The organism is Streptomyces sp. NPDC001868 (genome assembly GCF_040297125.1).
GTDB lineage: Bacteria > Actinomycetota > Actinomycetes > Streptomycetales > Streptomycetaceae > Streptomyces.
Genome location: NZ_JBEOYO010000012.1, coordinates 115,344 through 172,128, shown reverse-complemented (window position 1 = coordinate 172,128; position 56,785 = coordinate 115,344). Strand labels below are relative to the sequence as shown.

General features: G+C 70.1%; 50 protein-coding genes, 1 tRNA gene and 2 pseudogenes (2 of these 53 only partly in view). 27 read left to right on the top strand and 26 right to left on the bottom strand.

Features of this window, described 5'->3' with window-relative positions; genetic code table 11:
* The 3 genes from ABT147_RS17140 to ABT147_RS17130 form a co-directional block, all read left to right on the top strand.
* A protein-coding gene (locus ABT147_RS17140) for an outer membrane protein assembly factor BamB family protein (protein WP_351406649.1) crosses the window boundary here: on the top strand, positions 1–1,864 show its 3' portion. 128 nt of this gene lie to the left of the window's left edge; 1,864 of the gene's 1,992 nt are visible here — the last part of the coding sequence; the start codon falls outside the window, past its left edge; its stop codon occupies positions 1,862–1,864.
* Between the two features lie 283 nt (positions 1,865–2,147).
* Positions 2,148–2,843: a helix-turn-helix transcriptional regulator gene (locus tag ABT147_RS17135; RefSeq protein ID WP_351406647.1), complete on the top strand. Its 696-nt coding sequence runs from the start codon at positions 2,148–2,150 to the stop codon at positions 2,841–2,843.
* Positions 2,844–2,968: 125 nt separating this feature from the next.
* Positions 2,969–3,658, top strand: coding sequence for a hypothetical protein (locus ABT147_RS17130; RefSeq protein WP_351406644.1), 690 nt, complete (start codon positions 2,969–2,971; stop codon positions 3,656–3,658).
* A 4-nt stretch (positions 3,659–3,662) separates the two neighbouring features.
* Here ABT147_RS17130 and ABT147_RS17125 read toward each other — a convergent pair whose 3' ends face one another.
* Positions 3,663–3,860: a DUF397 domain-containing protein gene (locus ABT147_RS17125; protein ID WP_351406642.1), complete on the bottom strand. Its 198-nt coding sequence runs from the start codon at positions 3,858–3,860 to the stop codon at positions 3,663–3,665.
* A gap of 8 nt (positions 3,861–3,868) precedes the next feature.
* Positions 3,869–4,720 carry a helix-turn-helix domain-containing protein gene (locus ABT147_RS17120; RefSeq protein ID WP_351406640.1) on the bottom strand — a complete coding sequence of 284 codons (852 nt, stop codon included), beginning with the start codon at positions 4,718–4,720 and terminating at the stop codon, positions 3,869–3,871.
* Positions 4,721–4,950: 230 nt separating this feature from the next.
* On the opposite strand from ABT147_RS17120, the pseudogene ABT147_RS17115 reads away from it, so the two are divergent.
* Positions 4,951–5,360: pseudogene (locus tag ABT147_RS17115) on the top strand (ATP-binding protein).
* A gap of 32 nt (positions 5,361–5,392) precedes the next feature.
* The gene (locus ABT147_RS17110) at positions 5,393–6,265 is read left to right on the top strand and encodes an RpnC/YadD family protein (RefSeq protein WP_351406638.1); all 873 of its coding nucleotides are present in this window, start codon (positions 5,393–5,395) and stop codon (positions 6,263–6,265) included.
* Between the two features lie 39 nt (positions 6,266–6,304).
* Here the strand turns inward: ABT147_RS17110 and ABT147_RS17105 are convergent, their stop codons facing one another.
* The 3 genes from ABT147_RS17105 to ABT147_RS17095 form a co-directional block, all read right to left on the bottom strand.
* Positions 6,305–6,856, bottom strand: a complete 552-nt coding sequence (locus ABT147_RS17105) for an MOSC domain-containing protein (RefSeq protein WP_351406636.1) — start codon at positions 6,854–6,856, stop codon at positions 6,305–6,307.
* A 100-nt stretch (positions 6,857–6,956) separates the two neighbouring features.
* A complete protein-coding gene (locus ABT147_RS17100) occupies positions 6,957–7,292 on the bottom strand; it encodes a hypothetical protein (RefSeq protein ID WP_351406633.1) in 336 nt (111 codons plus the stop codon).
* 15 nt (positions 7,293–7,307) lie between these two features.
* Entirely contained in the window at positions 7,308–8,993 is a 1,686-nt protein-coding gene (locus ABT147_RS17095; RefSeq protein WP_351406631.1) for a sodium:solute symporter family protein, read from the bottom strand.
* Positions 8,994–9,200: 207 nt separating this feature from the next.
* Between ABT147_RS17095 and galT the strand changes: the two genes are divergently transcribed.
* The 7 genes and pseudogenes from galT to ABT147_RS17060 all read left to right on the top strand — a co-directional run.
* Entirely contained in the window at positions 9,201–10,262 is a 1,062-nt protein-coding gene (galT, locus tag ABT147_RS17090; RefSeq protein WP_351406629.1) for a galactose-1-phosphate uridylyltransferase, read from the top strand.
* The gene (galE, locus tag ABT147_RS17085) at positions 10,259–11,224 is read left to right on the top strand and encodes a UDP-glucose 4-epimerase GalE (protein WP_351406627.1); all 966 of its coding nucleotides are present in this window, start codon (positions 10,259–10,261) and stop codon (positions 11,222–11,224) included. Before galT ends, galE begins: the two co-directional genes overlap by 4 nt.
* Positions 11,225–11,338: 114 nt before the next feature.
* Positions 11,339–12,505, top strand: a complete 1,167-nt coding sequence (gene galK, locus ABT147_RS17080; protein ID WP_351406624.1) for a galactokinase — start codon at positions 11,339–11,341, stop codon at positions 12,503–12,505.
* A gap of 226 nt (positions 12,506–12,731) precedes the next feature.
* Positions 12,732–13,286, top strand: a complete 555-nt coding sequence (locus ABT147_RS17075; RefSeq protein ID WP_351406622.1) for a DUF2563 family protein — start codon at positions 12,732–12,734, stop codon at positions 13,284–13,286.
* Positions 13,286–13,879 carry a hypothetical protein gene (locus ABT147_RS17070; RefSeq protein ID WP_351406620.1) on the top strand — a complete coding sequence of 198 codons (594 nt, stop codon included), beginning with the start codon at positions 13,286–13,288 and terminating at the stop codon, positions 13,877–13,879. The genes ABT147_RS17075 and ABT147_RS17070 overlap by 1 nt, the downstream gene beginning before the upstream one ends.
* Positions 13,880–14,845: 966 nt before the next feature.
* Positions 14,846–16,219, top strand: a complete 1,374-nt coding sequence (mycP, locus tag ABT147_RS17065) for a type VII secretion-associated serine protease mycosin (RefSeq protein ID WP_351406618.1) — start codon at positions 14,846–14,848, stop codon at positions 16,217–16,219.
* A 35-nt stretch (positions 16,220–16,254) separates the two neighbouring features.
* Positions 16,255–16,530, top strand: a pseudogene (locus ABT147_RS17060) (transposase); the annotation flags it as partial.
* A 163-nt stretch (positions 16,531–16,693) separates the two neighbouring features.
* On the opposite strand, the gene ABT147_RS17055 reads toward ABT147_RS17060, so the two are convergent.
* The 6 genes from ABT147_RS17055 to ABT147_RS17030 form a co-directional block, all read right to left on the bottom strand.
* On the bottom strand, positions 16,694–17,356 hold the full coding sequence (locus ABT147_RS17055) for a hypothetical protein (RefSeq protein WP_351406615.1): 663 nt from the start codon (positions 17,354–17,356) through the stop codon (positions 16,694–16,696).
* A gap of 228 nt (positions 17,357–17,584) precedes the next feature.
* Entirely contained in the window at positions 17,585–17,854 is a 270-nt protein-coding gene (locus ABT147_RS17050; protein WP_351406613.1) for an ATP-binding protein, read from the bottom strand.
* Between the two features lie 175 nt (positions 17,855–18,029).
* Entirely contained in the window at positions 18,030–18,281 is a 252-nt protein-coding gene (locus tag ABT147_RS17045; RefSeq protein ID WP_351406610.1) for a hypothetical protein, read from the bottom strand.
* 76 nt (positions 18,282–18,357) lie between these two features.
* Complete coding sequence (locus ABT147_RS17040; RefSeq protein WP_351406609.1) at positions 18,358–19,038, bottom strand: hypothetical protein; 681 nt, start codon at positions 19,036–19,038, stop codon at positions 18,358–18,360.
* A gap of 29 nt (positions 19,039–19,067) precedes the next feature.
* A complete protein-coding gene (locus ABT147_RS17035) occupies positions 19,068–21,413 on the bottom strand; it encodes a hypothetical protein (protein WP_351406607.1) in 2,346 nt (781 codons plus the stop codon).
* A 20-nt stretch (positions 21,414–21,433) separates the two neighbouring features.
* Positions 21,434–21,868 carry a hypothetical protein gene (locus ABT147_RS17030; protein ID WP_351406605.1) on the bottom strand — a complete coding sequence of 145 codons (435 nt, stop codon included), beginning with the start codon at positions 21,866–21,868 and terminating at the stop codon, positions 21,434–21,436.
* 267 nt (positions 21,869–22,135) lie between these two features.
* Here ABT147_RS17030 and ABT147_RS17025 point away from each other — a divergent pair, with 267 nt between their 5' ends.
* On the top strand, positions 22,136–22,390 hold the full coding sequence (locus ABT147_RS17025) for a type II toxin-antitoxin system Phd/YefM family antitoxin (protein WP_351406602.1): 255 nt from the start codon (positions 22,136–22,138) through the stop codon (positions 22,388–22,390).
* Entirely contained in the window at positions 22,387–22,638 is a 252-nt protein-coding gene (locus ABT147_RS17020; protein ID WP_351406600.1) for a type II toxin-antitoxin system RelE family toxin, read from the top strand. The genes ABT147_RS17025 and ABT147_RS17020 overlap by 4 nt, the downstream gene beginning before the upstream one ends.
* 34 nt (positions 22,639–22,672) lie before the next feature.
* On the opposite strand, the gene ABT147_RS17015 is transcribed toward ABT147_RS17020, so the two are convergent.
* Positions 22,673–23,128 (bottom strand): GNAT family N-acetyltransferase, encoded by a 456-nt coding sequence (locus ABT147_RS17015; protein WP_351406748.1) that lies wholly within the window; start codon positions 23,126–23,128, stop codon positions 22,673–22,675.
* 249 nt (positions 23,129–23,377) lie between these two features.
* Between ABT147_RS17015 and ABT147_RS17010 the strand changes: the two genes are divergently transcribed.
* Entirely contained in the window at positions 23,378–24,166 is a 789-nt protein-coding gene (locus tag ABT147_RS17010; RefSeq protein ID WP_351406599.1) for a LuxR C-terminal-related transcriptional regulator, read from the top strand.
* 23 nt (positions 24,167–24,189) lie between these two features.
* On the opposite strand, the gene ABT147_RS17005 is transcribed toward ABT147_RS17010, so the two are convergent.
* Positions 24,190–24,687: a MarR family winged helix-turn-helix transcriptional regulator gene (locus ABT147_RS17005; protein ID WP_037705601.1), complete on the bottom strand. Its 498-nt coding sequence runs from the start codon at positions 24,685–24,687 to the stop codon at positions 24,190–24,192.
* A gap of 147 nt (positions 24,688–24,834) precedes the next feature.
* Here ABT147_RS17005 and ABT147_RS17000 point away from each other — a divergent pair, with 147 nt between their 5' ends.
* From ABT147_RS17000 to ABT147_RS16980, 5 genes are all read left to right on the top strand, one after another.
* The gene (locus ABT147_RS17000; RefSeq protein ID WP_351406596.1) at positions 24,835–25,653 is read left to right on the top strand and encodes a trans-aconitate 2-methyltransferase; all 819 of its coding nucleotides are present in this window, start codon (positions 24,835–24,837) and stop codon (positions 25,651–25,653) included.
* Positions 25,650–26,009 (top strand): VOC family protein, encoded by a 360-nt coding sequence (locus ABT147_RS16995; RefSeq protein WP_351406594.1) that lies wholly within the window; start codon positions 25,650–25,652, stop codon positions 26,007–26,009. Before ABT147_RS17000 ends, ABT147_RS16995 begins: the two co-directional genes overlap by 4 nt.
* Positions 26,010–26,140: 131 nt before the next feature.
* On the top strand, positions 26,141–27,520 hold the full coding sequence (locus ABT147_RS16990; protein WP_351406592.1) for an MFS transporter: 1,380 nt from the start codon (positions 26,141–26,143) through the stop codon (positions 27,518–27,520).
* Positions 27,521–27,737: 217 nt separating this feature from the next.
* On the top strand, positions 27,738–28,607 hold the full coding sequence (locus ABT147_RS16985; protein ID WP_351406589.1) for a PaaX family transcriptional regulator: 870 nt from the start codon (positions 27,738–27,740) through the stop codon (positions 28,605–28,607).
* Positions 28,608–29,030: 423 nt separating this feature from the next.
* Positions 29,031–31,109: a glycosyltransferase family 4 protein gene (locus ABT147_RS16980; RefSeq protein ID WP_351406587.1), complete on the top strand. Its 2,079-nt coding sequence runs from the start codon at positions 29,031–29,033 to the stop codon at positions 31,107–31,109.
* Positions 31,110–31,348: 239 nt separating this feature from the next.
* Here the strand turns inward: ABT147_RS16980 and ABT147_RS16975 are convergent, their stop codons facing one another.
* Positions 31,349–32,026 carry a TetR family transcriptional regulator gene (locus tag ABT147_RS16975; protein WP_351406585.1) on the bottom strand — a complete coding sequence of 226 codons (678 nt, stop codon included), beginning with the start codon at positions 32,024–32,026 and terminating at the stop codon, positions 31,349–31,351.
* Complete coding sequence (locus ABT147_RS16970) at positions 32,023–33,057, bottom strand: acyl-CoA desaturase (RefSeq protein WP_351406582.1); 1,035 nt, start codon at positions 33,055–33,057, stop codon at positions 32,023–32,025. The genes ABT147_RS16975 and ABT147_RS16970 overlap by 4 nt, the downstream gene beginning before the upstream one ends.
* Positions 33,058–33,428: 371 nt before the next feature.
* On the opposite strand from ABT147_RS16970, the gene ppc reads away from it, so the two are divergent.
* Complete coding sequence (gene ppc / locus ABT147_RS16965; protein WP_351406580.1) at positions 33,429–36,161, top strand: phosphoenolpyruvate carboxylase; 2,733 nt, start codon at positions 33,429–33,431, stop codon at positions 36,159–36,161.
* Positions 36,162–36,381: 220 nt separating this feature from the next.
* Here the strand turns inward: ppc and ABT147_RS16960 are convergent, their stop codons facing one another.
* The 6 genes from ABT147_RS16960 to ABT147_RS16935 form a co-directional block, all read right to left on the bottom strand.
* The gene (locus ABT147_RS16960) at positions 36,382–36,915 is read right to left on the bottom strand and encodes a hypothetical protein (RefSeq protein ID WP_351406578.1); all 534 of its coding nucleotides are present in this window, start codon (positions 36,913–36,915) and stop codon (positions 36,382–36,384) included.
* A 77-nt stretch (positions 36,916–36,992) separates the two neighbouring features.
* Positions 36,993–37,589: an aminoacyl-tRNA hydrolase gene (gene pth / locus ABT147_RS16955; protein WP_351406575.1), complete on the bottom strand. Its 597-nt coding sequence runs from the start codon at positions 37,587–37,589 to the stop codon at positions 36,993–36,995.
* 81 nt (positions 37,590–37,670) lie between these two features.
* Positions 37,671–38,261 carry a 50S ribosomal protein L25/general stress protein Ctc gene (locus tag ABT147_RS16950; RefSeq protein WP_351406573.1) on the bottom strand — a complete coding sequence of 197 codons (591 nt, stop codon included), beginning with the start codon at positions 38,259–38,261 and terminating at the stop codon, positions 37,671–37,673.
* Positions 38,262–38,500: 239 nt separating this feature from the next.
* Complete coding sequence (locus tag ABT147_RS16945) at positions 38,501–39,475, bottom strand: ribose-phosphate diphosphokinase (RefSeq protein ID WP_351406570.1); 975 nt, start codon at positions 39,473–39,475, stop codon at positions 38,501–38,503.
* A gap of 110 nt (positions 39,476–39,585) precedes the next feature.
* On the bottom strand, positions 39,586–41,034 hold the full coding sequence (glmU, locus tag ABT147_RS16940; protein WP_351406568.1) for a bifunctional UDP-N-acetylglucosamine diphosphorylase/glucosamine-1-phosphate N-acetyltransferase GlmU: 1,449 nt from the start codon (positions 41,032–41,034) through the stop codon (positions 39,586–39,588).
* Positions 41,035–41,158: 124 nt separating this feature from the next.
* Positions 41,159–41,230, bottom strand: a tRNA-Gln gene (locus ABT147_RS16935).
* 163 nt (positions 41,231–41,393) lie between these two features.
* On the opposite strand from ABT147_RS16935, the gene ABT147_RS16930 reads away from it, so the two are divergent.
* On the top strand, positions 41,394–42,731 hold the full coding sequence (locus ABT147_RS16930; protein WP_351406566.1) for a sensor histidine kinase: 1,338 nt from the start codon (positions 41,394–41,396) through the stop codon (positions 42,729–42,731).
* Positions 42,732–42,907: 176 nt separating this feature from the next.
* Here the strand turns inward: ABT147_RS16930 and ABT147_RS16925 are convergent, their stop codons facing one another.
* Both ABT147_RS16925 and ABT147_RS16920 read right to left on the bottom strand, forming a co-directional pair.
* A complete protein-coding gene (locus tag ABT147_RS16925; protein ID WP_351406563.1) occupies positions 42,908–43,402 on the bottom strand; it encodes an SUKH-3 domain-containing protein in 495 nt (164 codons plus the stop codon).
* 137 nt (positions 43,403–43,539) lie between these two features.
* Entirely contained in the window at positions 43,540–44,040 is a 501-nt protein-coding gene (locus ABT147_RS16920; protein WP_351406561.1) for a YwqJ-related putative deaminase, read from the bottom strand.
* A 324-nt stretch (positions 44,041–44,364) separates the two neighbouring features.
* Between ABT147_RS16920 and ABT147_RS16915 the strand changes: the two genes are divergently transcribed.
* The 3 genes from ABT147_RS16915 (at position 44,365) to ABT147_RS16905 (ending at position 49,538) form a co-directional block, all read left to right on the top strand.
* On the top strand, positions 44,365–45,393 hold the full coding sequence (locus tag ABT147_RS16915) for an SMI1/KNR4 family protein (RefSeq protein WP_351406559.1): 1,029 nt from the start codon (positions 44,365–44,367) through the stop codon (positions 45,391–45,393).
* A 7-nt stretch (positions 45,394–45,400) separates the two neighbouring features.
* Complete coding sequence (locus ABT147_RS16910) at positions 45,401–48,439, top strand: SUKH-4 family immunity protein (protein ID WP_351406556.1); 3,039 nt, start codon at positions 45,401–45,403, stop codon at positions 48,437–48,439.
* A 223-nt stretch (positions 48,440–48,662) separates the two neighbouring features.
* On the top strand, positions 48,663–49,538 hold the full coding sequence (locus ABT147_RS16905; RefSeq protein ID WP_351406554.1) for a cellulose-binding protein: 876 nt from the start codon (positions 48,663–48,665) through the stop codon (positions 49,536–49,538).
* A 269-nt stretch (positions 49,539–49,807) separates the two neighbouring features.
* On the opposite strand, the gene ABT147_RS16900 is transcribed toward ABT147_RS16905, so the two are convergent.
* The 3 genes from ABT147_RS16900 to ABT147_RS16890 form a co-directional block, all read right to left on the bottom strand.
* Entirely contained in the window at positions 49,808–51,397 is a 1,590-nt protein-coding gene (locus ABT147_RS16900; RefSeq protein WP_351406746.1) for a sodium/solute symporter, read from the bottom strand.
* A gap of 116 nt (positions 51,398–51,513) precedes the next feature.
* On the bottom strand, positions 51,514–52,005 hold the full coding sequence (locus ABT147_RS16895) for a DUF485 domain-containing protein (protein ID WP_351406551.1): 492 nt from the start codon (positions 52,003–52,005) through the stop codon (positions 51,514–51,516).
* Positions 52,006–52,194: 189 nt separating this feature from the next.
* Positions 52,195–53,703, bottom strand: coding sequence for an MFS transporter (locus tag ABT147_RS16890; RefSeq protein WP_351406743.1), 1,509 nt, complete (start codon positions 53,701–53,703; stop codon positions 52,195–52,197).
* A gap of 451 nt (positions 53,704–54,154) precedes the next feature.
* On the opposite strand from ABT147_RS16890, the gene ABT147_RS16885 reads away from it, so the two are divergent.
* Both ABT147_RS16885 and ABT147_RS16880 read left to right on the top strand, forming a co-directional pair.
* Positions 54,155–54,943, top strand: a complete 789-nt coding sequence (locus ABT147_RS16885; protein WP_351406549.1) for an ABC transporter ATP-binding protein — start codon at positions 54,155–54,157, stop codon at positions 54,941–54,943.
* Positions 54,940–56,785, top strand: partial view of an ABC transporter permease gene (locus ABT147_RS16880; RefSeq protein ID WP_351406547.1) — the 5' portion only. It continues 734 nt past the right edge of the window; 1,846 of the gene's 2,580 nt are visible here — the first part of the coding sequence; its start codon is at positions 54,940–54,942; its stop codon lies beyond the right edge, outside the window. Before ABT147_RS16885 ends, ABT147_RS16880 begins: the two co-directional genes overlap by 4 nt.

Here is a 56,785-nt window from a genome sequence, read left to right as displayed (position 1 = left end):
CGGCGCGCCCACACCCCCGCCGTCCGGCGGGTTCGGCGCCCCGACGCCCCCGCCGCAGGGCCCGCCCGCCCCGGGCCCGGGCTACGGCTACCCGCAGGCACCCCCGGCCCAGCAGACCCCGCCGCCGGCCCAGCCCCCGCAGGGCCCCCCGCCCGCGCAGGGCCCCGGCTACGGCTACCCGCAGCAGACGCCCCCGCCGCAGCCCGGCTACGGCTACCCGGGCCAGCCCGGTCAGCCGGGTCCGTACGGCCAGCCGCAGCCGGGCCCGTACGGTCAGCAGCCGCAGCCCGGCCCGTACGGGCAGCAGCCGTACGGCTACCAGCCGCAGACCATGCCGATGCAGCCGCAGGTCGGGCAGGTCCCGGCGGGCAAGAAGAAGCTGAACTCCACGGCGATCATCATCACGGCGGCGGTCGCGGCCATCGCGCTCATCGTCGGCGGCGGCGTCTATGTCGCCACCGCCGGCGGGGACGACGACAACGGCAAGAAGGACACCGCCAGTTCGGAGGGCACGACCGGCGGCAAGGACGACACCAAGGCGGACGACGACGGCTCGTCGTCGTCCGGCGGTTCGTCGTCCGGCGGTGTGGAGATCCCGACCCAGGCGCAGGAGAAGGCCCCCTCCAGCGCCAGTGCGAAGCTCCTCTTCCAGGTGCCCGCGCACGAGGTCAAGGAAAAGCTCCAGATCGACAGCGTCAAGGGCTCCTGGCTGACGAAGACCACGTACGCCAAGTCGGCCCTGAACAAGATCATCGGCTATGACCCGGACAGCGGGAAGTCGAAGTGGACGCTGGACCTGGCCGGTCAGACCTGCGCGGGCTCCCGTGAGATCACCACCGAGGGCATCGCCGTCGTGGTGACCGAGGCGGCCAAGCGCAAGAACAACGACGACCGCCAGCCCTGCACCGAGGTCACCGCGTTCAACGTCGAGACCGGCAAGCACGTGTGGACCAAGAACGCCGACCTCAGCGGCAGCAAGGTGCCGTTCGGCGAGGTCACCATCTCCGGTACGACGGTCGCCGCGGCCGGCGGCTACTCCGGCGGCGCCGCGTTCGACGTCAACTCCGGCAAGGTGCTGTGGTCGCCGAAGGCCGGCGAGTGCACGGACGAGGGCTACGCGGGCGGCGCCCAGCTGATCGCGGTCCGCAAGTGCGGCGACTACGGCAGCGAGACCTTCGAGATCCAGCTGCTCGACCCGAAGTCGGGCAGCGTCAAGTGGACGTACAAGGTGCCCTCCGGCATCCAGCGCGCCAAGATCATCTCCACCAACCCGGTGGTCTTCGGTGTGGTGACGGGCAGCGACGTCCCGCTGACCGGCACGACCGACATCTTCTCGCTCGACGACAGCGGCAAGCTGCGCGCCAAGATCTCCATCCCGGACGACAAGTACGACTACGAGTGCCCCGTCCGCGGGGTCTGGGCCTGCAAGGGCATCTACGTCGGCAACGACAAGGTGTACATGCCGACCAAGAACCACGACGGCACCGGCTCCTACAGCTCCACCAACGAGATCGTCTCCTTCTCGCTCGCCACCGGGAAGTCCACCGGCGACCGGGTCGACGCGGGCGACGACTACGAGCTGTTCCCGATCCGGATGGACGGGCCGAACATCATCGCCTTCAAGGACGGCCCGTACGACAAGGGCGCCCAGGTCGTCTCCATCGACGGCAAGACGCTGAAGCAGACCAAGCTCCTGGAGACCCCGTCCTCCGAGTCGGTGCTCCGCGCGATCAGCGCCATGACCCCGACGATGAGCGAGATGCTCTACACCGACGGACGCTGGTTCATCGGCTCGGAACTCGTCAGCAAGCCCTACTCGAAGGACGAGAAGGAGTACACGGCGCTCGGCTTCGGGGCGAAGTAACCCCACGCGCCCCCTCGGCCTCGATCCACGGCCCCGCCCCAGCTCAGGGGCGGGGCCGTGCACGTATCCCTCATCCCGCTCGAATCGGAGGGAATTTCGGTAATCCGGGGCACTTCTCTCCCATAGGGGGAGCGCAACGTCGAACAAGCGTGTAGCTTCCGGGGGCATGAAGAGCGGGCGTCGACGGGCGAGTCGGCGGGAAGTCGGGGGGCTTCTGTCCGCGAGGTCCGGTGGGCGGCCATAGTGGGCAACCATCTGGGGGACTGGGGGGTGGGGTGGCTCGATGGGAGTGCGGCTCATGGTGGTCGACGACCACCGACTGCTGGCCGAGGCGCTGGCCTCGGCGTTGAAGCTGCGGGGGCACCGGGTGCTCGCGGCGGCGGCGCCCGCCGCGGGCGCGGCGGAACTGGTGATCACAAGGGCACCCGAGGTGTGCCTGCTCGGCACGGCGACACCGGCCGAACCGGGGATCTTCGACCCGGTGGTCAGAATCAAGCGTGAACGCCCGCAGGTGGCGGTCCTGGTCCTCGGCCCGGTCCCCAACCCGCGCGGCATCGCGGCGGCCTTCGCCGCCGGCGCGTCCGGCTACGTCCGGCACGACGAACGCATCGAGGGCGTCGAACGCGCCATCATGAAGGCCCGCGCGGGCGAGGCGGCGGTGGCGCCCCAACTCCTGCAGAGCGCCTTCGCCGAACTCCTCAACCCCGCCGCCCAGCCGGACGACGAGGGCCAACGCCTTTTGCAGATGCTGACCCCGCGAGAGGTCGAGGTCCTCGTCCGCGTCGCCGACGGCGAGGACACCCGCCTGATCGCCGCGGGCATGGGCATCGCCCCGTCGACGGCCCGCACACACGTCCAGCGGGTGTTGATGAAGCTGGGAGTGGGTTCGAGGCTGGAGGCGGCGGCACTGGCGGCCCGCACGGGGTTGCTGGACCGGGCGGGGCCGGTGCCGCACGGTCTTCCGGGGGCGGAGACGTAGGGACCGGCCCGCATGACCGGCTCGCGGCTGCCCTGCGGTTGGCGGCCTGGTCCATCTGACTCAAGTCCACCTGACCGGTCGAGTGGGAGACTCGGCCGGGGTGCTACGACCAGGGAGATCGAACCATGGCAACAGATGCCCCCGACGCGGCAGTTCCGGCAGAGGAGGGAGGCGGGCAGCGAGCCCTCGACCTCCTGGACAAGGCCATCAACCTGCAGAGCCCCCTGGTGCGCAGGAACATCGCCCGGGCGCGCCGGCGGAACCCCGAGGCGACACCCGCACAGGTGATCCGCAGTCTGGAGCGGATGTACGTCGGCGCCTTGACCGGGACCGGTGCCGCAGTGGGAGGCACTGCGGCAGCGCCCGGCGTCGGCACGGGACTCGCCCTGGCGCTGACGGCAGGCGAGACTCTCTCGTCTCTTGAGCTGAGCGCCCTCTTCGCCCTTTCGATCGCCGAAGTGCACGGAGTCCCCATCGACGAGGTCGAGCGCCGCCGGACGATCGTGATGGGAATCCTGCTCGGCGGGGCCGGCTCCGAGACCATTGCCAAGGTCGCCGGGCGCACGGGGCAACACTGGGGGCGTCAGGTTGTCGCCAAGGTGCCTGTCGAGACGTTGCGTCAGATCAACAAGATCCTGGGGAAGAACTTCGTCACGAAGTACGGGACCAAGCAGGGCATCATCGTTCTCGGTCGAGTGGCACCGTTCGGTATCGGCGCCGTGATCGGTGGCGGCGCCAACGCCGCCCTCGCCGCCCTGGCGGTGAGGGCCGGTCGTCGCGCCTTTGGCCCGCCTCCGGCGTCATGGGACGGCTGACGCGTCATCTTGTCGTACGCCCCCCGGTCTTTATGTGGTGGAGGAGACCGGCGAGGGGGGTGGGGGTGGTGCGGAGGTGGGTGGCGGGGGTGTCGGATTCGCGGAGGCGTATGTCGTGGGGTGCTGCGGCGAGTTCGACGCACGCGTTGCCCTCGGCGCCACCGGAGAAAGTGGACTTCTGCCAGTTCGGGGCCTGAGCCATGAGGCGCCTCACAGTTCCTTCGACAAGCGGTGGATGAAGTCCCGGGACGCGGTGGGGGCCAGCGTCGCCTCCTCCACTTTACGGAAGAGCGTTCGAAGCGTTCTCAGTTGAGGCTCCGCATCGATGAACGCGGTGCCCGTGGCGGCTTCCCGGAGCCCGGTGTCGAGTCGGGGAACCGAACCTCCTATGTACATCATCGAGGCGCCGGCGCCGCCGAAACCGTCCTGGTCGATGGGGATGACCCGTACGGAGACATGCCCCTGGTCGGTCTGGTCGAGGATCTGCCGAAGCTGAGCGCGGGAGACGTGGCGATCGGCCACGCGGATCCGTAGGGCGAATTCGTGGACGATCGCCTCGTACGGGGTGGGGGTGTCCCCCTCGATGACGGCGCGTCGCCGCATGCGGTGTTCCACTCGGGGCGTCAGCTCGCTGTCGGGCAATTCCGGGCGCATGTACCCGAAGACTGCTCGGGCGTAGTCCGGCGTCTGGAAGAGGCCCGGCACGTAGGTGATGACGATCTCGCGCAGGAATGCCGCGTGGTGCTCCGCCTCGGCCAGGTCCAGGTTCACCGGGGGCAGTACTCCCCGGTACTCCTCCCACCAGCCCCGGGTGCGATCGGTCGCCATCGCCGCCAGGGCCTCGATCAACCCCTCGTCCGTACAGGTGTAGTGGGCGGCGAGGCGACGTACGCGAGCGGCGCTCACGCCCGCGACCCCGGACTCGATCTGGCTCATCTGGACCGAGTCGGCTCCTAGGAGAGCGGCGGCCTCCCGCGCCTTCATGCCCGTCGCCTCGCGCAGTCTGCGCAGCTCGGAGCCCAGCCGCACTCTGCGGGCCGTGAGATGCCTCTTCGGCGGCACCGGTGCCTCCTCGTCCCAACTGCCCTGTGCGCGTCGCTCTTTCGGGGGTCAGAATACGGCAGCCGGTTGCGGAATCCTAAAGTTAGGAAATGCCGTCAGTGACGCACCGAGCACGCTGCGGTATCACCGGGATCCCGGAAGCGCACCACTCCGTCCTGCCAGCGACGGCTGAGGCAATGCCACCGCCCGCCCCTTTCAACTCCCCGCCCCCACACCCCCGGAGCTGCCCCATGCCCCAAAGCACCCCCGAACCCTGGGAGTACGTCCTCCACATCCCCACGACCCCCGCGCCGTCACCGTCTCCCGCCGCACCCTCCGCCTGATCCTCACCATGCACGGCCTGACCACCCTCCTGGACCCGGCCGAACTCCTCGCCACGGAGCTGATCGCCAACGCCGTACTCCACACCAAGGGCCCCGCCGCCCTCCGCGTCCGCTGGTCGAACGGCACGCTCTGGATCGGCGCTTGGGACGCCGACCCCGAACCCCCGGAACCCCCATGCCACTTGGCGAAGCCCGACACGGAGACCGGCCGGGGCCTCGCCCTCGTCCGCGCCTGCACGGACGTGTGGGGCTGGCAGCCGTCCTCCCGGTTCGGGCACCGGGGCAAATACGTGTGGTGCGAACTGATGGCCGCCTAGCTCGTTGGTCACGCCGACAGAAAGGAGATCCGATGGTCAGCTCGCCACACGAGGCGCTGCATCAGATCTGCCAGAAGGACACCGAGGGGATGATCCGCAGCTTCCGGCGGCTGTTCCACGTGCCGTTCCCGGAGCCTCGCGGGATCTCGGTGGTCAACACCGACCTGACCGAGATCGCTCCGGTCGAGCGCCGCGTGGACAGTCTGGTGCGCGTGGACACCGACGAGGGTGACTTCCTGCTGGTCCTTGAATCCCAAGGGAGGAAGGACGAGCGGAAGCGGGGAAGTTGGCCGTACTACCTCTCGTACCTCTACGAGAAGTACCGCTGTGAGCCCGTCCTCATCGTCATGACCCAGAACCGCTCCACCGCGCGCTGGGCCGCCCAGCCCATCCGTTTCGGTCTGCCGGACTGGGCCTCGCTGGTCGTACGGCCGCTCGTCCTCGGGCCGGACAACGTACCGGTGATCGCGAACGAGGCCGAGGTGGCGCGGGATGTCACCCTCGCGGTGTTTTCGGCGATCACGCATGGTAAAGGCAGGGATGCCGCTGCGATACTGGAACCACTCGCAGCCGTTCTGAACACCGTGAACCCTGACACCGCGTCGGTGTTCGCGGAGCTGGTCGAATCGGGCTTGGTGGACGCCCAGGCGAAGAAGGTGTGGAGGGAGCTGATGATGCCGGTGAACTACTTCTTCAAGAACCCGGTCGCGGTGAAGCTGCGAGAGGAGGGGCGGGTGGAGGAGCGAATCGCGGGCATCCTGCGCACCCTCGACCGGCGCCACATCGACGTACCCGACCCCGTCCGGCAGCGGGTGCGCAACTGCACCGACCCCGACCTGCTGCAGATCTGGGTGGACCGTGCCTACGACGTCACCGACGCGGCCGACCTGTTCGACGAGGACTGACAGGTCGGCTTGCGTGGATCTGCGGCCACCGTAGGCGCGTCAGACCCGCTCGAGAGGGCGGTGCGGCCCGCTGGGAAGCTCCACTTTGATGCCGTCGCCCGGGCGGACCGTACCGCCCTCCCTCACGATGCTCATGATCCCGGCCTTGAGCACGAGGTTCCCGGTCTCGTCGCGGCCGACGACCCGCTTCAGCAGCCCGTCCTGGAAGTTGTCGATCTGCAGGCAGGGATTGCGCAGGCCGGTCACCTCCAGTACCGCGTCGTCCCCGATGCGCAGCAACGTGCCGACCGGCAGCCCGAGCAGATCGATGCCGCGGGTGGTGATGTTCTCGCCGAGGTCACCGGGCATCACCTTGAATCCCTCCGCACTGACCTCGGCGAAGAGCTCTTCATGCATCAGGTGGACCTGGCGCAGGTTCGGCTTGGTGGGATCCTGCGCGACCCGCGAGCGGTGCTTGACCGTCACCCCGGCGTGTACGTCACCCTCCACACCGAGCCCGGCGAGCAGCCTGACGCTGTCCCGGTTCGGCTTGGTGAACGAATACACGCCGTTGCTGCTGACCGCCGTGACCATCCCGACCGTCCCGCTCATTCTCGGATCCCCCTCCGTTGCGACGATGGTTCGGCCTCGACCCTAGCCTCGGGTCTGTGGTGCGCACGGGCCGGAGCGAACCCCGGCCCCACGTCCGGCGTTACTCGGCGTCCCCCTCCCCCTCCCCCAACCCCTCCCCACCCACCGCCGGAACCACCGGCCGCAGCCACAGCCACCCCAGGAAGAACACCCCCAGCCCCAGCATCCCCAACCCCGTCCACAGGTTGATGTTGATGCCCTCGGACTTGTCGATCTCCGCGTCGGACGCCGTGATCCCCGCCAGCGTGACGATGACGCCGTAGAGGACGAAGAGGCCGCCGATGATGCGGCGGATGTCGAAGAGCCGGGCGGCGGTCGCGGACCTGCCCTGGAGTTCGGTGACCTCGCGCTGGACGTCCCGCTCGGAGTACCCGGAAGAACCGGAGTGGTCGGACATCGTGCTCCTCGGTTTCTAGAACGAGAACGAGAACGGGATGTAGCAAGCCGCCGCCAGGACGATCGCGCTCCAGCCGAGCAGCGCCGGCCGCCGGTACCACGCGTCGTCGCCCTCCCCGGGCGGCTCCTCCATGCCGGGGGAGCGGGTGCCGTAGACCAGGCCCTGGAGGTCCTCGTCCGGCTTCGGCGCGGTGAAGAGGGAGACCGCGACCATGACCACGCCGCCCGCCACGAACCCCGCGATCGCCGAGACGAAGTTGGCGCCCTGGTCGGAGGGGATGCCGATGACGTCCTGCTTGTAGAGGACGAAGTAGTTGACCATCGCGGCCGTGGTGCCGGCCAGCAGGCCCCAGAAGCCGGACTTCATCGACGCGCGCCGCCAGAACATGCCGACGATGAAGACGACGAACATCGGCACGTTGAAGAAGGAGAACAGCGTCTGGAGGTAGCTCATGATGTTGGAGAAGGAGGAGGCGAGGAAGGCGGTCCCGATGGACGCCAGGACGCCGATCGCCGTGATCAGACGGCCGAAGCGCACGTAGTACGCGTCCTCCTCGTGCCGCTTGACGTACTTCGCCCAGATGTCGGTCGTGAACACCGTGTTGAAGGACGAGACGTTCGCCGCCATGCCCGCCATGAAGGCCGCCAGCAGACCCGTGACGGCGATCCCCAGGACGCCGTTCGGGAGCAGGTCCTCCATCAGGTACGGGATCGCGTCGTTGTACTGGAGGTCCGACTCCGGCGTACCGATCTCCGGCACCAGGACGGCCGCCACCAGGCCCGGGATCATCACCAGGAAGACGATGAAGATCTTCGGGAAGGCGGCGATCAGCGGGGTGCGCTGGGCCGCCGACAGGTTCTTCGCGCTCAGCGCACGCTGCACCTCCGCGAAGTTCGTCGTCCAGTAGCCGAAGGACAACACGAAGCCCAGTCCGAGGACGATCGTCAGCCAGTTCGCGCCCAGCGGGTTGTCGTTGCCGATACCGGTGCCGCCCCAGGCCGTCACGAAGTCCGGCCCCCGGCTCGCCGTCAGGGAGTCGGAGAGGCCGTCCCAGCCGCCCACCTTCTTCAGCCCCAGCACGGTGATCGGGATGAGCGCCGCCAGGATCACGAAGAACTGGAGCACCTCGTTGTAGATCGCCGAGGAGAGGCCGCCGAGGGTGATGTACGCCAGGACGAAGACGCCCGCGACGACGATCGACACCCACTGCGGCCAGCCGAGGAGCGCCTCGACCACGATGGCGAGGGCGTAGAGGTTCACCCCGGCGATGAGGATCGCGGCGCAGGCGAACAGGATCGCGCTGAGCAGATGCGCGCCCCGGTCGAAGCGCAGCAGCAGGAACTCGGGCACGGAGCGGACCTTGCTGCCGTAGTAGAACGGCATCATCACCAGGCCGAGGAAGACCATGGCCGGGATGGCGCCGATCCAGTACCAGTGGGTGGTGTAGACGCCGTACTGCGCGCTGTTCGCGGCCATCCCGAGGATCTCGGTGGCGCCCAGGTTGGCCGCGATGAACGCGAGGCCCGTCACCCAGGCCGGCAGCGACCGCCCGGAGAGGAAGAAGTCCAGGCTGGTCCTCACCGACCGCCGGGCGGCGAAGCCGATGCCGAGGACGACGACGAAGTAGATGGCGAGGATCGTGTAGTCGAGCCAGTCGACGGGGAGCCGTAGCTCGGCGGCGAGATGGGCGAGATTCTCCATGCGCGGCTCACTTCGGTTGGCATCCTGCAGTTGGCATCTGGTGATCTTTGTTTGTTTGTGATGGTGACTGGCGTGGGAGCTTGTGCTTTGATGTGTTCGGTTCTGTTGGGTGAACCGATGGACTGATCGACTGATCGACTGATGGATTGATCGACTGATGATCAATGGACTACTGGCGTGATTGCGGTATCGGATGGGGAGTCCGGCGTGAAGAAGACCTCGACCCGGCTGGCCGACGGTCGTGAGCTGATCTACTACGACCTGCGCGACGACACCGTGCGCGACGCGGTGGACAAGCGGCCCCTGGAGCGCACCGTCACCACTTCGGAGGTACGCCGGGACCCGCTGCTCGGTGACTCGGTCGCGATCGCCTCGCATCGGCAGGGCCGCACCTACCACCCCCCGGCGAACGAATGTCCGCTCTGCCCCTCCGAGGGCGACCGGCTCAGCGAGATCCCGGACTCCTCGTACGACGCCGTGGTCTTCGAGAACCGCTTCCCCTCCCTCGCCGGCGACTCCGGCCGCTGCGAGGTCGTCTGCTTCACCTCGGACCACAACGCGGCCTTCGCCGACCTGACCGAGGAGCAGGCCCGTCTCGTCCTGGACGCCTGGACCGACCGCACGGCGGAGCTGTCGCATCTCCCCTCCGTCGAGCAGGTCTTCTGCTTCGAGAACCGCGGCGCCGAGATCGGTGTGACCCTGGGCCACCCGCACGGGCAGATCTACGCGTATCCCTTCACCACACCCCGCACCGCGCTGATGCTGCGCTCCCTCGCGGCCCACAAGGACGCCACCGGCGGCGGGAACCTCTTCGACGCCGTCCTGGAGCGGGAGCTCGCCGACGAGCGGGTGGTGCTCCAGACCGAGCACTGGGTCGCCTTCGTGCCGTACGCGGCGCACTGGCCGTACGAGGTCCATCTGTACCCGAGGCGCCGGGTGCCCGACCTGCTCGCCCTCGACGAGGACGCTCGCTCAGAATTCCCCAAGGTTTATCTGGAACTCTTGAGGCGCTTCGACCGGATCTTCGGCGAGGGTGAGCCTCCGACGCCGTACATCGCCGCCTGGCACCAGGCGCCGTTCGGCACACTGGAGGAGTTCGAGGGTGTCCAGCGCGAGGACTTCGCGCTCCACCTTGAGCTCTTCACCATCCGCCGCACCTCCGGCAAGCTGAAGTTTCTCGCGGGTTCCGAATCCGGCATGAACGTGTTCATCAACGACGTGCCGCCGGAGCGCGCGGCCGAGCGACTGCGAGAGGTAGCGAGTTCATGAGCGGTAAGTACCTGGTCACCGGTGGCGCGGGCTATGTCGGCAGCGTGGTCGCCCAGCATCTGCTGGAGGCGGGCCACGAGGTCGTCGTGCTCGACAACCTCTCGACCGGCTTCCGCGAGGGCGTGCCCGCCGGCGCGTCCTTCATCGAGGGCGACATCCGCGACGCCGCCAAGTGGCTGGACGACTCCTTCGACGCCGTACTCCACTTCGCCGCGTTCTCGCAGGTCGGCGAGTCCGTCGTGAAGCCCGAGAAGTACTGGGACAACAACGTCGGCGGCACCATGGCGCTCCTCGCCGCGATGCGCGAGGCGGGCGTCCGCAAGCTGGTCTTCTCCTCCACGGCCGCCACGTACGGCGAGCCGGAGACGACCCCGATCGTCGAGTCCGCCCCGACGAAGCCGACCAACCCCTACGGCGCCTCCAAGCTCGCCGTCGACCACATGATCACCGGTGAGGCCGCCGCCCACGGCCTGGGCGCCGTCTCGCTGCGCTACTTCAACGTGGCCGGCGCGTACGGCACCTGCGGTGAGCGCCACGACCCCGAGTCGCACCTCATCCCGCTGGTCCTCCAGGTCGCGCAGGGCGGCCGGGACGCGATCTCCGTCTTCGGCGACGACTACCCGACGCCCGACGGCACCTGCATCCGGGACTACATCCACGTCGCCGACCTCGCCGACGCCCACCTGCTGGCGCTCGACGCGGCGGTCGCGGGCGAGCACCTGATCTGCAACCTGGGCAACGGCAACGGCTTCTCGGTGCGCGAGGTCATCGAGACCGTCCGCCGGGTCACCGGCCACCCGATCCCCGAGGTCGTCGCCCCGCGCCGCGCCGGCGACCCGGCCACCCTGGTCGCCTCCGCCGCCACGGCCCGCGAACGCCTCGGCTGGAACCCGTCCCGCGCGGACCTCGCGGAGATCGTCGCGGACGCGTGGGAGTTCGCGCAGGCGCGCGCTCAGCAGTAGGGGCGCGGGCGCAGGAGTGGGGTGCGGCCGCTCGGGTTCACGCCCGTCGGCGCCCAAGTAGTGTGCTGGCTCAGCCAGTTCGTCAGGTAAGTACGGAAAGGTCAGGGTCAGGGGATGAGCGAGGCCGTAGAGGTCACTGTCGCCGAGCGGTTCGAGGAGCTGTACGGGGCGGAGCCGGAGGGGGTGTGGGCCGCGCCGGGCCGGGTGAACCTCATCGGCGAGCACACCGACTACAACGACGGCTTCGTCATGCCCTTCGCCCTCCCGCACACCACGGTCGCGGCGGTGTCCCGGCGCACGGACGGCCGGCTGCGCCTGCACTCCGACGACGTCGAGGGCGGCGTGGTCGAGCTGTCCCTCGACGGGCTGACCCCGGAGGCCGACCGCGCCTGGACGGCGTACCCGTCGGGCGTCGTCTGGGCCCTGCGCGAGGCCGGCCACACGGCGGTGACCGGCGCGGACATCCACCTCACGTCGACGGTACCGACGGGCGCGGGCCTGTCCTCCTCGGCGGCCCTCGAAGTGGTCGTGGCCCTGGCCCTCAACGACCTCTTCTCCCTCGGCCTCAAGGGCTGGCAGCTGGCCCGCCTGTGCCAGCGCGCGGAGAACGTCTACGTCGGCGCCCCGACCGGGATCATGGACCAGACGGCCTCCGCGTGCTGCGAGGCCGGCCACGCCCTGTTCCTCGACACCCGGGACCTCTCCCAGCGGCAGATCCCCTTCGACCTGGCCGCCGAGGGCATGCGGCTCCTCGTCGTCGACACCCAGGTCAAGCACTCCCACAGCGAGGGCGAGTACGGCAAGCGCCGCGCCGGCTGCGAGAAGGGCGCGGCCCTGCTCGGCGTGGACGCGCTGCGGGACATCGCGTACGACGAACTGGACGCGGCCCTCGACCGCCTCGGCGACGAGGAGGAGGTCCGCCGCCTGGTCCGCCACATCGTGACCGAGAACCACCGGGTGGAACGGGTGGTCTCCCTCCTGGAATCCGGCGAGACCCGCGCGATCGGCCCCGTCCTCGTCGAGGGCCACGCCTCCCTGCGCGACGACTTCCGCATCTCCTGCCCCGAACTGGACCTCGTCGTCGACACCGCCCTCACCGCCGGCGCCCTCGGCGCCCGCATGACCGGCGGCGGCTTCGGCGGCTCCGCGATCGTCCTCATCGACGCCACCGACACGGACACGATCACCAAGGCCATCCAGGAAGCCTTCGCGGCGGCCGGCTTCACGGCGCCCCGGGTCTTCGCGGCGGTGCCTTCGGCGGGGGCGCGGCGGGTTTCGTGACCTGAGGGTCATGACGTGAGGGTCATGACTTGAGGTGTGAGGTGGGGCGGGGCCGGAGGGCGGTCCCGCCCCACAACCATGAACACCGTCAACACCACCAACTCCCCACACTCCGGCGCCACATCTGAGTAAGAGCGCTCATGTGTTCACGGGACTCGCCCACGACACTGTCACAGCAGGTAGTTAGAGTTGTCGGTGAGGTAGCGGCTATACGGGGAGGGCAACGATGTCGAACGGCGACGGGGCGGATGGATCCTCGGATGGTTCGTGGGCGTCCGGCCTGTTCGACTCCGTATTCGACTCCGCGCGGGACGCGGCCACCGATCTGGTCACCGAGCTGTCGTCGTTCACGGCTTTCCAGAAGCGCGTCGACCAGCTGATCAGCGACCTCAAGGACTCCGACGCCGGCCCCGGCAAGGTTGGCCAGGAACAGCTCGTACGCACCCAGTTCGGCGGCGGAAACGGCGAGTGGGCGGAGGCTGCGGGCCTGTTCACCGCGTACGAGACGGTGATCACCGAACTGGAAAACCTCTCGAAGCTCCTCTCCGACTCGATGGAGGGCATGGGCATCGCCGTCCTCGCCGCCCACAAGGGCTACCAGAACATCGACCTCGACATCCGCGACCGCATGGCGGCGATCAGCGCGGAGACGACGGAGCACTACGGCGGGGCGTACGACCCGGGTCTGCCGAAGCGGGGCGACGGAGCCGGTCGTGACGAGACGTCGCCGGACCAGACCCAGGCACCGTCGGACGGCGGCGACTCGGGAGGCACGATCTGATGGCAGGCGGCACTTTCGACGGCATGAGCCACGAGCGCATGCTCCAGTGGCTCGACCAGGCCAACAGCGGCACAGTCCAGTCCGCCGCCGACCGGCTGGCGACCGTGGCCGAGGAAATCCACAAGATCGCCGACGAGCTCAAGGTCCGCCCCCAGTGGGTGGAGTGGAAGGGCGAGGGCGCCGACGCCTTCCGCGCCTGGACCGCCGACCTCGCCAACTCCACCTTGCGCTTGGGCGACTTCAGCGAAAGCTCCGCGAAGTGGCTGGCCCAGGCCTCCGACGCCATCGCCCGCGCCCAAGCCGCGATTCCGCGCACGGCGGAGGGCGCCCAGGCGAACCTCGACGCGGCGACGGTGGCGCACAACGACCCCGACGCGGGCACGGTGAGCGCCAAGTCGGCGAGCGAACTCGCGGCGTTGGCGGCCGGCAAGGAGAAGGTGCGGCAGGAAGCCGCCGCGGAGATGGTGAAGCTGGGCCAGGCCTACGAGTTCTCGGCGGTGCAGCTGAACGCGCTGGAGAGACCCAAGTTCGCGCCGCCGCCGACGGCGATCGTGCCGGACGACCCGATGCAAGTCTATGACCGGGAGCACTGACCCGATCAGGCGCTGCAGGTCAGGAAGATGTCTCGGCAGGGACCGGCTCGACTTCGGTGTCCCAAAGGGCCGGTGCGATGGGTGACCCCGATGGGTCGGAGCCCTCAACTCACGGGAGGACGTTGCCTGAGCGCTCCGCGCCGTCGGTGGACGAGCCTCCGACCCGGATGGGTATCGATTCCGTGGAGACGCTGCCGCAGGACAAGCGGACAGCGACGGGTCCGCCAAGCGGCCCGCCCGGTGCCGGACGGTTGGAGGGGCCTGGAAGTCCTCCGCACTCGAATTGGGTTCCCCCGGTGACGGGCAGACAGGGTCTGCCCGTTGGTGGCCCTCCGGCGCAGGGGCGGGCGGCGGGGACTGGACGTATGCCTCAGTTTCCTGCTGGTCAGGCCGTTCACTCTCCGAATGCCCCGCGTACGCCGGGTGGTGGTACCGGCATCGTCGGCGGTCGTCCAGTCACGCCGCCCTTGGGCGGGCAAGCGGGGACGTCTCATCGTGGAACAGTGGTGGGGGCACCACCGGGCTCGACCGGTCGCCCCCCGATGGGCCCCACCACCGGTACGGCGGCTCCCACAGGACGGGCGGCCGGTCAGCAGGGACCGACGCCCGGTCGCCGTCTCCCCTCGCCGAACGGCGGCGTCATCGGAGGCGCTCCGCAACAGACGGGCCGTGCGGTGCGCAGCTCTGGTGGCTCGGGTGGGACAGCAGGAACCGGTACGACCTCCGGTGGTGGTACGACGCGTGGCGGCATCGTAGGCGGTGCACCCAGCGGGGTTCGCCCTGGCGAGAACAGAGGAACAGGCACCTCTCGCGTATCCGGGCAGAACTCCTCAACGCGCACGGACAACAGGAACGTTCGGCCACGCCGCCCTGCCAGCGACGAGGAGACCCGACGGCAGAGCAACAGCCGCACCGCACCACCGGCCGCCGACTGACGCGTATCCCGGAACGGAGAGAACGAACCGCATGCACACCACCAGCCCTCGACACGGACGCCACCGTGCCATGGCCTCGGCGATACTCGGCCTGCTGCTGGTGGGCTCTGCGGGAGCACCGGCCTATGCCGAGTCGATCCGCGAGCAGCAGTGGTTCCTCGACGCCATGAAGGCCGAGCAGATGTGGCAGACCAGCACTGGTGCGGGAATCACGGTCGCCGTGATCGATTCGGGGGTGAATGCGGCCAACCCCGATCTGAAGGGCCGCGTCCTGCCGGGCAAGGACCTCGCCCCCGATCAGCCGGGAGACGAGCGCACCGACTACGGGGACCACGGTACGGGCATGGCTGGGCTGATCGCAGGAACCGGCGCGTGGAACGGTGGGCAAGGTGCTTTCGGGTTGGCCCCCGGTGCCAAGATTCTCCCCATCCGAATGCCTAAGGACGGGACAGCGGCCAGCAAAGCCGAAGGGAACAGGCGGTTCAACGAGGTTGTCCCGAAAGCGATCCGTTACGCAGCGGACGAGGGTGCCCAAGTCATCAATATCTCCCTCGCGACCACGGAGGGCTCGCCGCAACTTACGGCAGCGGTGAAGTACGCCTTGGACAAAGGCTCATTGATCTTCGCCGGCGCGGGTAACGACGGAGACAAAGCCAACGAAGTCATGTATCCAGCAGCCACGCCGGGTGTAGTGGCGATGGCCGCCGTCGGTAGAGACCTCCGCAGGACCGAAGAGTCCCAGCATGGTCCGCAGGTGGATATGGCAGCGCCAGGTGAGGAAATGGTGCACGCCTGTGGTACCGAGACCGGGCTGTGTAAGAGCCACGGCACCAGTGACGCCACCGCCCTCGCCTCCGCCAGCGCCGCCCTCATCTGGTCCAAGCACCCCACCTGGACCAACAACCAGGTCCTCCGCGTCATGCTCAACACCATCGGAGCCCCCACCGACGGCGCCAAGCGCAACGACTCCATCGGCTACGGCATCGTCCGCCCCCGCATCGCCCTGCAGAACCCCGGCGACCCGGGCCCGGCCGACGAATACCCGCTCCCGGACCTCGCGGCCGCCGCCTCCGCATCGCCGTCCCCCCAGCCCTCGGCCACCGATGCCGACAACGCCCCGGCGGAGGACAAGACCACCGAGGAGGCGGCAGTCTCAGATTCCTCCAAAGAGAACAACATGCTGTCCACCGTCTTGACCGCGGCTGCGGTCGTGGCACTACTCGGCATCGGCGTGGCGGTCTTCATCGTCGTCCGCAACCGCCGCCCCGCACACCCCACGGCACCGCACCCGACAGCCCTGTACGTACCCTCGCCAGGACAACCCCAGTACCCGCCTTCTCCCTACGCGCCGCCCAGCGCACCAAGCAGCAACATCACTCCCGGCCAACACCCAGGCCCTGGCTGAGCTACCGGAAGGGCAGCGGAGGCTACCCGTCGAGGGGACGAACGCAGTTCACCTGGACCGAGTACCGCGACCTGCTCATCGCCGCCCACCAGTGACTCGGCGCACCCATCGAGCTGGTGTGGGACAACCTCAACGTCCACAGAGACCGACGGCTGCGGGAGTTCATCGGCACCCACGACTGGACCACCTGCTACTTCCTGCCGACCTACACATCGACCTCAACCTCGTCGAAGGCATCTGGTCACTGCTGCGACGCAGCAACCAGGCGGACACTGCCTTCACCGACCCCGCCTCACCTCATGAGCGCGCTTTGACACGGTCTCCGCAAGATCCAGTACCGCAGCAACATCATCGACGGATGCCCGGGACCGATTCACGGTCCTGATGCCCAGGCGGCCGATGCTCCACCCGATTGCGATGTCGTCGCGCCGTCTCCTGCCTCCGTCCTGCTCCTGGCCCTTCATGTCCACAACCTCAAGAGGATTCCGGCGAGCGGCCGTTGTCGAAGACGACCCCGCGCTCGCCCACACTCACCGGGACATTGACCCACCGGGCCTTTCCGTCGACGGACGAGGCGTACTGGCAGCGGTGACCGGTGTCTTGGCCGTATGCGACGAGTTCGAGGTCCGGCACCTTTCCGCAGCGGAGGTGCTCGCTGACCTGGTTGTACTCCCTCCAGAACTCGCCGTAGACAGACTTTGCCGTCAGCACGGCCTGGCCCGCGTTGGTGATTTCGTATGGTTTCAAGTCACCGGCCGGCTCGTCGAAACGGATGGACCAGGGGACCTTCACGCCGTTGTAGGTGACCGTGCACCGTGTGGTCACGCCCGGCTCCTCGCTCACCTTGCCGCCCTCGCATGCGGCGCTAGTCTTCCCCGGTATCCCGGCCATGGCCACGGTGCTTTTACGTATCATCCACAGCACCTGTTCGGTGAACGAGGCCTCGTCGGTGGGTTCAGGCGGCAGAGCATCGAGCAGCGTCTTCACCGTCAGGAGCCCAGGCTCGGCCGAGGTGATCGCGACGGGGAGTTCCTTGCCGCTCTTCGGCGGCGCGGTGTCCGCAGCGCGGGATGAGTTGTCATCCGATCTCGACCCGCCGCAGCCCGCGGTGACGATAGCGATCATGGCTATGCCCATGAGAGTCCTACCGATGCCCATGCGGTGTGGTAACAGCAATGCCGCGGTACCAGGGTTTCCCGGTCTCACCGCCCACCGCTCGGGGCCTGCGTTGCGCACGCGGAACGGCAGCCCTGCCTCGTTGAGTGGGAGCAGAGCTGACCGACCTCCGGTGCTGGCAGCGGCGCGACACCGCCGCTGTGAACGCTTGGCGCCGGTCAGCCCGTCGAAGAATCCCACCGGATCAGCCTACGGCCGCCGCGCCGACGCACTTGGCGGGACCGCACCCGAAATCGGGTCGGCCCACGCGGACTCGACGGCGATGTCGGGCCAGACCGTCAGCTGTCCCGCGTCCCCCGCCGCCCCCCAGCGACTGGCCAGGGCCTCGGTGATCAGCAGTCCACGCCCCCGCTCCCGTTCAGCTCCCGGCAGCACCCGTGTCGGCGGCAGCGACGCCATGATCCCCCGACTCGGGCCCGCGTCGGTGACGGCGATAGTGACCGTTGCCGTGGTGAGCATGTCCCTGCAACGACCTTGTAGTCGTCCGGAACTCCGTCGTCTTCCCCGTCCCCTCCACAACCCGTGGCTCCGAGAAACAACGAGCCAGCCATGGCCACGGAGAGGAGGCCCCGCGTATTGACCTACGACGGATCACTGTCCGCATCCTTACACGTCATCGGCAAGTCCGCCGACCTCAGCCGATCTCCGGGGCGTTGCCCTGCTGGTTCTCCCGGGAGTTACCGACCCCGTAGCCGACCAGCATTGATTGCTCCAGGTCCGTCCTGAAATCGCTCTCCAGACCGTGATGCTCCAGGAATTCCGTCATCGGGGCCTCGGCCATGCTCTCACCGCCGGAGTAGATATTCCATTTCTCCTCATCGGTGAGCTCCTCCACCTTCTCCTTGTACTCATCCACCGACTTGTCGGGCATATTGCCGACCATCATGTCGATGACCTGTTACGACGCTCTATATCGCCCGCGTCGAACCGCGCCGCGGACCTGTCGGCGTCCGGCAGGAGTACTACGCGGGATCCAGTACGGGCTTCGCGGGGAGCCCGCCGTTCTTCTCGCAACGCAGTTCCTTGGCCATGGCCAGCGAGAAGGAGTGGGCAACGGTTGCGTAGGCGTCCTTCAGCGCCTTGGTGTCACCCTCGGGTTCCGTCGGAAACATCCAGCGCTCCACGCCGATGACGACATGGGCCTCTGTCGTCGAGTTGGAGAACCTGTCGCTTCGGCACGCGAAATAGACGCGCGCCTTGTCTACCGCCGCCACGGCCCGCTCCCCCATCTTCAGCACAGTGAAATTCGGGGCCGGGGTGCCCGTCGGGGGGCCGTCATTCAGCCCCCAGGTGACTCGGATAGCGAAATCCGACGTACCGTCGGCCGTGTAGATGCGGCAGACGTCGTCGCGCCCATTGGTGGCGACCGGAAACGCCTCGGCGAGGCCCGTCGCGGCGTGCGCGACGGTGGACGTATCCGCCGTCGTCCCGAACCGCGATGACCCCGTGATCACCTTCAGCGCCTTGGACGCCTGGGCGGACACGGCGTCGCCACCGCACACTTGCGTTCCCGCCAGAGCATTGTCGGCCGCCTCCTCGTCTCCGTCCCCACCACAACCGGTGGTCCCGAGATACAACAAGCCGACCACGGCCCCGGAGAGGAGTCTCCCGCGTACCGACCTACGACTGATCACTGTCCGCATCCTCACGTGTCCTCGGCCGTCCACCGGCCTCAGCCGGTTTCCGGACCGTTGCCCTGCTGCTGCGCCCGGTCGTTGCCGACCCCGTAGCCGATCAGCATCGATTGGCGCAGCTCCTCCTCGAACACGGTGTCCTCATCCACGATGTACCGATCCAGGAAAGCCTCCATCGGCGCCTCGGCCATGCTCTCACCGGCGGAGTAGATCTTGTTCTTCTCCTCGTCGATAAGGTCCTCCACCTTCTCCTTGTGCTCATCCACCGAGTTGTCTGACATGTCGCCGACCATCTGCCCGATGACATGTTCTGCGGCCCCACTTGCGGTGTCGGTCGCCAGCGGAATGAGTACCGCGGCCGTGCCCACGGCCGCCGTCGCGGGCAGGAAGGCGACGCCCGCCGCGATGCCCGCCGCAGCCCCGAACTGGACCCAGCCTGCCCGCTTGGCGACCGCCTTTTCGTAGTCCTCGTGGGTCTTGAGGTTCGTCGCTTCCACCTGGTCTGCCCGGGACTGGTCGAGCATGCCCTGGACCTCGGCGCCCACACGCACAGCCGCCCTGGCAGCACCCTCCTTGATCCCGTCCGGACCCACCGTCCCTTCCAGCACACTACGGGTGTAGACCTGCTCCGCGGCCGAGACCGTCGCGTAGGCGTCCGGGTGCTGACCGAGGGTGGTGAGGAAGCCCCGGACGATACTCCGCCCGTTCCCGTCCACGGTGTCCGCGAAGTCGATGTGCCCCTCCGGGTTCTTGCCCGGCGCGAACACGCTGCCCGAGTCGTTCCTGTCCAGCGCCCAGTTGATGTCGTCGATGTAGCCGCCGCCCATGACGCCCAGGCTGTCGGACATCGCCTCGTGGTGCTCCTTGAGGAGGGCCGGGTCCGCGGCGTACTTCTCCATGACCTTCTGCATGACCGCGGCGTTGTCCGCGTCCCGCACCACGCCGGGGTCCGGGTGCCCGGCCGGGTAGCCGAGGGTCGCCGCCTCCAGGGCGTGGCCGAGGGCGTCGGGCATATAGGCGAGCGACGCCTCGTGCTCGTCGACCGAGTTGACGTCGTGGAAGGACTCCCACTTCTCGTCGCTGAAGAAGTCCAAGTAGTTGTTGAACGGCTCGCCGTCCTTGTTCTTCCCGAGCTCGGCCGTGGCGCCGGTGTTGACCGTGCCGTCCTCGTTGTACGCGGTCGGCTGGTCGGTGAAGAACTTCTTCGCCGCTTCCGGGCTGTTGCCGAGCGCTTCCAGCATGGCGGTGGCCGGGTCGTAGCCGGGCCCGTTCACGCCGGAGGGGTTGAACGGGTTCTTGAACACACTGTTCACCGTCTTGCTCTCGGCGAACATGCCCGGGTCCTTCGCGTGCAGTTGCGCCACGTGTTCGGCGATCGGGTTGAGGAACTTCGCGTCGTAGTTCCCGTACCGCATGATCCCGCCGAGTAGCTGGTAGCCGAACGGCTGCGTCCCGCCGAAGTCGGGCTTGGACAGTGGAATGCGCTCCGTACCCATCTTGCGGAGTTCCGGGCCCCACTTGTCGGCGAATTCCTTGTCGTGTGAGGCGGTGGCCAGGTTGAGGCCGAGGTTCTCCTGGAGCTGCTGGACGTCCTTGAGGCGCTGCGGGTCGACCTTGTCGTACTCGTACGTGTCCATGGAGAGCTGGCCGAAGAACGCGAGGGACTTCTCGGGGCCGAGCTTCTCGTAGAAGCTCTTGGAGAACTCCACCGACTTGCTGTTGTCCTTCAGCAGTTCGTTGAGCTGCTGGAGTTCGGAGTGGGTGAGGTCCCGGCCCTTGCCCGCCAGCGCGGCGGCGCGGGCGGCCTCCTCCTGGTCCAGCTTTGTGTACGTCGGAGCGCTGAAGTCCTTGCGGTCGGTGACGTTGGCCTCAAGGGTGTTCTTGAGGGCGACGTCGGTGTCGTTGCAGTTGTCGACGATGAGGTCGATCCTCTTCTGCCACGACTCGATGTTCCGCTTCTCCTCCAGTAGAAGATCGCTGTAGTCGGGGTCGTGCCGCGCCGCAGGGATCTGGGACAACGGGTTCTTCGCCGTGACCTTGCCTTTGCCGTCCACGCGGATGCCGGCCGCGGGCCCCTCGTGGTCCCGGATGGCGATCAGGTCGTCCTTGGCCTTCTTGATGGCCGCGTGACCCTCTTCCAGGATCAGTTTCACACCCTTGGCCTCGGCCGCGGCGTCCGCGAACTCCTTGGCCGTCTTACCGATGAACGCCTTGGTGACCCCTGCGTTGACGCCCTCCCAGGAGGCTTTGTTCGCCTTTGCCTTCATCCCGTCGGTGGCGTCCGTGGCGAGAGTGTCCAGCTTTTTCGCCATCTCCGACCAGTCGTCGACGGCGGCCTTCAGCTTCGCCACCGGGGCGTCGATGATGTCCTCGTACTTCAGCATGGTGCGCGCTCCCCCGAGCCCTATTTCATGTAGTCCGAGAGCACGGACGTCCGCATGAGATCCCCCTCGATCTTCGCCTCGTCCTTGGCGTGCTGCGCCTTGCTGTAATCGAGGTGATTGGAGATCTGCGCGCAGGCGTCCAGCAGCGTCCTCAGGTGGGTCTGCCAGAAGTCGTGCACCTTCAGCACGGCCGAACCGCTCACGAAGTTCCCGTTGGTCAGCGCGATCGCCGCGTCGAACGTCGCAGGACGGGCGATGTCGCCCTCCTTCGTCAGCCGACCCAACAGGTCATAGGCGTCATTGCCGATGGCGCCGAGGTCGTCCCGATTGACCACCAGGTCTTTGCCGCCGCCACCTCCGCCACCTCCGCCGGTGGCCGGAGCGCTGTTGATCCGCATGGCAGTCCGCTCGGCCGCCGCCGCGCGCAGTTCGGCCCATTCTTGCTCGAACGTCATGAATTTCCCCCCAAGTCCATCCGGGCAGACCGCTCCACCGTACTCGCGTCGGCAGCCGACCTGATCACCCGTCCCCGCCTGTCGCCACCCCCCCCACGGGGCGGCCGTACGGCCGTCTGGCGCGGGGTGCTGTTCGGATGGTGACCGGCAGCGATGGAGGGGACAGGCTGACGGTCCCGGGGCGATTCCGGCGCGGCCCCGTGCGTTGGAAGATGACAGTAGAGTGGTAAATGGCTCACATGATGCATCTTGTGGCATGCTTGGCGCATGACTGAGATTGCGATCAGCGCGGCCCGCTCCCAACTCGGCGACCTCGTCCGTCGCGCTGCCCACGGCCGCGAGACCATCGCCCTCACCGACCACGGTCACGTGGCCGCGCTTCTTGTCTCACCGCAGGTGATAGAGGATCTGGAAGACGCTCTGGCGGTCGCGGACTACCGGCGGCGCAAGGCCGAGGGCACGCTTGAACCCGGTATCCCCATGGCGGAGGTGCGCAGGCGGCTGGGGCTCGGACAGCAGTGACCTACGAGATCACCTTCGAGCCGCATGCTCTGAACTCCGCAGCCCGATTCCTGGACGAGGACCCGAGCGGCCTCGCCCTGCTACTGGACACCATCGACAAGCTGGCCGATGATCCGAGGCCGGCAGGGTCGGTTCCGTACGGAACGCCCGACCTTCGCCGTCTGCGTGTCGGTGACTACCGGGTGCTGTACGTCATCGACGACGACGTGATCCGCATCCTCGTCACCCACCTGGGACGCACCCCGTAGCAGCGGCGTGAGCCGGGGCTTCGTCGGCCTCGGCTCACCCCAACCTCTTCGTCAACGTGTACTCCGTGATCCCCGGCGGATAGTCCGGGATCACGCACACCACCTCGTAGCCGAGGCGCTTGTAGAACTCCGGTGCCTGGAAGTCCCACGTCTCCAGCCGTGCCGCCCGGCACCCCCGTCCGCCGGCGGCCATCCGCTCGGCCTCCGACAGCAGGTGCGAGCCGAGGCCGGCGCCCCGGTGGCGTTCGTCGACCCAGAGATACGTGACGTGGAGCCAAGTCGCCCACGTATGTCCGACCAGGCCGCCCACGAGGTCGCCCTTCCCGTCCAGGGCCCATACCTGGAGCGGGACTTCGCGTTCGTCGGGGGTTCCGCGCAGGTCGCGGAGGATCGGTGACGCGGCGGTGTTGCTGGCGCGTAGTCGGGAACGCAGCAATTGGCTTCGTTCCTTGTCGATTTCTGTCTCAATACGAAACATGTGGCACACCATAAACGTGCCGGACAACCAGTTCTGCAAATTACCTTCCGCTCCTGCCCCCCGGCCTTACCCTGATGAACAGTGCCGGTGGGGGCCGGTGCTGATCAGGGGGCGAGACAGTCGGGTACGACGCCCGGAGTGGGGGTAGCGGTTCAGCACGGCGGCGGCCGTGCGGCTGCGACGCCCCGTCCCAGGTGTAAACCGGGGAGCGCTCCGGGCGCCGTACTCGCTCCGGTCGTCCCCCGACCAGTGGGGGTTTCTGTGGTTCGCATCCGAGTCCTGGTCGTCGACGACCACCGTATCTTCGCCGAGTCGCTCGCGGCGGCGCTGGCCGCCGAGCCGGACGTCGACGTGTCCGCGGCCGGCAGCGGCCCGGCCGCGCTGCGCTGTCTGGACCGCGCGGCGGCGGAAGGGCGCAAGTTCGACGTGCTTCTGGTCGACGCCGATCTGGGGGGTCACGCTCATGTCCCCGGCGCGCGTCCGGCCGCCGTGCCCGTCCCCGTGCCGGACGGCAGCGAGGACGGGCTCGTGGACGGCATATCGCTGGTCGCGGGTGTGCGTTCGGGACAGCCGAGCGTACGGATCGTCGTCCTCGCCGAGAAGGACGATCCGCGCCGCGCCGCGCTCGCGCTCCAGGCGGGCGCGTCCGGATGGGTCGCCAAGGACTGCTCGCTGTCCCGGCTGCTCACCGTCATCCGGGGAGTGCTGCGCGACGAGACGCATCTGCCGCCCGCGCTTCTCACGGGCGTCCTGCGGGAGTTGACCGCCGCGCGCAAGCACCGCACGGAGAGTGAGCGGCTCGTCGAGTCCCTCACTCCGCGTGAGCGGGAAGTGCTTAGGTGCATGGTGGCGGGGCTGGGGCGCAAGGCCGTCGCCGAGCGCCTGTTCCTCTCCCCGCACACCGTCCGCACCCATATGCAGAACGTCCTCGGGAAGCTGGGCGTCCACTCCACCCTCGCCGCCGTCGCGCTCGCGCGCCGGGCCGGGGTCGGGCCCGTGGACCTGGCGCCCGCCGGGCGGATCCTGCCGGAGGAGAGCAGCAGCGCCTGACCCGCTCGCCGCCAGAGCCCCGGCTAGCCGGGGATGTTGTCGAACGGGGCGGTCAACTGGCGGAGCAGGCCCGCCAGATCGCCCCGCTGGGCGCGGGACAGCTCGGCCAGGATCGCCCGTTCCTGGTCGAGGAGGCCGGCGAGCGCCTGGTCCGCACGGTCCCGGCCCTCGTCCGTGAGCCGGACGAGCACGCCCCGGCGGTCACTGGGGTCGGGCAGCCGCTCGACCAGGCCCTTCTTCGTCAGCCGGTCGATACGGTTCGTCATCGTGCCCGACGTCACCAAGGTCTGTGTGAGCAGCTGACCGGGCGAGAGCTGATACGGGTTCCCGGCACGCCTCAGCGCGGTCAGCACATCGAACTCCCACGGCTCCAGCTGGTGCTCGGCGAACGCCAGCCGGCGCGCGCGATCCAGATGCCGGGCGAGCCTGCTCACCCGGCTCAGTACTTCCAGCGGCTCCACGTCGAGGTCGGGGCGCTCCCGGCGCCACGCTGCGACCAGCCGATCGACCTCGTCCTCCATGGCGATCAGTGTAGTGGTTGTGTCGATGTGAAGTCTCTTGAGGTCGAGATGATTAGGATCAAGTCTCTTGACTTCGAGATATCTGGCTACGAGAGTGGAGGCGTCCGGAACCGGCGACAGTCGCCCGAGCGCCAGGAGGTAGCCCCCATGCCCGCCACCAGCCCCACCTGGGACCCCCAGCAGTACCTGCGGCACGCCGGCCACCGCGCCCGCGCCTTCGTCGACCTGCTCGCCCACGTCCCCGAACCGCCCGCGAACGCCCCGCGCATCGCCGACCTCGGCTGCGGCCCCGGCAACGTCACCCGCCTCCTCGCCGACCGCTGGCCCACCGCGCACATCACCGGGTACGACAACTCGCCCGAGATGCTCGACCGGGCCCACGTCGATCACGAGGGGCCCACCCCGGGCGGCGGCCGCATCGACTTCGCCGCGGCGGACGTCCGTACCTGGGCGCCGCCGGAGCCGTACGACCTGATCGTCAGCAACGCCACCTTCCAGTGGGTCCCCGGCCACCTCGACCGGTTCCCCGCCTGGATCGACGCCCTCGCCCCCGGCGGCACCTTCGCCTTCCAGGTCCCCGGCAACTTCGACTCGCCCAGCCACCGCCTGATGCGCGAACTCGCCCACTCCGCCCGCTGGCGGGACCGGCTCGGCGAGACCCTCCGCCACGACGACGCGGTCCACACTCCCGCCGGCTACCTCTCCGCCCTCGCCGACCTCGGCTGCGAGGTCGACGCGTGGGAGACGACGTACGTCCATCTCCTCCAGGGCGAGGACCCGGTGCTCGACTGGGTGAAGGGGACCGGGCTGCGGCCGGTCCTCACCGAACTGGGCGCGGACGCCGAGCCGTTCGTCACCGAATACCGGGCCGCCCTGCGCGAGGCCTATCCGGCCACCGCGCACGGCACGCCGTACCTGTTCCGACGCATCTTCGTCGTGGCCCGCAAGCCGGGGGTGAGCCGGTGATCGCCGCCGTCGATCACGTCCTCCTCGCCGCCCCGCCCGGAGCGGAGGACCGGTTGCGGGCGTACTACGTCGGGGTCCTCGGGATGACGGAGATCCCGAAGCCGCCCGCGCTCGCGGTGCGGGGAGGCTGCTGGTTCGGGGCGGGGGAGGTGATTCTGCACCTCGGGGTGGAGGCGGGCTTCCGGCCGCCGAGGAAGGCTCACCCCGGGTTGCGGGTGCGGGGCATCGACGCGTACGCCACCCGTCTGACCGGGCGCGGGGCGCCGGTTGTCTGGGACGACGACCTGCCGGGGTATCGGCGGTTCTACTCCGAGGACCCGGTGGGGAACCGGTTGGAGTTCCTGGAGCAGGTCTGAGCCCGGGGGCGGGGGCGTCGCGGACGGCGTGGCAGCGATGTCGATGTTGTGCAGAATATTGACGGCAGGCATGTGCGCGCCTACCTTCGCGGTGTCCCTCCCTCGTTCCCCATAGCTCCAGGGAGACCCGCATGCCCCCGTCCCCGCTCCCCCGTCCCGCCGGGCAGGCCGAACCGTCCGCACAAGCCGAACAGGCCGAACGCGCAAGGCAGTTGCGTCGTGTCGCGCTCTCCGGGCTGCTCGGTACGGCCGTCGAGTTCTATGACTTCCTCGTCTACGGAACGGTCGCCGCGCTCGTCTTCGGCGAACTGTTCTTCCCGGGCGCCGACCCGGCCGTCGGCACCATCGCCGCGTTCGGAACCTTCGCCGCCGGATATGTGGCCCGTCCGCTCGGCGGGATCATCTTCGGGCACTTCGGCGACCGGCTCGGCCGTAAGTCCATGCTGCTGCTGACCATGGGTCTGATGGGCGGCGCCAGCTTCCTCATCGGCCTACTGCCGACCTACGACACCATCGGTGTCTGGGCGCCTGTGCTGCTGATCACCCTGCGGGTGCTCCAGGGCATCGCCATCGGCGGTGAATGGGGCGGGGCCACGCTGATGGTGGTCGAGCACGCCGGGGAGAAGCGGCGTGGACTGTGGTCCAGTTTCACGCAGATGGGAGCACCGCTCGGCTCCCTGCTCTCCTCGCTCGTCGTGACGTTCGTCGTCGCCATGCCCAGGGACCAGTTCGCGGCATGGGGCTGGCGTGTGCCGTTCCTGCTGAGTGTCGTGCTGCTGGGCGTCGGGCTGTTCGTGCGGCTGAAGGTGGTCGAGAGTCCCCTTTTCGTCAAGGTGAAGAAGGATCGCGACGAGGCCCGGATGCCGATCGTCGACGTGCTGCGCCGGCCGCGTGCGCTGGTGCTCGCCGCGTGTGTCGGTATCGGCGCGTTCACCGCGCAGTCGCTGCTGACCAGCTATCTGATCGCGTACGCCACCGGTATCGGCTATCCCCGGCCGCAGGTGCTGACCGCGCTCACCGTCTCGGCGTCCGTCGCGCTGGTCGTGCTGCCCTGCGCGTCGGCGCTCTCCGACCGCGTCGGCCGCCGCCCGGTCGTCCTCGCCGGAGCCATCGCCTCCGCCGCGCTCGCCTTCCCCGTGCTCGCGCTGGTGGACTCCGGGTCGCCGGGGCTGCTGATCCTCGCGGTCGTCCTGGGCCACGGTTTCGCCCAGTCCGTGATGTACGGGCCGCTGGGGGCGCTGCTCACCGAGATGTTCGGCACGAAGGTGCGCTACACGGGGGCGTCGCTGGGGTACCAGCTCGCCACGCTGATCGGTGCCGGGTTCTCGCCGATGATCGCGGGGAGCCTGGTGGCGGCCAACGGCGGTTCCAGTACGCCGATCTCGCTGCTGGTGTGCGGGGGCGCGGCGATCACCGCCGTGACCGTGTGGTTCGTACGGGAGACGCACCGGTCGTCGCTGGGTGACGTGACCCTCCGGGAGGGGGCCGCGAAGGAGGGGGTGGCTCTGTAGGGAGGGTGCGTTGTCGGGTGCGGGTGCGTGGGGGCTTCTCGCGCAGTTCCCCGCCCCCCTCAAGACAACGGCCCCTGCGGGCCGTTGAAAAGCACGGGGCGCAGCCCCTGCCTTTTCAGGGGCGCGGGGAACTGCGCGAGAAGCCCCACCCGGCCGCACCCGAACGACAACCCGCACCCCCTGACCGGCCCCCACCAACCCCCGTACCCTTGCCGCTGTGGAGGACGAGATCCTGGGTGTTGATGTCGTCGAGGCAGTCGACGCGCCGCGGCCGCAGTCGCTGGTGCTGTCCTTCTTCGGGAACCACGTGCTGGACCTGGGGGAGGGCGGCCTCGGGGTGTACTCGGGGAGCATCATCGACGTGCTCGGGCGGGTCGGTACGGGGGAGCAGGCCGTACGGTCGACGCTGACGCGGATGGTGAACCGGGGGCTGCTGCGGCGGCAGCGGGAGGGCCGGAGGATGTTCTTCGGGCTCACTCCGCACGCGGGCGACATCCTGCGCGACGGCGGACAGCGCATCTGGCGCGACGGCGCGGTGAACGAGGACTGGGACGGCACCTGGACCCTCCTCGGCTTCTCCCTCCCCGAGTCCTGGCAGCGCCAGCGGCACGATCTGCGCTCCCGGCTCACCTGGTCCGGATTCGGCGCCCTCTACAGCGGGCTGTGGATCGCTCCGGGGCGGGCGGATGTGCGGGAGATCGTCTCCGAGCTGGGCCTCGACGCGCATGTGAAGGTGTTCCACGCGCGGGCCGACGAATTCACCGACATCGGGCTGATGATCCGCGAGAGCTGGGACCTGGAGGTCCTGGCCGCGCGCTACGTCGCCTTCGACAAGCGGTGGACCACCGCCGACCTCGCCGCCGCCGACCCGATCGCCACCCGGCTGCGGCTCGTCGCCGAGTGGCTGCGCATCATCCGCACCGACCCGCGTCTGCCCGTACAGCATCTGCCGGCCGAGTGGCCCGCGCGGCCGGCGCAGGACACGTTCCGGCGGATCGCCGAACAGACGGCGGGACCGGCCCGGCGGATGGCGGCGGAGGTTCTGGAAACGACTCCGCTGCGGCCCGCTCCGCTCGAAAGGCCGTAGCTAAAACGGAGTTTCGTATTCCGAAGCGGATTTTCGTATTCCATTCCGTCGGTGCTTCCGTCCGCGCTTCCGCCGGTGCTTCCGCGATGCCCCTGGTACGGGTGTGGCTGATATTGTTCTTGGGCTTTCCTTTGTGAAGGATATATTCTCGGTTCACTTTTTGTTGCCCCCGGCGGACCGGCCGGGGATGCGGGGGTCGGGGCTGTTACCAGGGGGGATCTGGGCCAGTGAGTATCTGTTGAGCTGTCCGGCGCGCTTGTCGGGGTTGATGACGCGCGCCACATAGGCTTTCCGCCGTCCGTCCGGTATTTGGCTTTCCCGGTCGGTCAATTTCTGCTGCGCCCATTCAATTCCTGTACTGACCGACAGTGGGGCGTGGGTTCTGTGCCGCCCGCGCCGGGCGGTTTCCAGGGGGAAATACATATGAAGATCGCATTCCTGATCAACAACGCCTTCGGTATCGGCGGCACCATCCGCTCGACGGCCAACCTGTCGGCCGCGTTCGCCGACCGGCACGACGTCGAGGTCGTCAGCGTCCACCGCTCCCGCGACGAACCGGCCCTTCCGTTCGACCCGCGCGTCCGCCTGACCTCGCTGATCGACCTGCGGGAAGGCGGGCCCGGCCACGAGGGCGACCACCCGCTCACCAAGCTGCCCGGCACGATGTTCCCGTACACCGGGGCCACCGGGAACCTGCCCTACACCGCGCTGCAGGACGAACGGATCGGCGGCTTCCTCGCCCGTACCGAGGCCGACGTGGTCATCGCCACCCGCCCGGACCTCAACGGCTACCTCGCCCGCGACGGCCAGCGCCGCTATCTGCGCGTCGGCCAGGAGCATCTGAGCCTCGACCAGTACCGGGAACCGCTGCGCTCCGACCAGAACGGGGCCATCGCCGGACTCGACGCCTATGTCACCGTCTCCGAGGCCGACGCCGCCCAGTACCGCGCCGCCCTGCCCGACGTGACCACCACCATCGTCTGCGTCCCCAACGGCGTCCACGCCCCCGACGTCGAACGCTCCACCCTGGACTCCCGGGTCATCGTGGCCGCCGGCCGGCTCATCCCCATCAAGCGGTACGACCGGCTGGTGAACGCCTTCGCCAAGGTGGCCGCCGACCACCCCGGCTGGACCCTGCGGATCTACGGACGCGGCCCGCAGAAGGAGAACCTGCGGGAGCAGATCGACCGGCTCGGGCTGCACGACCGGGCGTTCCTCATGGGAGCGGTCTCACCGATCGAGACCGAGTGGGCCAAGGGCGCCGTCGCCGCCGTCTCCTCCGACATGGAGTCCTTCGGCATGACCATCGTCGAGGCCATGCACTGCGGGGTGCCCGTCGTCGCCACCGACTGCCCGCACGGGCCCGGCGAGATCATCACCGACGGCGAGGACGGCATCCTCGTCCCGCTCGACGGGGACGTCGACGCCTACGCCGACGCCCTGAACCGCGTCGTCACCGACGAGGCCCTGCGCGAGCGGCTCGGCAAGGCGGCGCTCATCAAGGCCGACACCTACGCGCCCTCCGTCATCGCCCGCCGCTACGAGGCCCTCTTCGAGGAGCTGGCCCAGTCCCGGCGCCGCCGACGGGACGGCGGCGCCGCCCGGCTGAGGCGGCTCGCCGCCCGTGTCGTCCGGCCGCGTCCCGCGAAGGCCGTCCCCGCCGTCGAGGCCGACGGGAGCGCTCCCATGCCCGCGGCGCACGCCCGCGCGACCGCCGAGGGCGGTGTCACCGTCCTCCTCGACCCGGCCGAGCTGCCCGACGGGCCCCTCGACCTCGTCGTCCGGCTGCGCCGCGACCCCGGCAAGCGGCAGATCCGGGTACCGCTGCTGCCGAGCGCCGACGCGCCCGACACCGTGATGCGGGCGACCCTCCACCCGGCCGAGCACACCCTCGCCGAGGGCCGCTGGGACTGCTACGTCGCGCCGCGCGGCACCGACAAGCGGGTGCGGCTGACCGTACGGCTCGTCGAGCAGGCCGCGCTGGTCGGGCGGGCGCCGCGGGTCGATCAGCGGGGGGTGGGGGCGTGGATTCCGTACGCGACCGTCGACGGGTTCCTCGCGCTGCGGACGTGGCTGCGGCCCGCGCACGCGGAGATCGACGCGGTCGAGGTGGGGGAGGGGGCGGTGACCGTGACCGCGACGCTTCACGGCGACGTGGGTCCGGTCGGGGAGGGGGCCGTGGTGCGGGTCGTGTCCCGGGCCGACACCGCGTACGACTTCTCCGTGGCCGCGTGTGTGGTGGGGGAGCGGGGGGTGCGGTTCAGCGTTCCGTACCGCGAGCTGCTGGCTCGGCGGAGTGTCGAGCACGATCTGTGGGATCTGCGGGTGGAGGGGGTGCCGGTGGGGCGGATCGGTGGGGACGTGGTGGAACGGCGGAAGACGGATCTCGTGCCTGCGCGGGTGTTCGAGCATCTTCAGCGGGGGCGGACTCGGGTGCGGCCGTATTTCACCGTGAACAACGAGCTGGCGCTCAGTGCGAAGGATGTGGACGAGGGCGCCTAATAGCTCGGGGGTTCTCGTTCGTGGGCGGGTGCGGCTCCGGTGGGGGCTGGTCGCGCAGTTCCCCGCGCCCCTGAAAAGCAGGGGCTGCGCCCCGTGCTTTTCACCCCGCAGCCCCGTCGCCTTCAGGCCCCCCGGCCCGTGGTCTTTCAGGCCCGCAGGGGCCTGAATCTTCAGGGGCGCGGGGAACTGCGCGACCAGCCCCCACCGGACCCGCACCCGAATACGGACCGCACCGCCCCCTAGCTCTTCCGGTGCCCGATCAGCCGCGGCTTCTGGTTGAGGCCGTCGAGGCCGTGCCACGCCAGGTTCACCAGGTGCGCGGCGACCTCGGCCTTCTTGGGGCGGCGGACGTCCAGCCACCACTGGCCGGTGAGGGCGACCATGCCGACGAGCGCCTGGGCGTACAGCGGCGCGAGCTTGGGATCGAAGCCGCGGCTCTTGAACTCGCGGCCGAGGATGTCCTGCACCTGCGTGGCGATGTCGGAGATCAGCGAGGCGAAGGACCCCGTGGACTGCGGGATGGGGGAGTCCCGGACCAGGATGCGGAAGCCGTCCGTGTACTCCTCGATGTAGTCGAGGAGGGCGAAGGTGGCCTGTTCGCAGAGTTCGCGGGGATGCCCGGCGGTGAGGGAGCTGGTCACCATGTCGAGGAGCCGGCGCATCTCGCGGTCCACGACGACGGCGTAGAGCCCCTCCTTGCCACCGAAGTGCTCGTACACCACCGGCTTGGAGACCCCCGCCTTCGCGGCGATCTCCTCCACCGACGTGCCCTCGAAGCCCTTCGCGGCGAACAGGGTGCGACCGATCTCCAGCAGTTGCTGACGGCGCTCGGCGCCCGTCATCCGGGTGCGGCGCGCACGCCGCGGCTTCTCGTTGCTCGGGGTGCTGCTGGAGTCGGTCGCCACGGCGTCAATCATGCCGCCTCGGCGGGCGCCTTCCGGTGCCCGGAGCCGTCCTCACCCGTGTTACGCCTGGAATCGATACGCGAGCGTGACGGCCAGCGGACGTCGTACGCCCAGCCGAACACTTCGAACCAGCGGATGAGCCGCGCGGAGGAGTCCAGCTGTCCGCGCTCCACACCGTGCCGGGCGGAGGTGGGGTCGGCGTGGTGGAGGTTGTGCCAGGACTCGCCGCAGGAGAGGACCGCCAGCCACCACACGTTGCCCGAGCGGTCGCGGGACTTGAAGGGCCGCTTGCCGACCGCGTGGCAGATCGAGTTGATCGACCAGGTGACGTGGTGCAGCAGCGCCACCCTGACGAGCGAGCCCCAGAAGAACGCGGTGAACGCGCCCCACCAGGACATCGTCACCAGACCGCCGATCAGCGGTGGGAGGGCGAGGGAGAGAACCGTCCAGAGGATGAACTGGCGGGAGATCGCGCGCAGCGCCGGGTCCTTGATCAGGTCGGGCGCGTACTTCTCCTGCGAGGTCTGCTCCTCGTCGAACATCCAGCCGATGTGCGCCCACCACAGGCCCTTCATCAGCGCGGGGAGCGTCTCCCCGAAGCGCCACGGCGAGTGGGGGTCGCCCTCGGCGTCGGAGAACTTGTGATGCTTGCGGTGGTCGGCCACCCAGCGCACCAGCGGGCCCTCGACCGCCATCGAACCGGCGACCGCCAGCGCGATCTTCAGCGGGCGCTTGGCCTTGAAGGAACCGTGGGTGAAGTGCCGGTGGAAGCCGATCGTGATCCCGTGGCAGCCCAGGTAGTAGAAGAACACCAGCAGGCCGAGATCCAGCCAGCTCACACCGCCCCAGCTCCAGGCCAGCGGCACCGCCGCGAGGAGCGCGAGGAACGGGACGATGATGAAGAGGAGCAGGGTGATCTGCTCGATCGAGCGCTTCCGCTCGCCGCCCAGCGTGGCCGACGGCGCGGGGGAGTCGGTCATCGCGGAGCCGGGGGAACCGTTCGTGTTCGGGGCGTCTTCCATCACATCGGACCTTGTGCTCATGGGGCGTCCCCTGTGGGGTCGAGGGTGAAGAGAGGGGGGAGGTGCCGTGCCTGCGGAAACAGCGTGCGGGAGCTACCTGTCGGCTGTCCCTACGGTTCCGTAACCTACGGCATCGTAAGTATGGCAGCGCGGTGCCGGGCGGCAAGAGCCGACCGGTCTGCGCGTCCAGGTGTAACGACCGGGCTCGATGGACAGGTGGCACTCAGTGCCGCGAAAGTGGCACCTGTCGCCGGGCGCGCCCGAGCGGCCACCTATCCTGGACTCGGTCGGACAGCGCGGTCCGCTCCGCATCCTTCTCGGGGTCGCTGACTACCGGGCCCCCGCCCGGGTTCCCCTCCGGACGAGCTTCAACACTGCAAGGAGCCGCACCTGTGAGCAGTGCCGACGACCAGACCACCACGGTCAGCAGTGAGCTGCGCGCCGACATCCGGCGCCTGGGCGATCTGCTGGGCGAGACCCTCGTACGACAGGAGGGCCCCGAACTCCTGGAGCTGGTCGAGCGCGTCCGCCGGCTGACCCGCGAGGACGGCGAAGCCGCCGCCGACCTGCTGCGCGGCACCGAGCTGGAGACCGCCGCCAAGCTCGTGCGGGCCTTCTCCACCTACTTCCACCTGGCCAACGTCACCGAGCAGGTGCACCGCGGCCGTGAGCTGAGGGCACGGCGTGCCGCCGAGGGCGGACTTCTCGCCCGTACGGCCGATCGCCTGAAGGACGCCGACCCCGAGCATCTGCGCGAGACGGTCGGGAACCTCAACGTCCGCCCTGTCTTCACCGCGCACCCCACCGAGGCCGCGCGCCGGTCGGTCCTCAACAAGCTCCGGCGCGTCGCCGCGCTGCTGGAGACCCCCGTCATCGACTCCGACCGCCGCCGCCACGACACCCGGCTGGCCGAGAACATCGACCTCGTCTGGCAGACGGACGAGCTGCGCGTCGTACGTCCGGAGCCCGCCGACGAGGCCCGTAACGCCATCTACTACCTGGACGAGCTGCACGCCGGCGCGGTCGGCGACGTCCTGGAGGACCTGACGGCCGAGCTGGAGCGGGTCGGCGTGACGATCCCCGCCGCCACCCGCCCCCTCACCTTCGGCACCTGGATCGGCGGCGACCGCGACGGCAACCCCAACGTCACCCCCCAGGTGACCTGGGACGTCCTGATCCTCCAGCACGAGCACGGCATCAACGACGCCCTCGAACTCATCGACGAGCTGCGCGGCTTCCTCTCCAACTCCATCCGCTACACGGGTGCGACGGAAGAGCTGCTGTCGTCCCTCCAGGCCGACCTGGAGGCGCTGCCCGAGATCAGCCCGCGCTACAAGCGCCTCAACGCCGAGGAGCCCTACCGGCTCAAGGCCACCTGCATCCGGCAGAAGCTGGAGAACACCAAGCAGCGCCTAGCCAAGGGCATCCCGCACGAGGACGGCCGCGACTACCTCGGCACCGCCGAACTGCTGCGCGACCTGACCCTCATCCAGACCTCGCTGCGCGAGCACCGCGGCGGCCTCTTCGCCGACGGCCGGATGAACCGTACGATCCGTACGCTCTCCGCCTTCGGTCTCCAGCTCGCCACGATGGACGTCCGCGAGCACGCCGACGCCCACCACCACGCCCTCGGCCAGCTCTTCGACCGTCTCGGCGAGGAGTCCTGGCGGTACGAGGACATGCCGCGGGAGTACCGCCACAAGCTGCTCGCCCGCGAGCTGCGGTCCCGGCGGCCCCTGGCTCCCACGCCCGCGCCGCTGGACGCCGCCGGCGCCAAGACCCTCGGCGTGTTCGAGACCGTGAAGAAGGCCCTGGCCGTCTTCGGCCCCGAGGTCATCGAGTCGTACATCATTTCGATGTGCCAGGGCGCCGACGACGTCTTCGCCGCGACGGTGCTGGCGCGCGAGGCCGGCCTCATCGATCTGCACGCCGGCTGGGCCAAGATCGGCATCGTCCCGCTGCTGGAGACGACCGACGAGCTCAAGGCCGCCGACACGATCCTGGAGGAGATGCTCGCCGATCCGTCGTACCGACGGCTGGTCGCCCTGCGCGGGGACGTGCAGGAGGTCATGCTCGGCTACTCCGACTCGTCGAAGTTCGGCGGCATCACGACGTCGCAGTGGGAGATCCACCGGGCGCAGCGGCGTCTGCGTGACGTGGCGCACCGGTACGGCGTACGGCTGCGGCTCTTCCACGGTCGCGGCGGCACCGTCGGCCGTGGTGGCGGCCCCTCGCACGACGCGATCCTCGCGCAGCCGTGGGGCACGCTGGAGGGCGAGATCAAGGTGACCGAGCAGGGCGAGGTCATCTCCGACAAGTACCTCGTCCCGTCCCTGGCCAGGGAGAACCTGGAGCTGACGGTCGCCGCCACGCTCCAGGCCTCCGCCCTGCACACCGCCCCCCGCCAGTCCGAGGACGCCCTGGCCCGCTGGGACGCGGCCATGGACCTGGTCAGCGACGCGGCGGAGTCCGCGTACCGCCGGCTCGTCGAGGACCCGGACCTCCCGGCGTACTTCTTCGCCTCCACGCCCGTGGACCAGCTCGCCGACCTGCACCTCGGGTCGAGGCCGTCGAGGAGGCCCGACTCCGGCGCCGGGCTCGACGGTCTGCGCGCCATTCCGTGGGTCTTCGGCTGGACCCAGTCGCGGCAGATCGTGCCCGGGTGGTTCGGTGTCGGCTCCGGTCTGAAGGCGCTGCGTGACGCGGGCCTGGACACCGTGCTCGACGAGATGCACGAGCAGTGGCACTTCTTCCGCAACTTCCTGTCCAACGTCGAGATGACCCTCGCCAAGACGGATCTGCGGATCGCCGGGCACTACGTCGACACGCTCGTCCCCGACGGCCTCAAGCACGTGTTCGCCACGATCCAGGCCGAGCATGAGCTGACCGTGCGGGAGGTGCTGCGCATCACCGGGGAGGACAAGCTGCTCGACGCCAACCCCGTGCTGCAGCAGACCTTCTCCATCCGGGACGCCTATCTCGACCCGATCTCCTACCTTCAGGTCGCCCTGCTCAAGCGTCAGCGCGATGCCGCCGCGGCGGGGGAGGCGGCTGATCCGTTGCTCGCGCGGGCGTTGCTGCTCACGGTGAACGGTGTGGCGGCGGGGCTTCGTAACACGGGCTGATTCCGGGGGTTCGTTTATGGCTGACGGCCGGTGGGGCTTCTCGCGCAGTTCCCCGCGCCCCTGAAAAGCCGGGCTGCGCCCCGTGCTTTTCAACCCCGCAGCCCCGTCGCCTTTCAGGTCGGCGGGGCCGTGGTGTTTTCAGGCCCGCAGGGGCCTGAATCTTCAGGGGCGCGGGGAACTGCGCGACCAGCCCCCACCGGCCGTCAGCCGTGAACCCGCCTCAGAGCGCAACCCACGCCGCCGTGATCAGGGCGACGCCCAGCCCGCCCAGTACCCACGCCGCCCGCACCATCCGCAAGCCGCCCGCCACGACCACCGCCGCCAGCAACAGCGCCCCACCCAACGGCACCCAGGCGTGCAGCAGACCACCCGGCCCCGTGCGGACGACATCGCTGCTGCCCGGCTTCACGACCACGCTGTACGTCTGTCCCGTCTCCACCGCCACCGACCGCTCGATGTCGACCCGCTCCCGGGCCCGCGACCCGGTCGACACCGGCTCGTACGGCCCCCAGCAGGTCTCGTCGTCGCAGCGGGACACCGTGATCGTGCCCTGCTCGCGGCCCTTGCTGAGCATCACATGCTGGGCGTAGCCCCAGGAACCCCACACTCCGGCGATCAGGATCAGCGCCGCGAGCACGCCCATGACCGCCAGCCGCCCGTAGCGCAGCGCGACCGACGCACCACCGCCGCCCGGGCGCGGACGGCGCCGCGAGCGGGGAGCGGGGGCTTTGGTGTCAGGCATGGCGGGGATCATTGGCCATGGCGCTGTGGTCGGTCAACCCCCGCAGGCCGGCGCGGGGATCGAGCAAATCGGGACTTATGTGTATCGGGTCAGGAGTTGTACGTCCCCTGCGCCCGCTCCAGCCCCTCGATCACCAGACACTCCACGGCGTCCGCCGCGCGGTCCACGAAGTAGTCCAACTCCTTGCGCTCGGTGGCGGAGAAGTCCTTGAGCACGAAGTCGGCGACCTGCATCCGGCCCGGGGGACGGCCGATCCCGAACCGCACACGGTGGTAGTCCGGGCCCATCGCCTTCGTCATCGACTTCAGACCGTTGTGACCGTTGTCACCACCGCCGAGCTTCAGCCGCAGGGTGCCGTAGTCGATGTCCAACTCGTCATGGATCGCGACGATGTTCGCCACCGGCACCTTGTAGAAGTCCCGCAGAGCGGTCACCGGCCCGCCCGAGAGATTCATGTACGACATCGGCTTGGCGAGGATCACCCGGCGGTTCCCGGGCCCCGGCGGCCCGATCCGGCCCTCGACGACCTGTGCCTGCGCCTTCCCGGCCCGCTTGAACCTCCCCCCGATCCGCTCGGCCAGCAGATCGGCCACCATGAACCCCACGTTGTGCCGGTTCGCCGCGTACTCGGGCCCGGGATTACCGAGGCCGGCGACGAGCCACGGCGCACTCGGATCGGTCGTCACGTGCGTGTCTCCTTGGATACGCGCCAGCCGCCGCTCCCCTGGAGGAAGCGGCGGCTGACGAACCTACGACAGAGCTGAGGCTCAGGCCTCCGCGGCCTCGTCGCCCTCGGTGGCGTCCTCGGTCGGCTCCTCCGCCTGGGCGGCCAGGACCTGGAGGACGACCGCGTCCTCGTCGGTCGCCAGCGTGGTGCCCTTGGGCAGGGGGATGTCCTTGGCGAGGATGGAGGCGCCGGCCTCCAGGCCCTCGATGGAGACGGTGACCGACTCGGGGATGTGCGTGGCCTCGGCCTCGACGTTCAGCGTGCTGAGCACGTGCTCCAGCAGGTAGGCCCCCGGAGCCAGGTCGCCCTCGGTGTGGACGTAGACCTCGACGTTGACCTTCTCGCCGCGCTTCACGAGGAGGAGGTCGACGTGGTCCAGGAAGCCCTTGATCGCGTCGCGCTGCACGGCCTTCGGGATCGCCAGGTGGGTCTTGCCCTCGATGTCCAGGCTGATCAGGACGTTCGGGGTGCGCAGGGCGAGCTGGAGCGCGTGGCCCGGCAGCGTGATGTGCACGGGGTCGGCACCGTGGCCGTAGACCACGGCGGGAACCTTGCTGTCACGGCGGATACGGCGGGCGGCGCCCTTGCCGAACTCGGTGCGGGTCTCGGCTGCGAGCTTGACCTCGGCCATGTTCACTCCTCGTAGAAAGCGGGGAAAGGTGGTCACCCGGCCAAACAATCGGCCTGCTACGAAGAGCGCGTCGATAACGGACCGCCGTACACACGTGTACGGCCTCCCTCGCCGAGCAACTGTGACAGCTTACGCAGCGGGAAGGCCGTACATGAAATCGATCTAGAGAAATCGATCCGGAGGAGACGCCGGAAGTGACGCTGGAGGAGGTGCCGGAAGAGACGAGGGGACGACGACCGTCAGTGCTCGTCGAACAGGCTCGTCACCGAACCGTCCTCGAACACCTCGCGCACCGCGCTCGCGATCGTCGGCGCGATCGACAGCACCGTGATCTTGTCCAGCTCCAGCTCGCCCGGCGTCGGCAGCGAGTCCGTGAACACGAACTCGCTCACCTTCGAGTTCTTCAGGCGGTCCGCCGCCGGACCCGACAGCACACCGTGCGTCGCGGTCACGATGACGTCCTCCGCGCCGTGCGCGAACAGCGCGTCCGCCGCGGCGCAGATGGTGCCACCGGTGTCGATCATGTCGTCCACCAGGACACACACCCGGCCCTTGACCTCACCGACGACCTCGTGGACGGTCACCTGGTTCGCCACGTCCTTGTCGCGCCGCTTGTGCACGATGGCGAGGGGCGCGCCCAGACGGTCGCACCAGCGGTCCGCGACCCGCACCCGGCCCGCGTCCGGCGAGACCACCGTGAGCTTGTTGCGGTCCACCTTGGCGCCCACGTAGTCCGCGAGCAGCGGCAGCGCGAACAGATGATCGACGGGGCCGTCGAAGAAGCCCTGGATCTGGTCCGTGTGCAGGTCCACGGCCAGAATCCGGTCGGCACCCGCCGTCTTCATCAGGTCGGCGACCAGACGCGCCGAGATCGGTTCACGCCCACGGTGCTTCTTGTCCTGCCGCGCGTAACCGTAGAACGGCACGATGACGGTGATGGAGCGGGCCGACGCGCGCTTCAGCGCGTCGATCATGATCAGCTGCTCCATGACCCACTTGTTGATCGGAGCCGTGTGGCTCTGGATCAGGAAGCAGTCCGCACCGCGCGCCGACTCCTCGTAGCGGACGTAGATCTCACCATTGGCGAAGTCGAAGGCCTTGGTCGGGACGACCCCGACACCCAACTGCTGGGCGATCTCCTCGGCAAGCTCGGGGTGGGCGCGGCCGGAGAAGAACATCATCTTCTTCTCGCCGGTCGTCTTGATCCCGGTCACAGCACTGTCTCCTCAGAGGTTCTCAGCCAGGCAGGCGGAAGCCGCTCGCTCAGCTGGGGTGCGGGTGTGCACTTATCACGGTACGACGTCCTTGGCGCACCTGTTTCCGGTCAGCTTTCGCTTTCGCCTTCCCGGGCAGCCGTTTCGGCGGCCTTGGCCGCCGCGCTCCCGGGGCGCTTACGAGCCACCCAACCCTCGATATTCCGCTGCTGGCCACGGGCCACGGCCAGCGAACCGGGCGGCACATCCTTCGTGATCACGGACCCGGCGGCGGTGTACGCACCGTCCCCGACCGTGACAGGCGCCACAAACATGTTGTCCGAACCGGTCTTGCAGTGCGACCCGACGGTCGTGTGGTGCTTGCTCTCCCCGTCGTAGTTCACGAACACGCTCGCCGCGCCGATGTTCGTGTACTCACCGATGGTGGCGTCGCCGACGTAGGAGAGGTGCGGGACCTTCGTCCCCTCGCCGATGTTCGCGTTCTTCGTCTCGACGTAGGTGCCGATCTTGGCCTTGAGGCCGAGGCGGGTGCCGGGGCGGAGATACGCGTACGGTCCGACAGTAGCCTGCGGGCCGACCTCGGCGCCGTCCGCGACGGTGTTGTCGAGACGGGCGCCGGGTCCGACCCTCGTGTCCTTCAGCCGGGAGTTCGGGCCGACCTCGGCGCCCTCGGCGAGGTGGGTGGTGCCGAGGAGCTGGGTGCCCGGGTGGACCAGGGCGTCCTGCTCGAAGGTGACGGTGACGTCGATCCAGGTGCTGGCGGGGTCGACGACGGTCACCCCGGCGAGCATGGCGTCGGTGAGCAGCCGGTCGTTGAGGATGCGCCGGGCCTCGGAGAGCTGGACCCGGTTGTTGATCCCGGCGATCTCGCGGTGGTCGCCGGCGACGGAGGCCCCGACCCGGTGCCCGGCCTCGCGCAGGATCCCGAGGACGTCGGTGAGGTACTCCTCGCCCTGGCTGTTGTCGGTCCTGACCTTGCCGAGCGCGTCCGCGAGGAGCTGGCCGTCGAACGCGAAGACCCCGGAGTTGATCTCACGGATCGCGCGCTGCGACTCGGTGGCGTCCTTGTGCTCCACGATGGCCGTGACGGCACCGGAGGCTCCGTCGCGCACGATCCGGCCGTAGCCGGTGGCGTCCGGGACCTCGGCGGTCAGTACGGTCACGGCGTTGCCGTCGGCGGAGTGGGTGGCGGCGAGGGCCCGCAGGGTCGCCCCGGTGAGCAGGGGGGTGTCGCCGCAGACGACCACGACCGTGCCGTCGACGACCCCGCCGAGCTCCTCCAGCCCCATCCGCACCGCGTGCCCGGTGCCGTTCTGCTCCGCCTGGACCGCCGTGCGTACGCCGGGGTCGGCCTCGGTGAGGTGGGCGGTGACCTTCTCGCGGGCGTGCCCGACGACGACGACCAGGTTCTCCGGGTCCAACTCGCGCGCGGCGGCGAGGACGTGGCCGACCAGGGAGCGGCCACAGATGCTGTGCAGAACCTTCGGTGTGGCCGACTTCATACGGGTGCCCTCACCCGCTGCGAGGACGACGACGGCTGCCGGGCGGGTTGCGCTCACGGGGATGCCCTTCGGCTGTGGATGTGTGGGGTGTGGACATCCGCAGGATACCGGGGCGTTGTGAGGGGGAAATGTGAGTCGGGTCCTGACCCCTTTCGTGGGGTGAGGACCCGACTGGTTGAAGCTCCCCCGCCAGGACTCGAACCCGGACAAATGGCACCAAAAGCCACGGTGCTGCCAATTACACCACGGGGGATTAAATTCGACCGAACCGGACAATTGGTCCGGCTGTCGAGTGGCGCCTCCTACTATGCCGTACCGGCCGCCTTCCACGCGACGGTGAAAGTCGGCCCGCACGGTGCGGACCGGTACGGAAAACTCACCGGAAAAGCGGGGACGCTCGAACGTAGGCTTGGGTTATGACCACGACGGGGGAAGACCGCACCGGGGCCGGGACGGGGGACAGGGCCGGGCCGTGGTGGTGGGAGCGGCGGCGGGGGGCGTTGCTCGACGGCGGGCTGGCGCTGGCGTCGGCGGTCGAGTGCGCGGTGGAGGGGGTCGGCTTCGCCGGGAACGCCGGGCTGCCGACGGCCGTGGGGATCGTGTTCGGGGCGCTCGCCGGTTCCGTGCTGCTGGTGCGGCGGATGTGGCCCGTGGCCGTCGTGCTCGTCTTCATCGCCGTCGCGCCCGCCCAGATGGGGTATCTGATGGGCCTCGTCGGGCTGTACACGCTGGCCGCATCGGAGGCGCCGCGGCGGATCATCGCGGCGCTGTCGGGGATGGCGTTCGCCGGTGTGTTCATCGTGTGGTTCGTACAGGCGACGCAGAGCGAACTGCGGGGCGACGGGGCGGTCGGCGGCGGGGACGCGTTCGCGCCCTTCCTGGCGTCGACGATGGCGATCGGACTGACCGCGCCGCCCGTGCTGCTGGGCCTCTATGTCGGGGCACGGCGGCGGCTGATGGAGAGTCTGCGGGAGCGGGCCGATTCGCTGGAGCGGGAGTTGCAGCTGCTCGCGGAGCGGGCGGAGGAACGGGCGGAGTGGGCCCGGGGCGAGGAACGGACCAGGATCGCCCGGGAGATGCACGACGTGGTCGCGCATCGGGTGTCGCTGATGGTCGTGCACGCGGCCGCCCTTCAGGCCGTGGCGCGCAAGGACCCGGAGAAGGCCGTGAAGAACGCGGCGCTCGTGGGGGACATGGGCCGGCAGGCGCTCACCGAGCTGCGGGAGATGCTCGGGGTGCTGCGGTCGGGCGAGGGGTTCTCGTCGATGGCACGGACGGAGCCGGTGCCGGTGCCTCTGGCGGCCGTGGCGGCGGCCGCAGCCGCCGCCGCTTCGCGGGCCGAGGACGAGGCCGGCGAGGGGCCCTGTCTGGCCGAGCTCGAGGTGCTCGTGGGGCAGTCGGCGGCCGCGGGGATGGTCGTCGAGCTGTCGGTGGAGGGAGAGGTACGGGTCTACGCGGCCGCGGTGGAGCAGACGGCGTACCGGGTGGTGCAGGAGGCGCTGACGAACGTGCACAAGCACGCGGCGGGCGCGAAGACGCATGTACGGCTCGCGCACCGGGCGGCGGAGATCGCGATGCAGGTGGAGAACGGGCCGCCGCCGGAGCCGGGGGCGGCGGGGGCCGCGCGGCTGCCCAGCGGGGGGAACGGGCTGCTCGGGATGAAGGAGCGGGTGGCCGGACTGGGGGGCGTTTTCGTGTCCGGGCCCACGGATGCCGGGGGGTTTCGGGTGTCGGCGGTGATTCCGGCGGCGTAGGGGGTGTGCGGGCGGCTGGGAGGTGACCTCGCGTCCGGGCTGGGCGCCTGGTGGCCCGGTGGCCCGGCGGCTGTGGTGGGGCGGGGGTGGGGTCCGCTGCTCGGCGGTTGCGAGGTGCCGTTGCGCCCACCCGTGCCGCCCCAGCGGCACGACTGCCCGCCCTGATGCTGCGGTGCTCAGTTCGCTGTCAGGCGGGTGGGGTCGGTGCCGGTCAGGAGGGTGGTGAGGGCTGTGTCGATGGTGGGGCCCAGGTACCAGTCGCCGGTGTGGTCCAGGGCGTAGGCGCGGCCCTCGGTGTCGATGGCGATGAGGGCGCGGGTGGCGGTCTCGTGGCCGAGGGGGCAGACCTCGGTGTCGAGGGCGCGGCCGAGGTCGCCGAGGGTGCGGGCCATGTGGAGGCCGTGCAGCGGGTCGAGGTGCAGGTCGACGGGGGCGATCCGGCGGCCGGGGCCCTGGGCGGCGAGACGGAGGCCGCCGAACTCGGCCCAGGCCTCGACCGCGGCCGGGAAGACCGCGTGGCGGTGGCCGGCCGGGGAGACGTGCTCGCGCAGGGCGTCGGCCCAGATCTCGGCCTGCTTTATGTCCCAGCGGCCCGGCTGCCACCCGGCGGCGCGCAGGGCGGCGTCGACGGGGACGGAGAAACGCGTGGTGGAGGTGCGGTCGGTGTGCATCTGCCCTTTGTTCGTCGGGGGTTCGTCGGCGGTTTGAACTCTGACGTCGTGTTCTCTGACGCGATCTCCGGGAGACGGGTTCCTGGGCCGGGGCGGCTGCCCGGGCCCCGGCTCACTTCACCGGCTCGGGCGTCGGCTCAGTTCTCCTGTGCCGGGTCCACGATGCGGACGCCGAAGTGGGCGCTGAGGGCCGTGCAGGAGCGGCAGGGTGTGGCGAACGCGCCGTGGAAGGGGTCGCCGTCCTCGCGGATGTGGCGGGTGGTCAGTTTGGCCTGCTTGAGGACCTTGCGGGCCTCGCCGTTGGACATGGGTCTGCGGGCGGCGCGCCTGCTGCGGGTGGCGTCCGCGTTCGTGATGTGGCGGGAGATGAGGATGGCCTCGGCGCAGCGGCCGGTGAAGCGGTCGCGCTGCGCGGTGGCGAGGGAGTCGAGGAACTCCTGGACCAGGGGGTGCAGCGGCGGTGCGTGGTCGCCGCGCGCGGCGGTGCCGGTGAGGGTCTCGCCGCGTACGGAGAGGGCGGCGGCCACGGTCGGCAGAATGCCGTCGCGGCGGTGGAGGAGGGCGGGAGCCTGCGGCTGTTCCGCGGTGCTCCAGCCGATGCGGGGGTCACCCGAAGGTCCCGCCTGCGTCGCGCTCATGGTCGTGATCCCCTCCTGTTACATCCCCCGCCAGGGGACACAGAGTGCCAAACGGCGTGGCCCGTGCGGAAGCTGGGGCAGTACGACACGCCCGGGCTTCGGCGTTCCGTGAGGGTGGCGTGACGGCTGGTCACGGAAGCGGAGGCCCGGTGACCGGTGTCGCCGTACCGCATAGGCTGTCGAGGACCGCGATCCGTTCGGTCTTGCGATCGAGGGCGGACAGAGCAGGCCGTATCGGGGCCTTCTCTGCTGTCGGAGAGCGGTAGGACAGAGCGACAACGCAGCCAGAACAGGTCACTCAGAACGCCGCAGGGGGCTACCGCCATGACGACAGGTCGGCTCGGGCATCAAGCCGCGCCGCCGAACGCGGCCTACGCCGGGCAGGTCGTGCAGTTTCCGGACCCGGTCCGGGCCGCGCGTCATCCGCGGGGTGTCCGTGTTGACGCGCACGGCTATCCGGACTTCTCGCCCTACGCGCGCGCCGCGGCGGAGATCGCCGATCCTCCGGAGGGGTTCGGGGTGGACGAGCTGCGGTTGACGGACTACGTGTCCGCGAACGCGGCGCTGGCGGCGACGGGACACGAGCTGTGGGACACGATCCCGCCGGTGGCGACACCGCACGGCTGGACGTGGCATCACGCTCCGGGCGGCCGTCGGCTGGAGCTGGTGCCGGTCGAGGTGAAGGCGCTGCTGCGGCATCACGGGGGCATCGCGACGGCGCGCGTGGACCAGAACAAGCGGGGCACACGGCCGTTGCAGGAGACCCGGCCGGCGCACTTCGGGCTGCCCAAGTCATCGGCGGTGGCGGTGACCGAGCTCCAGGTGCAGGGCGTCGAGGAGGACCTCGGGTACCGGCTGCCGGGCGCGTACCGGTCGTTCCTGAAGGCCGCGGGCGGCTGCGCCCCCGTCGGGGCGGCGCTCGACGCGGAGTTGGGGCTGCTGGTCGACCAGCCGTTCTTCACGGTCCGCGACGAGGCCGCGGTCAACGACCTCGTGTACGTCAACAAGTGCCTGCGGGACCATCTCACCAAGGACTATCTGGCCGTCGCGTTCGCGCAGGGCGGGATTCTCGCGGTGAAGGTGAAGGGCGACCGGATCGGGTCGGTCTGGTTCTGCGCGTACGACGACGCCCGTGACGTCGATCCGTCGTGGCCGCCGGCCGAGCGGGTGGAGCGGCTGCTGCTCCCCGCCGGTGCGGACTTCGACGCGTTCCTGTCCCGGCTGGCGGGCAATCCGCCGGAACTGGAGACGGTGGCCAATCTGATGGTGGACGGTGGCTTCGCACGGGCCGTGCCGGTCGCCGCGGGCGCCGCCGTGTCTTCGGGGTCCTCGGCGTCCTCGGTGGGGGAGTGAGTTTTCGATGGTGACGTTCGCTCAGGCGCAGGAGCGCGCCGAGGAGTGGATCAACGGGGATCTGCCGGCCTATCAGCACCGTGAGGTGCGGGTGCGGGAGTTCGACCTCGGGTTCGTGGTGTGGGCCGAGGACCGGGCGGACGGTCCGCGTTCCGACGGCGGCGCGCAGCGGCTGGTCATCGCCCGGGACAGCGGGGAGGCCACGCTGTGGCCGTCGCTGCCGGTGGGTGAGGTGATCCGCCGGTTCGAGGAGGAGTACGGCCGTACGGACGAGGCCCCGGCCGCCGCGCCGGCGCCTCCGGCCCGGGTGGATCTGAACCAGACGTCGTTCCTGCTGACCCCGCCGGAGTGGTTGCAGGACGCGGCGGACAAGCTCGGGATCCCGGACCGTCGTTCAGGTGCGGGCGCCGGTGCGTCGGACGGTGCCGGGTCCCGTCCGGCCGCTGCCGCCGCCGGTACGGGCGGTTCCGGCTCCGTGGGCGCCAACGGGTTGTCCGGGAGCGGCGGTGGCGGTGGCGGCGGTGGTACGACGCCCGAGACGCTGCCGGGGCCGGTGGGGCAGTCGGCCCCGGCCGACGCCACGCCGTGGCCGGCCGCCGCGTCGGTGGACGACGAGGTGCGGGACGCGGTGCCGCCCAGGGACATCGAGCCGCACGACGCGGTGCCCGCCGGGGCGACCCCGTGGGCCGGCACGGACACCAACGGCGACGGCGGCGACGACCGTTCGGTGCCGCTGCCGGAGACCGTGTTCGCTCGCCAGCTGTCCGAGGTGAGCGACGAGGACGACACCCCGCCGCCCAGCGCGCTGCCGGAGGCCAAGACCGCGCTCATCTCCGGCGGCAGCCAACTGCCGCGGACGACGGTGGCACCGACCCTGAGCCCCGACCCGGGCCCCCCGGGCGGCCCTTCGCAGCCGCACCAGCAACCGCCGCACGGCCCGGGTCCGGGGACTCCGCCGCCGGGTGCGCGGTCGTACGGCTATCCGCAGGGTCCGGGCGGGCCGCAGGGTCCGGGCACTCCGCCGCCCGGCGCGCAGTCCTACGGCTACCCGCAGGGTCCCGGGGGTCCGCAAGGGCCGGGGACCCCGCCGCCCGGTGCGCCGTCGTACGGGTACCCGCAGGGTCCGGGTGGGCCGCAGGGTCCCGGTACTCCGCCGCCCGGCCGTCCGCTGCCGCCCCACGCCGGTGACATCGCCGACGCCGCCACGAGCAAGGCGGCACCGCCTCCGCGCCGGGGCGGTGGGCCCGGGGCGCCGCCCCCTCCGGCTCCGCCCGGCACCCCGGGCGCCCGTCCCGGCGGCACGCCTGCGCCACAGTCCGGGCCCGGCGCTCCGGGCACCCCGGCGGGCGGGTATGTGCCGACCCAGCTGGTCTCCTCCCTCGGCCCGGACGGGCCCGAGGGCTTCCCCGGCGCTCCCGGTCAGCCGGGCGGTCCTGGTGCCCCGGGTGCGCCCGGTGTCCCTGGGGCTCCCGGCCAGCCCGGTGGGCCCGGCGCGCACGGTGCTCCCGGTGCGCCTGGCGTGCCGAATCCGCCCGGGGGTACGCCCGCGGGTGGCATGCACCACGCGGCGACGATGCTGGCCGGGCCCGCCGTGGGTGGTCCCGGTGCGCCTCAGCCGCCGGGTCCTCCTGGGGCTCCGGGTCAGCCGGGCGGTCCTGGGGTGCCGGGTGCGCCTGGTGTCCCTGGGGCTCCGGGTCAGCCCGGTGGGCCTGGCGCCCCCGGTGCGCCTGGTGCTCCCGGTGCGCCGAATCCGCCCGGGGGTACGCCCGCCGGTGGTGTGCACCATGCGGCGACGATGCTGGCCGGGCCCGCTGTGGGCGGTCCGGGTGCGCCCGGGGCGCCGGGGCAGCCGCCGGGTGCCCCCGGTCCCGTACACCACGCCGAGACGATGCTGGCCGGTCCGCCGCCCGGTGGTCCTGGGGCGCCCGGGATGCCGCAGCCGCCCGGTCCGCCCGGGATGCCGCCGGGGGGTCACCACGGGATGCCCGGACAGCCGGGTCAGCCGGGGCCGATGGCCGGGCCGCCGATGGGTGCCCCGCCGGCGTACGGCTATCCGCAGCAGCCCACCGGGCAGCCGACCGTCGGCCCCGGCTACCAGGCCGTCCTGCGGTTCCGCGCGCCGGACGGCTCCGAGCAGCAGGTGATCCGGCGTTCGCAGCCGGGCACGCCGCACCCCGAGTGGCAGATCTTCCACGAGCTGCGCGGGATGAACATCCCGCCGGAGGCCGTGCTGGAGCTGCACACCGAGCTGGAGTCGTGCGAGCTGCCGGGGGCGTACTGCGCGCGGATGATCTGTGAGCAGTGGCCGAACGCGCGCATCACGTCCATCGCGCCCTACGGCAAGGACCACGCGAGCCGGCAGCAGGGCATGGCCCAGCTCATCGCGCACCAGGGCGAGTTGCACCAGGTCGCGGACGGCCCGGCACGGCTCGCGCCGGTGCGGGCGCCGTTGCCGCCGGTGCAGCCGGCGCCGCCGATCCCGCCGGAGGCGATCGGGCAGGAGCTGGCGGCGGCGTTCGGGCCGGGGGTCTTCCGGTTCGACCAGCAGGCGGTGTCGCGGCAGGGCGTTCCGCCGATCGTGGCGCACACACTGGTCGTGGCCGGACTGCCCGTCGACATGGGCCCGTTCTTCTGGGCGCAGGCCCAGCCGGGCCGTCCGGTGCCGACGCTGGCGGAACTGGCGCAGGAGCGGGGTGTGCAGCCGGCGGCCGACGCGGGCTCGTACCTCGTGATGGGCAGCGACTTCGGCAAGGCGCTGTGCGTGCAGTACGGCACGGCGAACATCGTGGCCGTGCCCGTGGAGGCGGGGCCGGGCGGCGCTCCCGTACCGCCGCAGTTCGTGAACACCGGGCTGCCGGAGTTCGCGCGCTGCCTCGCCCTCCTGGGCCGGATGTGGCGGCTGCGGTTCGGGCTGAACCAGGAGCAGGCGGGCCGCTGGACCGTCGACTTCCAGGCCCAGCTCGCCGGCCTCGACCCGGCGGCGCTCGCCTCGCCGGAGAGCTGGTGGTCGGTGCTGCTGGAGCAGATGTGGGACGGATTGCTGTGATCCGTCGCGGCTGACCTCCGTCGCGCCGTACGCACCTACGTCGCAAGGGCCCGGCCCGGTCTCGTACGAGACCGGGCCGGGCCCTTTTGTGTGCCCGCTCGCCGGACTCGCCGTCCCTCCCGTGACCCCCGTACGGAGTGTCGCGTTATGAACACTTCTGCCCTATACATCAAGATGTGCGCGAAATCATCATTTCGTGTGCGTCCGGCGGAGAGGGCCCAGCATGAGCAGCGCACCGACGGCACCCCATGACTTCGAGTTCGACGTCGTACGGCGTGGCTACCACCCCGACCAGGTCGACACCCACACGGCGGCCCTCTCACGGGACCGGGACGCCGCGTGGGAGCGGGCCGCCCGGCTGACCGTGCTGGCCCGGGAGATGGGCGGGGAACTCGACCTGCTGCGCGAGACGGTCGCCGGGCTGACCCCGCAGACGTACGAGGCGCTCGGCGAGGGCGCCCGGAACCTGTTCGCCCTCGGCGTCGAGGAGGCCGCGGCCGTCCGTGAGGGCGGACGCGAGGACGCCCGGCGGATCGTCGCCGAGGCGGAGGAGGCCGGGCAGCGGCTGCGGGGGGCGGCGCAGGCGTACGCCGACGAGCTACGCGGTGAGGCCGACGAGCGGGCCCGGCAGCTGCTGCTGGCCGCCCAGGCGGAGGCCGACGATCTGCGGATCGAGGCCCGGCGCGGGGTGAAGGAGGGGCGGGCCGAGTCGCTGGCCGCGCTGCGGGAGGTGCGGGAGCGGGCCGAGGGGATGCTCGCGGACCTCGCCAAGGAGTACGACGAGCGGGTGGCCGGCATCGAGCGGGAGGTGGCCGAACGGGAGGCCGCGTTCGATGCGGGGCAGGCCGAGCGGGTGGCTCGGGCGGAGGCCGCCCTCGCCGAGGCCGAGCGGGGGTTCGCGGAGGCGGAGGCCGAGGCGGCGCGGATGCAGGAGGAGGCGGAGGATCGGGCCGCGGAGGCGCTCGCGGAGGCGCGGCGGCGGGAGGAGTGGGTGGCTCGGGAGACCGAGAGGGTGTTGCGGGAGCATGGGGAGAGGTGGGACGGGGTTCGGGCGCAGATGGACTGCATCCGGGACAGTTTGTCGGCGCTCACGGATTAGGGTGCGGGGTCCTTGGGGTGCGTCGTCGGGTGCGGCTCCGGTGGGGCTTCTCGCGCAGTTCCCCGCGCCCCTAAAAGCTTCAGGCCCCTGCGGGCCTGAAAGACCACGGCCCCGCAGGCCTGAAAGGCGACGGGGCTGCGGGTCTGAAAGCGACGGGGCCGTGGGATGAAAAAGCAGGGGCGCAGCCCCGCTTTTTCAGGGGCGCGGGGAACTGCGCGAGAAGCCCCCACCGGAGCCGCAGTCGCCCACGAACCCGCACCCCCGAGTCATCAGGCGCCCCCGTCCCCCCTGGTCGCGCCCGCCAGGATCCGGCCCTCCACCGCCTCGTACTGCCGGCGCTGCTCCGTCGCCTCGGCGCGGCCGGAGGCGAGCGTGCCGAGCCAGCCGGCGAGGAAGCCTAGGGGGATGGAGACGAGGCCGGTCGTGGTGAAGGGGAACCAGTTGAAGTCGGCGCGGGGGAAGGCGGCGTAGGGGGAGCCGGAGACGAGGTTGGTGCCGGTCATCAGGACGAGGACGGCGAGGCTGCCGCCGATGAGCGTGCACATCAGGCCCGTACGGGTGTAGCGGCGCCAGAAGAGGCCGTAGACGAGGGCGGGCGCGATGGCGGAGGCGCCGAGGCAGAAGGAGAGGGTGACCAGGGGCTGGAGGTTGCGGTGCTGGACCATCGTCGCCAGGACGATCGCGGTGACGCCGACCGCGCAGGCCGAGAGCCGGGCGATGGTCATCTCACGGCGTGGGGTGAGGGGGCGCGTGGCGCGGGCCGCGAAGACGTCGTGCGCGAGGGAGTTGGCGCAGGCGAGGATCATGCCGGCCACGGAGGCGAGGAGGGTCAGGAAGACCGCCGTCGTGACCGTGGTGAAGAGCAGGGTCTCCGCCGTGGACACCTCCGCGCCGAACGCCGCCATCGAGCCCAGCAGATAGGCCGTGTTGCCCTGCGGGTCGGCCGTCGCGATCACCTCGCGGCCGATCAGGGCCGTCGCGCCGAAGCCGATCACCGAGATGATCAGGACGAAGAGGGCGACCGAGGGTACCGCCCAGGACAGTGAACGGCGGACCTGGCGGGCGCTGTTCGCCGTGTACATGCGCATGGTGATGTGGGGGAGACAGGCGCCGCCGAGGACGACCGTCAACTGGGCGCTGATCATGTCGAGTTCGGGGTGCGGGCCGCCCGCGAACTGCAGCCCGGAGTGGAGGTAGCCGGTGCCGATACCGCTCCGGTCGGCCGCCGCGCCGAGCAGGGCGCCGGGGTTCCAGTCGAACTTGTTCAGGATCAGTACGGCGACCAGCGCGCCCGAGCCGAGCAGCATCACGATCTTGATGATCTGGATGAGGGCGGTGCCCTTCATCCCGCCGATGGCCGCGTAGCCGATCATCAGCGCGCCGACGATCACCACGACACCGGTCTTCAGGCTGTCGCTGGAGAAGCCGAGGATGAACGCCAACAGGTCGCCGGTGCCGGCCAGTTGGACCAGCATCATCGGCATCAGCGCGGCGATCGTGACGACGCAGGCGGTGATGCGTACGCGCCGGCCGGGCATCCGCCGGGCCAGCGCGTCGCCCATGGTGAACCGGCCCGCGTTCCGCAGGGGTTCGGCCAGCAGGAACATCAGCAGCATCAGGGACAGGGCCGTACTGAGGGCGAGGACGACACCGTCGTAGCCGAAGAGGGCGATCACCCCGCCGGTGCCGAGGACCGTCGCCGCCGAGATGTAGTCGCCCGCGATGGCGAGGCCGTTGCGCATGGGGGAGAGCGAGCTGTAGCCGGTGTAGAACTCGTCGAGGTCGTCCCGGTCCGGGCCCGTCATCACGCACAGCAGCAGCGTGATCGTGGCGACCGCCGTGAACCCGACGAGCGACATGGCCTGGGCCGACCCGCTGAACTCGGCGAGGCCGCCCGCGGCCGTGGTCGAGGTCGAGGTCGAGGGTGCGGTGGGTGCGGTGGGTGCGGTGGGTGCGATGAGGGAGAGGGGGAATGTCATCGGGTGGTCCCCCGCCCCGCGTCCGTCTGCCGTGCGTCCCGCCTCGCGTCCACCGCCGCCAGGTCCCGGATGCGGTCGGCCAGCGGGTCGACCCGGTGGCGCGCGGTGTACTCGTACAGCCAGATGGCCAGGCAGGTCACCGGTACCTGGAGCAGGCCGAGCAGCAGGCCCGTCGACAGGCCGCCGCTGACCTCGCTCGTCATGAACGACGGGGCGAACGCCGACAGGATGAGGAACAGCACGAAGTAGCCGAGCGCCGTCAGTGTCGCCACCCGCCGCTGCCAGCGGTACGCGCTCCGCAGGACGCGGAGGTCGCTGTGGTGGCCGAGGGGGGCGTGGGGGGCGTGGTGGGCGGACCGGGGTGCCGGGATCTCGACCGGCTCCTGGGGTGCCCAGGGGTAGGTGCGGTACGAGGGGGACGAGGTGTGCGGTGGGTACGGATGCTGGTACGGGGGCTGGTGCGGGGGTGACGGGAACGCGTCGGTCATCCCTTTGTCTCCTTGCGCGGCTCGGGTCCGGTGTGGACCGCAGGGAGCGGGGGGCGGACGCGAACGCTACTCGTGGGTTCGGCGGTAAGCGAGCTTTTCCACAAACTGATCGGTCGGTATGCGCTTACTTGGAGGATCTGGCGCTGACCTCGGGTGTTACCCGGATTAACTCAGGTTTTTGAACGAGGGTCAGGAGCGTTGCTCGGCGGCGAGCACCGGAAACCTGCGCGGCGCCACCACCAGCAGCACCACGAACGCCGCCGTCGCCGCGCACGCCGCGCCGAGGTAGACGGCGTGGACCGCGTCCGCGACCGCGCGGCGGACCGGCTCGGCGGCCGTGCCGGAGTCGAGGGAGTTGGTGACGGCGTCGAGATCGCCCGCGCCGCCGAGGCGGGAGGCCAGGACACCGTTCGCGACGGCGCCGAAGACCGCCGCGCCCAGGGTCTGGCCGGTCTGGCGGCAGAAGAGGATCGAGGCGGTGGCGGTGCCGCGCTCCTCCCACTCCACCGACGACTGGACGCCGATGATCAGGGGGAGCTGGAAGAGGCCCAGCGCGGCGCCCAGGAGGAGCATCAGCAGCATCGGCTGCCAGGCCTCGCCCGGGTAGGGCAGGAACGGGAAGGCGAAGAGGAGGGCCGCGGCCGCGGCGATGCCCACCAGCGCCGTGTTCCGGAAGCCGATGCGGCGGTAGACGTGCTGGCTGAGGGCCGCCGACACCGGCCAGCTCAGCGTCCAGACCGAGACCACGAAACCGGCGGCCACCGGCGCAAGGCCCAGCACCGACTGGGCGTAGGTCGCCAGGAAGACCGTCGGCGCGACCATCAGCAGGCCCAGCGCGCCGAGCGCCAGGTTCACCGCCGCGATCGTGCGGCGGCGCCACACCCAGCCGGGGATGATCGGTTCGGCGGCCCGGCGTTCGATCACCACCAGCAGGGCGATCAGGGCGACTCCCGTGCCCAGCAGCGACAGGGAGGGCCAGGAGAACCAGTCCCAGGCCACTCCGCCCTGGACCAGCGCCGTCAGCAGGGCGCCGCCGCAGGCGAAGACGGTCAGGGCGCCGGCCCAGTCGACGCGCGGGCGGCCCGTCGACTCCCGTGGCGGCTCGTGCAGATGACGGACCAGCAGCCACAGCGCCGCCGCGCCGAGCGGCAGGTTGATGAGGAAGATCCAGCGCCAGTCCGCGTAGGTGGCGAGGACGCCGCCCACTCCCGGGCCCGCCACGGCCGACACCGCCCACACCGTGGACAGCTTGGACTGGATCTTGGGGCGTTCCTTCAGGGGGTAGAGGTCGGCCGCCAGCGTCTGGACCGTGCCCTGGAGCGCGCCGCCGCCGAGGCCCTGGACCACACGGAAGGCGATCAGGGAGCCCATGTTCCAGGCCAGCGCGCAGAGCAGGGAGCCCAGCAGGAACAGGGCCGCGCCGACGATGAGGACCGGCTTGCGGCCGAAGGTGTCGGAGAGCTTGCCGTAGACGGGGAGGGTGACGGTGACGGCGAGCAGATAGCCCGAGAAGAGCCAGGAGAAGACCGAGAAGCCGCCGAGGTCGGCGACGATCTGCGGGACGGCGGTCGAGACGATCGTGGAGTCCAGCGCGGCCAGCCCCATGGCCAGCATCAGGGCGGCGGTGACGGCTCTTCGGCGGCCGGACCCTTCGGCGGGCCGTACCGAGTCGCGTGTCGCGGGCCGTATGCCGCCCACCTGATCGCCGCCCACTTGCTCGCCGTCCACCGAATGCCTTCCCCTTGCACCTATCCGCCGCCGACCACCATGCCATTGACCCTCACGCCACGGCAGGGTGCAGCCTGGTCGCAGCGGGAGGAGGAGACGAACCCCGAGACCGTCTCCTCCCGGGGGGCGACATCCCTTAGGGGTACCTCCGTACTACGGCTGGGGGCGGGTTCGTACCGTCGGAGGACGAGACGGGACACCTCCCGTCCTTAACCTGGCTTTACGCCGCTGGGGGGCGGTGTACCGGACCGGCGGGGGTGGGGTTTTCCCCCGCAGAAGACTGCGCTGGGCACCAGCGCGCCGGACCCCGTCCGGGGACCAGACTCATCAGCACACCACCTCGTACGACGCGGCACCTCGCTTCGTACGGCTCGTCCACCGAGCAACGGAACCATCCGCTGCCCGACTTAGGAGACATACCGTGACATCGGCTGTGACCATCACCAGGCACGGGGGTACTGGAGGGACTACGGCCGTTGCCGCGCGGGCGCGGCAGGTCGTGAAGGCGTACGGGTCCGGGGAGACCCGTGTCGTCGCCCTCGACCATGTGGATGTGGACATCGCGCGGGGCCAGTTCACCGCGATCATGGGCCCCTCGGGGTCCGGCAAGTCCACCCTCATGCACTGCCTCGCCGGACTCGACACCGTGACCTCGGGTCAGATCCACCTCGACGACACCGAGATCACCGGGCTCAAGGACAAGAAGCTCACGCAACTGCGCCGGGACCGGATCGGGTTCATCTTCCAGGCGTTCAACCTGCTGCCCACGCTGAACGCGATAGAGAACATCACGCTCCCGATGGACATCGCGGGCCGCAAGCCGAACAAGGAGTGGCTGGGCCGGGTCGTCGACACCGTCGGCCTGAGCGACCGGCTCAAGCACCGGCCGACCCAGCTCTCCGGTGGTCAGCAGCAGCGCGTCGCCGTCGCCCGGGCCCTGGCCGCCCGGCCGGAGATCATCTTCGGCGACGAGCCCACCGGCAACCTGGACTCCCGGGCCGGCGCCGAGGTGCTGGGCTTCCTGCGCAGGTCGGTCGACGAGCTGGGCCAGACCATCGTCATGGTCACGCACGACCCGGTGGCCGCCTCGTACGCGGACCGGGTGCTGTACCTGGCCGACGGCCGCATCGTCGACGAGATGTACAAGCCGACCGCCGAAGCCGTGCTGGACCGGATGAAGGACTTCGACGCCCGGGGGCGTACGTCATGAGTGTCATGAAGACCTCCATGCGCAACTTCTTCGCGCACAAGGGACGGATGGCGCTGTCGGCCATCGCGGTCATGCTGTCGGTGGCGTTCGTGACGGGGACCCTGGTCTTCACCGACACGATGGGCACCACGTTCGACAAGCTGTTCGCGGCGACCTCCTCCGATGTCACGGTCAGCGCCAAGGGCGCCTCGGACAGCGGCGAGACACAGTCCGACAACGGCAAGCCGCCGGTCATGCCCGCGTCGGTGGTGGACAAGGTGGGCGGCGCGGACGGTGTGAAGTCGGCCGAGGGCACCGTCTTCTCGACCTCGGTGACGGTCGTCGACGCCGACAAGGACAGCCTCTCGCCCACCAGCGGCGCCCCGACCATCGTCGGCAACTGGAACACCAACGACGCCCGCACCATGAAGATCTCGTCCGGCAACGCCCCGCGCGGCCCCGACCAGATCGTGGTCGACGCGGACACCGCCGACAAGCACGACCTGAAGCTCGGCGACGAGATCGGTGTGATCAGCGCCGTCGGCACGCACCGGGCGAAGGTCTCCGGCATCGCCGAGTTCCAGGTCACCAACCCGGGCGCCGCGATCTTCTACCTCGACACCGCGACCGCCCAGAAGGCCCTCGTCGGCGAGACGGGCGTGTACACCAACGTCAACATCACCGCCGCCGCCGGCTTCACGGACGCGCAGGTGAAGAAGAACGTCGCCGGCGAACTGGGCGGCGCCTACAAGGTGCAGACCGCCAAGGAGATCGCGGACGCCAACGCCAAGGACGTCGGCGAGTTCATGAACGTGATGAAGTACGCGATGCTCGGCTTCGCCGGGATCGCCTTCCTCGTCGGCATCTTCCTGATCATCAACACCTTCTCGATGCTGGTCGCCCAGCGGACCCGCGAGATCGGCCTCATGCGGGCCATCGGCTCCAGCCGCCGCCAGGTCAACCGGTCGGTCCTCGTCGAGGCGCTGCTCCTGGGCGTCTTCGGCTCGATCCTCGGTGTCGCCGGCGGTGTCGGGCTCGCCATCGGCCTGATGAAGCTGATGAGCGCCACCGGCATGAACCTGTCGACCGACGACCTCACCATCGCCTGGACCACCCCGGCGGTCGGTCTGCTCCTCGGCATCGTCGTCACCGTCCTCGCCGCGTACGTGCCGGCCCGGCGCGCCGGCAAGGTCTCCCCGATGGCCGCCCTGCGCGACGCCGGAGCCCCGCTGGACGCCAAGGCCGGCATCGTCCGGGCCGTGATCGGTCTGCTCCTGACCGGCGCCGGCGGGTTCCTCCTGTACCTGGCGTCCGCCGCCGACAAGGCGAGCGAGGGCTCGATGTGGCTGGGCGGCGGGGTCGTCCTTTCCCTCATCGGCTTCGTCGTCATCGGCCCGCTGCTCGCCGGCGCGGTGGTGCGGGTGCTGGGCGCGGTCGTCCTGCGGGCCTTCGGCCCGGTCGGACGCATGGCCGAGCGCAACGCCCTGCGCAACCCCCGCCGTACGGGGGCCACCGGCGCCGCCCTGATGATCGGCCTCGCCCTGGTCGCCTGTCTGTCGGTCGTCGGCTCCTCCATGGTCGCCTCGGCCACCGAGCAGCTCGACAAGACGGTCGGCACGGACTTCATCATCCAGTCCGACACCGGCCAGCTGATCACCCCGCAGGCAGTCCAGGCCGCGAAGTCCGCCGAGGGCATCGCGAACGTCACCGAGTACAAGTGGACCCAGGCCGACTTCACCACCCCCGACGGCAAGACGCTCAAGAAGACGGCCATCACCGCCGCCGACCCGAGCTACGCCACCGACCTCGCCACCGAGGTCGTCGCGGGCAAGTTGGCGGACGCCTACAAGCCCGACTCGATGT

Bases quoted from the DNA above. Each gene is read 5' to 3' on its own strand.
- ABT147_RS17135 (WP_351406647.1), top strand. From the start codon at position 2,148: ATGGGAGTGCGGCTCATGGTGGTCGACGACCACCGACTGCTGGCCGAG.
- ABT147_RS17130 (WP_351406644.1), top strand. From the start codon at position 2,969: ATGGCAACAGATGCCCCCGACGCGGCAGTTCCGGCAGAGGAGGGAGGC.
- ABT147_RS17125 (WP_351406642.1), bottom strand. From the start codon at position 3,860: ATGGCTCAGGCCCCGAACTGGCAGAAGTCCACTTTCTCCGGTGGCGCC.
- ABT147_RS17110 (WP_351406638.1), top strand. From the start codon at position 5,393: ATGGTCAGCTCGCCACACGAGGCGCTGCATCAGATCTGCCAGAAGGAC.
- ABT147_RS17105 (WP_351406636.1), bottom strand. From the start codon at position 6,856: ATGAGCGGGACGGTCGGGATGGTCACGGCGGTCAGCAGCAACGGCGTG.
- ABT147_RS17100 (WP_351406633.1), bottom strand. From the start codon at position 7,292: ATGTCCGACCACTCCGGTTCTTCCGGGTACTCCGAGCGGGACGTCCAG.
- ABT147_RS17095 (WP_351406631.1), bottom strand. From the start codon at position 8,993: ATGGAGAATCTCGCCCATCTCGCCGCCGAGCTACGGCTCCCCGTCGAC.
- galE (WP_351406627.1), top strand. From the start codon at position 10,259: ATGAGCGGTAAGTACCTGGTCACCGGTGGCGCGGGCTATGTCGGCAGC.
- galK (WP_351406624.1), top strand. From the start codon at position 11,339: ATGAGCGAGGCCGTAGAGGTCACTGTCGCCGAGCGGTTCGAGGAGCTG.
- ABT147_RS17075 (WP_351406622.1), top strand. From the start codon at position 12,732: ATGTCGAACGGCGACGGGGCGGATGGATCCTCGGATGGTTCGTGGGCG.
- ABT147_RS17070 (WP_351406620.1), top strand. From the start codon at position 13,286: ATGGCAGGCGGCACTTTCGACGGCATGAGCCACGAGCGCATGCTCCAG.
- mycP (WP_351406618.1), top strand. From the start codon at position 14,846: ATGCACACCACCAGCCCTCGACACGGACGCCACCGTGCCATGGCCTCG.
- ABT147_RS17055 (WP_351406615.1), bottom strand. From the start codon at position 17,356: ATGGGCATAGCCATGATCGCTATCGTCACCGCGGGCTGCGGCGGGTCG.
- ABT147_RS17050 (WP_351406613.1), bottom strand. From the start codon at position 17,854: ATGCTCACCACGGCAACGGTCACTATCGCCGTCACCGACGCGGGCCCG.
- ABT147_RS17045 (WP_351406610.1), bottom strand. From the start codon at position 18,281: ATGATGGTCGGCAATATGCCCGACAAGTCGGTGGATGAGTACAAGGAG.
- ABT147_RS17040 (WP_351406609.1), bottom strand. From the start codon at position 19,038: ATGCGGACAGTGATCAGTCGTAGGTCGGTACGCGGGAGACTCCTCTCC.
- ABT147_RS17035 (WP_351406607.1), bottom strand. From the start codon at position 21,413: ATGCTGAAGTACGAGGACATCATCGACGCCCCGGTGGCGAAGCTGAAG.
- ABT147_RS17030 (WP_351406605.1), bottom strand. From the start codon at position 21,868: ATGACGTTCGAGCAAGAATGGGCCGAACTGCGCGCGGCGGCGGCCGAG.
- ABT147_RS17025 (WP_351406602.1), top strand. From the start codon at position 22,136: ATGACTGAGATTGCGATCAGCGCGGCCCGCTCCCAACTCGGCGACCTC.
- ABT147_RS17015 (WP_351406748.1), bottom strand. From the start codon at position 23,128: ATGGTGTGCCACATGTTTCGTATTGAGACAGAAATCGACAAGGAACGA.
- ABT147_RS17005 (WP_037705601.1), bottom strand. From the start codon at position 24,687: ATGGAGGACGAGGTCGATCGGCTGGTCGCAGCGTGGCGCCGGGAGCGC.
- ABT147_RS17000 (WP_351406596.1), top strand. From the start codon at position 24,835: ATGCCCGCCACCAGCCCCACCTGGGACCCCCAGCAGTACCTGCGGCAC.
- ABT147_RS16990 (WP_351406592.1), top strand. From the start codon at position 26,141: ATGCCCCCGTCCCCGCTCCCCCGTCCCGCCGGGCAGGCCGAACCGTCC.
- ABT147_RS16980 (WP_351406587.1), top strand. From the start codon at position 29,031: ATGAAGATCGCATTCCTGATCAACAACGCCTTCGGTATCGGCGGCACC.
- ABT147_RS16975 (WP_351406585.1), bottom strand. From the start codon at position 32,026: ATGATTGACGCCGTGGCGACCGACTCCAGCAGCACCCCGAGCAACGAG.
- ABT147_RS16970 (WP_351406582.1), bottom strand. From the start codon at position 33,057: ATGAGCACAAGGTCCGATGTGATGGAAGACGCCCCGAACACGAACGGT.
- ABT147_RS16960 (WP_351406578.1), bottom strand. From the start codon at position 36,915: ATGATCCCCGCCATGCCTGACACCAAAGCCCCCGCTCCCCGCTCGCGG.
- ABT147_RS16950 (WP_351406573.1), bottom strand. From the start codon at position 38,261: ATGGCCGAGGTCAAGCTCGCAGCCGAGACCCGCACCGAGTTCGGCAAG.
- ABT147_RS16930 (WP_351406566.1), top strand. From the start codon at position 41,394: ATGACCACGACGGGGGAAGACCGCACCGGGGCCGGGACGGGGGACAGG.
- ABT147_RS16925 (WP_351406563.1), bottom strand. From the start codon at position 43,402: ATGCACACCGACCGCACCTCCACCACGCGTTTCTCCGTCCCCGTCGAC.
- ABT147_RS16920 (WP_351406561.1), bottom strand. From the start codon at position 44,040: ATGAGCGCGACGCAGGCGGGACCTTCGGGTGACCCCCGCATCGGCTGG.
- ABT147_RS16915 (WP_351406559.1), top strand. From the start codon at position 44,365: ATGACGACAGGTCGGCTCGGGCATCAAGCCGCGCCGCCGAACGCGGCC.
- ABT147_RS16910 (WP_351406556.1), top strand. From the start codon at position 45,401: ATGGTGACGTTCGCTCAGGCGCAGGAGCGCGCCGAGGAGTGGATCAAC.
- ABT147_RS16905 (WP_351406554.1), top strand. From the start codon at position 48,663: ATGAGCAGCGCACCGACGGCACCCCATGACTTCGAGTTCGACGTCGTA.
- ABT147_RS16900 (WP_351406746.1), bottom strand. From the start codon at position 51,397: ATGTCGCTCGTCGGGTTCACGGCGGTCGCCACGATCACGCTGCTGCTG.
- ABT147_RS16895 (WP_351406551.1), bottom strand. From the start codon at position 52,005: ATGACCGACGCGTTCCCGTCACCCCCGCACCAGCCCCCGTACCAGCAT.